General features: G+C 38.6%; 49 protein-coding genes (2 of these 49 only partly in view). 25 read left to right on the top strand and 24 right to left on the bottom strand.

The window, feature by feature from the left end:
- The 18 genes from AC3M61_RS04130 to AC3M61_RS04215 form a co-directional block, all read right to left on the bottom strand.
- Window positions 1-499: the 5' portion of a carbohydrate ABC transporter permease gene (locus tag AC3M61_RS04130; RefSeq protein ID WP_500779630.1), read on the bottom strand. The gene continues 395 nt to the left of window position 1, outside the view; 499 of the gene's 894 nt are visible here — the first part of the coding sequence; its start codon is at window positions 497-499; its stop codon lies beyond the left edge, outside the window.
- A complete protein-coding gene (locus tag AC3M61_RS04135) occupies window positions 496-3,444 on the bottom strand; it encodes an extracellular solute-binding protein (protein ID WP_500779631.1) in 2,949 nt (982 codons plus the stop codon). The genes AC3M61_RS04130 and AC3M61_RS04135 overlap by 4 nt, the downstream gene beginning before the upstream one ends.
- Window positions 3,445-3,602: 158 nt before the next feature.
- On the bottom strand, window positions 3,603-4,991 hold the full coding sequence (locus AC3M61_RS04140) for an ABC transporter substrate-binding protein (protein WP_500779632.1): 1,389 nt from the start codon (window positions 4,989-4,991) through the stop codon (window positions 3,603-3,605).
- A gap of 34 nt (window positions 4,992-5,025) precedes the next feature.
- Window positions 5,026-5,943 carry a hypothetical protein gene (locus tag AC3M61_RS04145; protein ID WP_500779633.1) on the bottom strand — a complete coding sequence of 306 codons (918 nt, stop codon included), beginning with the start codon at window positions 5,941-5,943 and terminating at the stop codon, window positions 5,026-5,028.
- A gap of 111 nt (window positions 5,944-6,054) precedes the next feature.
- Window positions 6,055-7,209 (bottom strand): carbohydrate binding domain-containing protein, encoded by a 1,155-nt coding sequence (locus AC3M61_RS04150; RefSeq protein WP_500779634.1) that lies wholly within the window; start codon window positions 7,207-7,209, stop codon window positions 6,055-6,057.
- Between the two features lie 39 nt (window positions 7,210-7,248).
- The gene (locus AC3M61_RS04155) at window positions 7,249-7,818 is read right to left on the bottom strand and encodes a hypothetical protein (RefSeq protein ID WP_500779635.1); all 570 of its coding nucleotides are present in this window, start codon (window positions 7,816-7,818) and stop codon (window positions 7,249-7,251) included.
- A gap of 272 nt (window positions 7,819-8,090) precedes the next feature.
- Complete coding sequence (locus tag AC3M61_RS04160; protein WP_500779636.1) at window positions 8,091-9,479, bottom strand: ABC transporter substrate-binding protein; 1,389 nt, start codon at window positions 9,477-9,479, stop codon at window positions 8,091-8,093.
- A 47-nt stretch (window positions 9,480-9,526) separates the two neighbouring features.
- Window positions 9,527-10,876 carry a glycoside hydrolase family 30 protein gene (locus AC3M61_RS04165; RefSeq protein ID WP_500779637.1) on the bottom strand — a complete coding sequence of 450 codons (1,350 nt, stop codon included), beginning with the start codon at window positions 10,874-10,876 and terminating at the stop codon, window positions 9,527-9,529.
- Window positions 10,877-11,932: 1,056 nt separating this feature from the next.
- Window positions 11,933-14,044, bottom strand: coding sequence for a cell division FtsA domain-containing protein (locus AC3M61_RS04170; RefSeq protein WP_500779638.1), 2,112 nt, complete (start codon window positions 14,042-14,044; stop codon window positions 11,933-11,935).
- Window positions 14,045-14,074: 30 nt separating this feature from the next.
- Window positions 14,075-16,510 (bottom strand): endonuclease MutS2, encoded by a 2,436-nt coding sequence (locus AC3M61_RS04175; protein WP_500779639.1) that lies wholly within the window; start codon window positions 16,508-16,510, stop codon window positions 14,075-14,077.
- 45 nt (window positions 16,511-16,555) lie between these two features.
- Window positions 16,556-17,728 carry a vWA domain-containing protein gene (locus AC3M61_RS04180; RefSeq protein ID WP_500779640.1) on the bottom strand — a complete coding sequence of 391 codons (1,173 nt, stop codon included), beginning with the start codon at window positions 17,726-17,728 and terminating at the stop codon, window positions 16,556-16,558.
- Window positions 17,729-17,791: 63 nt separating this feature from the next.
- A complete protein-coding gene (locus AC3M61_RS04185; RefSeq protein ID WP_500779641.1) occupies window positions 17,792-18,439 on the bottom strand; it encodes a hypothetical protein in 648 nt (215 codons plus the stop codon).
- 196 nt (window positions 18,440-18,635) lie between these two features.
- Window positions 18,636-19,382 (bottom strand): undecaprenyl-diphosphate phosphatase, encoded by a 747-nt coding sequence (locus AC3M61_RS04190; protein WP_500779642.1) that lies wholly within the window; start codon window positions 19,380-19,382, stop codon window positions 18,636-18,638.
- Window positions 19,383-19,403: 21 nt separating this feature from the next.
- Window positions 19,404-19,865 carry a YaaR family protein gene (locus tag AC3M61_RS04195; RefSeq protein WP_500779643.1) on the bottom strand — a complete coding sequence of 154 codons (462 nt, stop codon included), beginning with the start codon at window positions 19,863-19,865 and terminating at the stop codon, window positions 19,404-19,406.
- A 26-nt stretch (window positions 19,866-19,891) separates the two neighbouring features.
- Window positions 19,892-20,698, bottom strand: a complete 807-nt coding sequence (locus tag AC3M61_RS04200; RefSeq protein WP_500779644.1) for an Mrp/NBP35 family ATP-binding protein — start codon at window positions 20,696-20,698, stop codon at window positions 19,892-19,894.
- A 26-nt stretch (window positions 20,699-20,724) separates the two neighbouring features.
- Window positions 20,725-21,750 (bottom strand): galactose-1-phosphate uridylyltransferase, encoded by a 1,026-nt coding sequence (gene galT / locus AC3M61_RS04205; RefSeq protein ID WP_500779645.1) that lies wholly within the window; start codon window positions 21,748-21,750, stop codon window positions 20,725-20,727.
- A 36-nt stretch (window positions 21,751-21,786) separates the two neighbouring features.
- The gene (locus tag AC3M61_RS04210; protein WP_500779646.1) at window positions 21,787-23,241 is read right to left on the bottom strand and encodes a glycogen synthase; all 1,455 of its coding nucleotides are present in this window, start codon (window positions 23,239-23,241) and stop codon (window positions 21,787-21,789) included.
- A gap of 5 nt (window positions 23,242-23,246) precedes the next feature.
- Window positions 23,247-23,885 (bottom strand): MBL fold metallo-hydrolase, encoded by a 639-nt coding sequence (locus tag AC3M61_RS04215; protein ID WP_500779647.1) that lies wholly within the window; start codon window positions 23,883-23,885, stop codon window positions 23,247-23,249.
- A 154-nt stretch (window positions 23,886-24,039) separates the two neighbouring features.
- Here AC3M61_RS04215 and rd point away from each other — a divergent pair, with 154 nt between their 5' ends.
- The 6 genes from rd (at window position 24,040) to AC3M61_RS04245 (ending at window position 31,871) form a co-directional block, all read left to right on the top strand.
- The gene (gene rd, locus AC3M61_RS04220) at window positions 24,040-24,201 is read left to right on the top strand and encodes a rubredoxin (protein WP_014451070.1); all 162 of its coding nucleotides are present in this window, start codon (window positions 24,040-24,042) and stop codon (window positions 24,199-24,201) included.
- A gap of 155 nt (window positions 24,202-24,356) precedes the next feature.
- Window positions 24,357-25,775: a glutamate--tRNA ligase gene (gltX, locus tag AC3M61_RS04225; protein ID WP_500779648.1), complete on the top strand. Its 1,419-nt coding sequence runs from the start codon at window positions 24,357-24,359 to the stop codon at window positions 25,773-25,775.
- A 30-nt stretch (window positions 25,776-25,805) separates the two neighbouring features.
- Complete coding sequence (cysS, locus tag AC3M61_RS04230) at window positions 25,806-27,236, top strand: cysteine--tRNA ligase (protein WP_500779649.1); 1,431 nt, start codon at window positions 25,806-25,808, stop codon at window positions 27,234-27,236.
- A gap of 20 nt (window positions 27,237-27,256) precedes the next feature.
- Entirely contained in the window at window positions 27,257-28,975 is a 1,719-nt protein-coding gene (locus AC3M61_RS04235) for a proline--tRNA ligase (protein WP_500779650.1), read from the top strand.
- 119 nt (window positions 28,976-29,094) lie between these two features.
- Window positions 29,095-30,510, top strand: a complete 1,416-nt coding sequence (locus AC3M61_RS04240; protein WP_500779651.1) for an RtcB family protein — start codon at window positions 29,095-29,097, stop codon at window positions 30,508-30,510.
- The gene (locus AC3M61_RS04245; RefSeq protein ID WP_500779652.1) at window positions 30,507-31,871 is read left to right on the top strand and encodes an MFS transporter; all 1,365 of its coding nucleotides are present in this window, start codon (window positions 30,507-30,509) and stop codon (window positions 31,869-31,871) included. Before AC3M61_RS04240 ends, AC3M61_RS04245 begins: the two co-directional genes overlap by 4 nt.
- A 53-nt stretch (window positions 31,872-31,924) precedes the next feature.
- Here the strand turns inward: AC3M61_RS04245 and AC3M61_RS04250 are convergent, their stop codons facing one another.
- A complete protein-coding gene (locus AC3M61_RS04250) occupies window positions 31,925-33,109 on the bottom strand; it encodes a type III PLP-dependent enzyme (RefSeq protein ID WP_500779653.1) in 1,185 nt (394 codons plus the stop codon).
- Between the two features lie 133 nt (window positions 33,110-33,242).
- On the opposite strand from AC3M61_RS04250, the gene AC3M61_RS04255 reads away from it, so the two are divergent.
- The 11 genes from AC3M61_RS04255 (at window position 33,243) to AC3M61_RS04305 (ending at window position 44,208) form a co-directional block, all read left to right on the top strand.
- Complete coding sequence (locus AC3M61_RS04255; RefSeq protein WP_500779654.1) at window positions 33,243-34,892, top strand: sensor domain-containing diguanylate cyclase; 1,650 nt, start codon at window positions 33,243-33,245, stop codon at window positions 34,890-34,892.
- The gene (gene truA, locus AC3M61_RS04260) at window positions 34,889-35,629 is read left to right on the top strand and encodes a tRNA pseudouridine(38-40) synthase TruA (protein WP_500779655.1); all 741 of its coding nucleotides are present in this window, start codon (window positions 34,889-34,891) and stop codon (window positions 35,627-35,629) included. The genes AC3M61_RS04255 and truA overlap by 4 nt, the downstream gene beginning before the upstream one ends.
- A gap of 74 nt (window positions 35,630-35,703) precedes the next feature.
- The gene (locus AC3M61_RS04265; protein WP_500779656.1) at window positions 35,704-36,855 is read left to right on the top strand and encodes a hypothetical protein; all 1,152 of its coding nucleotides are present in this window, start codon (window positions 35,704-35,706) and stop codon (window positions 36,853-36,855) included.
- Window positions 36,825-37,664, top strand: coding sequence for a TlyA family RNA methyltransferase (locus AC3M61_RS04270; RefSeq protein WP_500779657.1), 840 nt, complete (start codon window positions 36,825-36,827; stop codon window positions 37,662-37,664). The genes AC3M61_RS04265 and AC3M61_RS04270 overlap by 31 nt, the downstream gene beginning before the upstream one ends.
- Entirely contained in the window at window positions 37,664-39,067 is a 1,404-nt protein-coding gene (locus AC3M61_RS04275) for a hypothetical protein (protein ID WP_500779658.1), read from the top strand. Before AC3M61_RS04270 ends, AC3M61_RS04275 begins: the two co-directional genes overlap by 1 nt.
- Before the next feature lie 14 nt (window positions 39,068-39,081).
- A complete protein-coding gene (locus AC3M61_RS04280; RefSeq protein ID WP_500779659.1) occupies window positions 39,082-41,121 on the top strand; it encodes a chemotaxis protein CheW in 2,040 nt (679 codons plus the stop codon).
- Window positions 41,122-41,168: 47 nt separating this feature from the next.
- Window positions 41,169-41,612: a chemotaxis protein CheW gene (locus tag AC3M61_RS04285; RefSeq protein WP_500779660.1), complete on the top strand. Its 444-nt coding sequence runs from the start codon at window positions 41,169-41,171 to the stop codon at window positions 41,610-41,612.
- 1 nt (window position 41,613) lies between these two features.
- Complete coding sequence (gene cheY / locus AC3M61_RS04290; protein ID WP_064011609.1) at window positions 41,614-41,973, top strand: chemotaxis protein CheY; 360 nt, start codon at window positions 41,614-41,616, stop codon at window positions 41,971-41,973.
- A 92-nt stretch (window positions 41,974-42,065) separates the two neighbouring features.
- Window positions 42,066-42,338 (top strand): flagellar biosynthetic protein FliO, encoded by a 273-nt coding sequence (locus AC3M61_RS04295; RefSeq protein WP_500779661.1) that lies wholly within the window; start codon window positions 42,066-42,068, stop codon window positions 42,336-42,338.
- A complete protein-coding gene (gene fliP / locus AC3M61_RS04300) occupies window positions 42,335-43,087 on the top strand; it encodes a flagellar type III secretion system pore protein FliP (protein WP_500779662.1) in 753 nt (250 codons plus the stop codon). Before AC3M61_RS04295 ends, fliP begins: the two co-directional genes overlap by 4 nt.
- A gap of 110 nt (window positions 43,088-43,197) precedes the next feature.
- A complete protein-coding gene (locus AC3M61_RS04305) occupies window positions 43,198-44,208 on the top strand; it encodes a cation diffusion facilitator family transporter (RefSeq protein ID WP_500779663.1) in 1,011 nt (336 codons plus the stop codon).
- Window positions 44,209-44,287: 79 nt separating this feature from the next.
- Here AC3M61_RS04305 and AC3M61_RS04310 read toward each other — a convergent pair whose 3' ends face one another.
- From AC3M61_RS04310 to AC3M61_RS04320, 3 genes are all read right to left on the bottom strand, one after another.
- Complete coding sequence (locus AC3M61_RS04310) at window positions 44,288-46,039, bottom strand: NAD+ synthase (protein WP_500779664.1); 1,752 nt, start codon at window positions 46,037-46,039, stop codon at window positions 44,288-44,290.
- A gap of 20 nt (window positions 46,040-46,059) precedes the next feature.
- Window positions 46,060-48,144, bottom strand: coding sequence for an efflux RND transporter permease subunit (locus AC3M61_RS04315; protein ID WP_500779665.1), 2,085 nt, complete (start codon window positions 48,142-48,144; stop codon window positions 46,060-46,062).
- A 72-nt stretch (window positions 48,145-48,216) separates the two neighbouring features.
- Window positions 48,217-48,954: an SDR family oxidoreductase gene (locus tag AC3M61_RS04320; protein WP_500779666.1), complete on the bottom strand. Its 738-nt coding sequence runs from the start codon at window positions 48,952-48,954 to the stop codon at window positions 48,217-48,219.
- A gap of 256 nt (window positions 48,955-49,210) precedes the next feature.
- Here AC3M61_RS04320 and AC3M61_RS04325 point away from each other — a divergent pair, with 256 nt between their 5' ends.
- The gene (locus AC3M61_RS04325) at window positions 49,211-49,675 is read left to right on the top strand and encodes a YbhB/YbcL family Raf kinase inhibitor-like protein (RefSeq protein ID WP_500779667.1); all 465 of its coding nucleotides are present in this window, start codon (window positions 49,211-49,213) and stop codon (window positions 49,673-49,675) included.
- Here AC3M61_RS04325 and AC3M61_RS04330 read toward each other — a convergent pair.
- A complete protein-coding gene (locus AC3M61_RS04330) occupies window positions 49,607-50,056 on the bottom strand; it encodes a hypothetical protein (protein WP_500779668.1) in 450 nt (149 codons plus the stop codon). The two genes, AC3M61_RS04325 and AC3M61_RS04330, sit on opposite strands and share 69 nt — an antisense overlap.
- Before the next feature lie 206 nt (window positions 50,057-50,262).
- Here AC3M61_RS04330 and thiI point away from each other — a divergent pair, with 206 nt between their 5' ends.
- From thiI to AC3M61_RS04365, 7 genes are all read left to right on the top strand, one after another.
- Entirely contained in the window at window positions 50,263-51,435 is a 1,173-nt protein-coding gene (gene thiI, locus AC3M61_RS04335) for a tRNA uracil 4-sulfurtransferase ThiI (RefSeq protein ID WP_500779669.1), read from the top strand.
- A gap of 38 nt (window positions 51,436-51,473) precedes the next feature.
- On the top strand, window positions 51,474-51,803 hold the full coding sequence (encB, locus tag AC3M61_RS04340) for an encapsulin nanocompartment ferritin-likeEncB family encapsulin nanocompartment ferritin-like cargo protein cargo protein (RefSeq protein WP_500779670.1): 330 nt from the start codon (window positions 51,474-51,476) through the stop codon (window positions 51,801-51,803).
- 132 nt (window positions 51,804-51,935) lie between these two features.
- Window positions 51,936-52,871, top strand: coding sequence for a class II fructose-1,6-bisphosphate aldolase (gene fba, locus AC3M61_RS04345; protein ID WP_014451093.1), 936 nt, complete (start codon window positions 51,936-51,938; stop codon window positions 52,869-52,871).
- A gap of 60 nt (window positions 52,872-52,931) precedes the next feature.
- Window positions 52,932-54,152, top strand: coding sequence for an acetate kinase (gene ackA / locus AC3M61_RS04350; protein WP_500779671.1), 1,221 nt, complete (start codon window positions 52,932-52,934; stop codon window positions 54,150-54,152).
- Window positions 54,153-54,274: 122 nt separating this feature from the next.
- Window positions 54,275-54,991 carry a FliH/SctL family protein gene (locus AC3M61_RS04355; RefSeq protein WP_500779672.1) on the top strand — a complete coding sequence of 239 codons (717 nt, stop codon included), beginning with the start codon at window positions 54,275-54,277 and terminating at the stop codon, window positions 54,989-54,991.
- Between the two features lie 76 nt (window positions 54,992-55,067).
- On the top strand, window positions 55,068-56,363 hold the full coding sequence (gene fliI, locus AC3M61_RS04360; RefSeq protein WP_500779736.1) for a flagellar protein export ATPase FliI: 1,296 nt from the start codon (window positions 55,068-55,070) through the stop codon (window positions 56,361-56,363).
- A gap of 19 nt (window positions 56,364-56,382) precedes the next feature.
- Window positions 56,383-57,141, top strand: coding sequence for an SIR2 family NAD-dependent protein deacylase (locus AC3M61_RS04365; RefSeq protein WP_500779673.1), 759 nt, complete (start codon window positions 56,383-56,385; stop codon window positions 57,139-57,141).
- A gap of 2 nt (window positions 57,142-57,143) precedes the next feature.
- On the opposite strand, the gene AC3M61_RS04370 is transcribed toward AC3M61_RS04365, so the two are convergent.
- Window positions 57,144-57,671: the 3' portion of a bifunctional methionine sulfoxide reductase B/A protein gene (locus AC3M61_RS04370; protein WP_500779674.1), read on the bottom strand. The gene runs 333 nt beyond the window's last position; the window shows 528 of its 861 coding nt (coding positions 334-861); its start codon lies beyond the right edge, outside the window — the gene reads right to left on this strand; its stop codon occupies window positions 57,144-57,146.

Below are 57,671 nucleotides of genomic sequence, written 5' to 3' on the forward strand. Positions count from 1 at the left end.
CAAGAATCATAATATCCATCAAATGTTGTGGTGATTGCAACCATTGCACAGGTTTGTCTATAAGTCCAAGCTTGAGTAAGAGTGCGTTTAAGTATCCTTGTTGGTCGCCATTGAAAAGTACCCGCCAAATAACCGACATCGTGACACCTGCTGTTAGAGAAGGAGAATAAATTATCAAAGCGAATATCGTTCTAGGTATCCTTGTAAGTTGAGCCACAAGCCAGGCTAATATAAATGAAAGAATGTAGCCACCAACACCAACAATCAAAGCGTATTTTATAGTGTTTGGTAAAACCTTTTGCATAAAGAGCGTGTCCCGTGTGATAAGAGTGATGTAGTTTTGTATACCTATCCACTTAGGTTTTTCAATTGCGTTGAAATAGGTAAACGAAAGGTATATGGCGACAGCAACTGGTAGTGCTATGAACACAATGAATAAAATCAAATATGGTGACAACAAAAGCCAATGTCCACGATCTTTTTTCGAACTTATTCTCATTCTGTTTCACCTCGATTTAGCACAGTCTTTAAGAACTCTTCCATACTTTCGTACATCTTGTAATCCTTGACCTTCTTTCCATCGACTATGTAACCAAACTCCGTAAGTTTCCTTTCAAGTTCTCTGTTTATTAGTATCACGGACCTATCAATTGATGTTCGAAGGGGTTTACCCTCGATAACAACGCTGTTCCATATATTGCTTACTTCCCTTTCAACCATGTAACCACCCGGATGCCTTTGGACTTCTCTAATCCATCTCCATTGTTCGAGTATGACTCTCTTGTGTTTTTCATCGATGAAATCGAGTTCCTTGAACGCTTCTATATTGGCCGTGTTCCAAAGGTAAGTTGGACCGTACCTGTTGACCATCATCCTTGCAAATTTGACTTGCGTGTCTTTAGACATCCACCACTTGATAAATTCCCAAGCCTTTTCCTTTTTATCCGAATTTGCGAAGATAACAATAGCTCTATCACCTGCAACTTGGTACCTCAAAACTTGTCCGTTCTCGTCCTTAACTCCTGGTGAAGGAGCTATATCCCACAGTCCATAAATTTCATCTGCAGCGTTTAATAGAGTTACATACAATCCAAAGTCACCAACACCAATGGGGATACGACCGTATCTAAACGAATTGTAAAAGCTTGCAACTTGTTCTGGAATTCCGTATATTGCGAAAAGCTCAGTCATTAGTTCAAACGCTTTTACCGAATTCTCTTCGTTTATAGCTGTTTTCATACCGTCTCTTGTATAAAGCCTTGCTTTGTTTTGGAAGAAGAAAGGACCCGTTGTGTTGAAATACTTTGTTGTTTGTTCACACATCGGGATAGAGAAATTCATTCCTCGTCTTTGGAGCTCGGGGAGTATCTTTTTTACATCGTCCCAAGTATCTGGTATTGGTATACCCAGTTTCTCGATAATGTCTTTTCGGTAGAAAAGCACATAGAAATTCTGCGTTTCTGTTATTCCATAAACCTTATCATTAATAACCATCGGTAATAGTGTTTCAACGTTTATGTTCTTTTCTACAAAGTTGAAGAAGTCAGGGAAATATGAAAGTGGGAAAAGAGCGTTCCTAATTGCAAGTTCAAACGGTATCCAGTTGCTGATACTCATAGCAACGTCTGGAACAGCGTTTGCAGCACTTGCTAAAACGAGTTTCTGTTCATTGGGCATGATGGAGAAAATTACTTTGATACCTGTTTTTCTTGTAAAGTCACTATCTGTTAAATACTGCAACGTCTCAACGTACTGCACAGGCCTGTTTACCCATACTCTTAAACTTGTTTCGTCAACCTTCTCATATATAGAATAAGCTTCATTTTTGTTGAACAAGGATAACCATAACTTTTGAAGTTCCTCATAAGCAGTTATTAAGAACGTGGATTTCGGATAAGCGAACTTTTCAAGACTTCCTTGAAAAACGTAGACTTTGTCGATACCCATTGGCTGTTCTTTTAATCTCATCGAGAGTTCGGAAAGTCTTTGAGCTATGGAAGAAGCCCCTTCACTAAGAACGTCTATATAGAATGGCAATTTTTCAGGTTTCCTAAGAATGTTGTCTATTATTCCGGCACATACGAGCATGTCTGCAATTGATGGTAGCCCTTGTTTACCCACGATTTTGACTAACTTGTCATGTTCGGTTCTCAGGTTCTGTGAGATACTTTTCAAATCTGGTATAGCGTTCGGCATGTATTTTTCGATGTTCCATGTTCGGTTTGGGTCTAAATTGTTTCCAACGAGCTTTCTCATCTCCAAACCTATCTCTTGCAGTTTTTTCACGCTTTCTTGCAGAAATCGGATAGTTTCTTCATATATTCCTGTGGTAACTTCCAACGAGAGGATATGTATTCCTTTATCAAGATAAACTTCGAAAGGTTCATCTTCTTCGCTCATTAACACGTGGTCTTTCCAGTTGTAACCAGTATATGGGAATGGGTAATCAGCAAATTCTTTGAACGGAACCTTGCCATCTATAGAAATTCTCCTAAAAACAGGAATACCTCTGTTCATTGATTGTTTGTATCTGAAGGCTATTTTGTAATAACCTGGGGTGTCTATATAGAAAGTCCAAAAAATCTCCTGTCCTGATTGCTTATAAGTATTCTCGTCGACGATGTTAATCCTCTTTTTCAGAATTTCGTAAGGTGTTACCAAAGCGGTTTGCTCGTTGCTTACAGATATTAAAGGATCAGACTTGAATGACAGATTTTCAGCCTCTATAACTAAAACATTATCGTTACTTGGAACATTAGACTCTGAATTTTTGTATTCCGCGTAAGGCGTGCTACTGGACAGGTAAGATTTTGGAACCAAATAAAGTTCCTCTATAATTATTGGTGAACGGGTATTTTTAAGTGATATAGGGTTATCACCTGTGTTTAGTTTCAATAAGAGAGGACTTTTGGAAATTCTACTTGCATCTTTGATGAATGCCATGTAGGTTCTTTCGAAAGGCTTTTGCTCTGGTGTTATTTCATTACCATATCTATCGTAAACCTTTTCATTGAAATCATAGTATGTGAAGTTATCCAAAATCCCCAGGTAAGCTTTTCCGTTTACCTCAAACTCTAACGTCCCGTTACTTGTTGTATTGGTATTGTATCTGTATTTCAGCACGATAGCGTATTCGTCATCTTTACGAACAGAAAGAATCAACGTTGTTGCTTCATCATTTCCAAGAATAACAGGGTTTTCGAAATCCAAATTAAAAACTGCGTAATTACTTAAATCTGAAAATCTCATTTCAGAAAGCTTTTCATAAGCTTCCAAACTAGATATATCAACAAAGTCTTTCGACACTGTTGTAGATTTCATTACAAGGTCGGCTATCGAAGTAACGAACTTAGTATAAACACTTCTACCTGAAAAATAAAGAACTATCATAATAGCAATAGTAACTAAAGCTATTATCCCAGACCAGATGAGAATTTTTTTCACGTATAATCAACCCCTTGCTTTGTTTTTGTTTACCCATCTGTGCCTCTTGCCTTTTTCCTTCGAGATAACTTGGTATAATCCCGTTGGCTGAGTGAGTGAGATTTTGTAAATCTCAGCCAACGGGGTAGGTTATATATCAAACTTGGGATTATTCAGTTTCATTTACCTTCAATTTGCTTTCTCAGTTGTGGGAATTTCTTTTCTGCATCGATTAATTTCTTTTCGAAAATTGCCCAGTTTTCTTTTATAACTTTGTTTGATTTTTCTTGCGTTTCAGCAGCAACTGCTTCTGGTGTTACTTCTCCACGTCTGATTTTTTCGTTAACTGGGAATATAACGTCCCATATTGCTTCGAACCATCCTGGAACGATTTTCCACATATCTACCCTAACACTTTTATCAAGGTTTTTGAGCATCCATTTGATACCGTTAGGTATCTTCATTGTTTCAAAGTATTTTACAACATCTGGGTGCATCGTTGCAGGGATAAACCAGTCAACCAATCTTTCTCTTTCCACACCTTCAGACTCATATAGCTTCAATCTTGCAACAACACCTCGCGGGTCGTATGAAAGGAATTTCGCAAAGAGGAACGCTTCTTTTGGATACTTTGTTGTTGCACTCACAAACGTATAATTGATATGAACAGGCAGTCTGATGCCTATCTTTGGATCGAATGGGAGAGGGTAGTAATCAAAATTCCAAGGTACTGTATGGAGCCAGCTCCAATCGTAAGTTGCCTCAAATCCCATAAGCACTTTTGATTCTCTGAAGGCGTCAGCGTCTTTTCCGAACTTCTTTTGATAATCATCGAGTTGACCTTGGTTTCTCAATTCCTGATTTATAAGGTCATCGGAGACCAATCCAGGTATCGATTTGAGCTCTTTTTGCAACTTAATAGCTGGTATCCAACCTCCGTTCACAAGGTCAAATTCCCACTTCACTGGATCAAAGCTCCAGAATGTTGTGTGTTTGCTTAGAACCGCTGCCATAAATGTATCGAATTCCCATAGCTGATTGATACCAGAGTATTCCCTCGTCGTAGCTTTTCTTGCGTATTGTTTGAAAAGATCAACTGTCCATTCTTCGTATTTTGGAATTTTTAAATTCAGTTTCTTAAGTAGATCAAGATTCAAGACTATACATTCAAAATGCAATCTTTCAGGAAGGGCATAAGTTTTCCCGCGATACTTGAATGCGTTTTTTGCACTTTCTGGGACATATTTATAGTCTGGGTCATCTTTAAGAAATTCATCTAATGGGTAAACCCAACCCTGAGAAACGGGATAAGATAGTGGTTCCCATGATTCTGCAACAACATCAGGGAGTGCTTGCTTTGCAGACACACGGGCGGTCAAAAAGCTATTGACTTCTGGTTGGTTTACGACAAGTTTTACCTCGATATTTGGATAGTATTTGTTAAATTCCGCGATAAGCTTTTTATATCTATCCACGTTCCAACTCCAAACAGCTACCGTTATGGTGGCTTTAGCAAACGCAGAAACCATAAACAACATCAAAATCAAAGCAAAAATAAACTTACGCATTAAAAACACCTCCATTCGAAGTATTTGAGCTAAATCAGAAATTGAAGCCTACAGTGAATTTTGTATATTTGTATCCATCTTCTTCAAAGTGTATAAGCAATTTACCATCAGCATTTTCCAACTTTGTTGCAATGTATGGTTCCAAAGATAAATCACCCGTTTTGAAGTTATAATTTCCGCTAACTCCTACCTTGTAACCCACGAGTTTGTAATTAACATCGCCAGCCAACTTGATTTTCATAGGATCCGTAATAGTATTTGTCAAATCCAATTCTGTAGAAATGTTAATCCCTGCAACCTCACCAACCAAACCGACTAATAGACCTTTGATTGTTGCATTAACATAATCATATCCGCCAGCTAAGTAAAGTGTAAATGGTCTTATTGGATAAGCAAGTCTTGCGCCAATCATACCTTCGGACAAATCAGCTTTTCCTACAACGTTTAATGTCAAACCAAGCGGGTAAAAATTGTTGGTTTTCATAAGAAGTGCAAACGTTAAAGGATTGCCGAAATTAGTTCCAATATCGAACATAAAGCCACTGAACGTGTAGATGAAGGACACTGTACTTTTGTACCACAAAATTCCTGTTCCGTTATAACCCCATTTAAACGATCCGCCACTTCCCATAAAGCTATCATAATCCGCCACGTTTCTGTAGCCAAAGAACACCGTAAGGTTGTTGTTTACCTTCCATGGTATGAAAAGTTCATTGACATACATACTTGTGATATTCGGGTCTGTATATTTTACATCAACAACGAGCACTGCTCCGCCAGATGTAACAACGAGATACGCTGCATTATCTCCTGGGAACCAATTGGAAACACCAAGTGTGAAATTTGGATTTATTGTGTAATTAAATTCTACTCTTCCGTTGAGTTGGACAGAACCAGCAAAAATGTTTACGAATACTAAAACAGCAAAAATCACCACAACGAATTTTTTCATACCTTTCCCTCCACAATTTTTTGTGAATTTTACTCTAAAACTCTGGGTAACCTACGTTCGGTTACCCAGAGTGCTTAATGTTTTCAGTGAATTTTCATATACTTCGAACTTTCATTTTTTTGGGCTTATTGAAATATCGTCGAAGTAGACTGTAGTTGGTTTGTCTTTTCCAAGCTCAAAGCTCAACGTTACGACAGGGTCCGCATCGTTTGGGTGGGTGTGTTCGAAAATGAATGTTTGCCATTCGGTTGTCAGGTCAACTTCTTGGCTGAAATAAACACCGTATGGTGCTCCTGTTTGGACAAGTTTGACCCATATCTTTCTGGGTTCTGTTGCTTTTGCTTTGAAAGAAATTACATAGCTGTTGCCTTTTCTCAATTTCACCCACTGGTTGAATTGAACATGCCAAGTTTCGAAACCAGTGTTTTCAAGTTTGACGAATCCTACACCATCTTCTACGCCAAAACTTTCAACCTTTGCAGGGCTAATTCCGTATTTTCCTGCTTCCCAAATCCACCATTCGGTTGGCATACTGCCCTGGTCGTTTACTATTTTGTAAGCAAAATCGCCGTTGTTAACAAGGTTATCTGGTTCTTCTTCGTCAAATTCGTATTCGACCGTTTCGGGCTCTTCTTCTCTGAATTCTTCGGGTACCTCAGATTCGTCTACTGGCTTCAAAACAACATCTGCAATGTAGATTGTAGTTGCCTTGTCCTTACCTAATTCAAAACAGAAGTTAACGGTTTCGTCAGCCTTGTCTGGATGCTTAAAGTAGAACGTATATGTGTTCCATTCCTTTCCAAGTTCGACAGTTTCAGCAAAATAGCTTACCCATGGGTCATGGTTCATAAGTACCTTGACATTGATTTTTCTTGGTTCATCCGCCTTTGCCTTGAATGAGATTAAATAGTATTGTTTTTGCTTAAGTTTGACCCACTGGTTGAACTGGATGTGCCATGTGTCAGTGCCTGGGTTTGCAACTTTTATATACGCATAACCATCTTTTACACCGTATGTTTCAACACTACCCTCGCTGACACCATACTTTGCTGCTTCCCAAATCCACCATTCGAATGGTGCATTGGCTTGGTCATTTTTGATGTTTGAGCGGAAATTCCAGTTGTTGAGTAAGCTTGTTCCAGAGGTATCACTTGACTGTTGTTGCTGAGCAACACTTGCAACTGCTTCTACCTTCTCTTGGAATTGGCAGGAAAAGAGTAGGAAAACGGTGAATAGTAACAATAACACCCTCGTGCGTTTAAGCATTTTTCACACCTTCTTTTAGAAGTATCAAATTTCACGTGTTCAATTTGCTGTTTCGCTAAGCACTTTAATCTCAAGAACTATATTTGGGATATTCCCAATCTCAAAAGCAAGCTTTAAGAAGTTATCTGTTGGTACTTCAAAAGTCTTAGAAAGTTCAAGGGTAATTTCTGTTGCTTCTGTAGACACATCAAACGATCCTCTGACTGCATAAGGCTCATCAATATACGGCTCACAACCAAAGTAGTATGGGATTGTTGCATCCTTGTTTGCTTTTACACTCAGTGTGATGGTATAATTCGTTTTTGAAGGGTCATAAAATCTCAAAAGTTGGGCTTTCCAGTCATTATATTGTCCACCTGTTAAATCAGTCCTAGTAGCTACAACTGTGCCATCTGCTTTTATAATAGGAGTCTTTGTGAACATCTCACCATCTTGGAACCAATACCATTTTCCTGTCTCTGGGTTTGGAACATCTTTCGAAGTAAACCAGCTTACCTCTGTTTCTTGCTGCTGGTCTCCTTGGTTCTGATCTTCTGGTTTAACGCACGATGTAAACACTAAAAGCGCTGCAAGAACTACCAAAAATACCACTAAACCTGTTCTCCTCATACCTTCCACCTCCTGAAAGTTTTTTAGGGTTTTCAAAAAGTTAACACACCAAGTGCCGTCCGCTCTTTTGAAGAAGAACGTACTTGTTGTAACAAGGTGAAACTTTTTCAGTAACACTTGTATTATACTTATGAAACATGTTTCATACAAAATTGGCGAAAATGTGGGCTTTTGACTGGAAAAACGTAAACTATTGTAAAAATTCTTACTTGTGCTAAATAGAAAAAGCTCCCGCCTGTTTTTGCGGGAGCTTGCGATGGTTAATAACATTCTTACTTACCTTCGATTTGTTTTCTCAGCTCAGGGAATTTCTTTTCTATTTCCGCAAGTTTCTTGGAGAATTCTGCCCATGCTTCTTTAATTATCTTGTTCGCTTTTTCTTGCGTTTCGGCTGCGACAACTTCTGGTTGCACTTCTCCTCTTCTCACTTTCTCACTAACAGGGAATATCACATCCCATGTTGCTTGGTCCCACTCAGGAACTGTTTTCCACATATCTACTCGAACAGCCTTGTCAAGTTTCTTCAACAGCCACTTTACCCCGTCTGGGATTTTGAGTGAATCGAAGTAAGAGACAACGTCTGGATGCATTGTTGCGGGTATAAACCAATCAATATTCCAGCCATTTTCAATACCATTTGCGTTGTCAATTTTTAACCTTGCAACAACTCCTCTGGGGTCATATGTAACGAATTTTAGGAACAAGAAAGCTTCCTTTGGGTGCTTGGTTGTGGAAGTCATAAACGCATAATTAACGTGAACTGGGAACCGTAGTCCTATTTTTGGGTCAAGTGGGAGTGGGTAAAAGTCAAATTTCCACGGTAACGTCCTTATCCAACTCCAGTCCCATGTTCCATGTAATCCCATCAAAACTTTGGATTCTCTAAACGCATCTGCGTCTTTCCCGAATTTCTTTTGGTAATCATCCATTTCACCTTTGTTTCTCAACTCATCGTTTTTTAAATCATCAGAAACCAGCCCTGGTATAGATTTTAACTCTTTCTGTAGTTTTATCGCTGGTAACCATCCGCTGTTGACAAGGTCAAACTCCCATTTCGTTGGATTGAAACTCCAGTATGTTGTATCTTTGTTAAGGACGGCAGCCATTACGTTATCAAAATCCCACAGGTGGTTTATACCGGAATATTCCCTCGTGGTTGATTTCCTTAAATATAGTTTGAATTGTTCAACTGACCACTCATAAGGAGGCTTAGTTAGGTTCAATTTCTTAAGCAAATCCAAATTGATGTAGATACCTTGGAAATGCAATCTTTCGGGTAGTGCATAAGTTTTGTTGTTATACATGAACGCTTCCTTCAGTGCCTTTGGAACGTATTTAATGTCTGGGTCATTTTTCAGAAATTCGTCGATAGGATAAACCCATCCTTGTGAAACTGGATATGGGAGTGCCTCCCACGACTGAACGACAACATCAGGTAGAGGCTTTTTGGCAGCTACTTGTGCGGTTAAGAAGCCATTCACGTCTGGTTCATTGATAACAAACTGGACTTCGATATCAGGGTAAATCTTTGTGAATTCAGTAGCGAGCTTTTTGTATTTTTCCAAATCCCAACTCCAAACTGCTGCTGTAATCGTTACCTTTGCAAAAATCGAAACGCTTAATACTAACAACACCATGATAAGCCAAAAACGTTTCCTCATCGCTCATCCCTCCCTTGGAAGTATGGTAATCTTACAAGTTATCAATTTCATTCCTGCCAAACAAAAGTAGCAGATGCGTATCCTGGTAAAATATACGAAAAGGCTTCCAAACCGTCTTCAATAACCTGCATTTTCTTAGCTGTATTTGTTCTGTTGGATACAATGAGGACTTTTGAACCATCTGGATTCAAAAACGCAACAGATTCGAGCCTGTCTTGGTATGTGTAAGAATCTATTCTATATGCCCCTGGTAACACAAATTTACTTATGTGCCCAAGTGTGTAATAATCTACGTTGTATTTGACCTCACCTGTTTTTTGATTAATTTCGATTAATCCCCTGCATGTGCTCTTTGAAAGAATTGTTGGTCCTCTTTTTTCATCGAGAGCTATGTTCCACCATACAACTGTTTTTGCCCAGTTCCTTGGAATTCTAATTACATGCATCATCTGGTCCATATATGCATTAAAAAATGCTGGCACCCAATCTCCACCTGAACCTTCCGTGAACCAAATCTCTTTATCAGGGAACATCTCTTTTATCTTGCTCATTGCTTCATGCTTCCCACCGTAAAAATGCCATGCAGAACCCGATACATATTTTGACGCCTTTTCATGAGATAAAACATAGGCAGCATAAGTTGTGTTATCCCAGTTGTGGTCGTAGCACAAGATTTTGGTCTTGATACCTGCACTCTCAAAAGCCGGTCCAAGGTATTCACCAATGAAATCTGCCTGTTCGACCCAATCCATCTTCATACCAGGATACTCTTTTGGAACGTATAAGGGCTCGTTTTGAACAGTGATAGCGTAAATTGGTATTCCTTCAACTTCGTAGGATCTTATGAACTTCACAAAATACTGAGCGTAAACACTGTAATATGACCTTCTTAACGAACCCCCTATCATACTACCTGTTGTTTTCATCCAACCAGGAGGACTCCATGGGGATGCCATAATCTTTAATTCAGGGTTTATTTCCATCGCTTCTTTGAGAAGCGGGATAATATATTTTTTGTCATGGTCAATTGAAAAATACTTTAAATCTGGGTCCTCATCGACACCAGTAGGTAAGTCATCGTAACTGTACAATTTGGTTGTGTAGTCGGTAGCCCCCATTGGTTGCCTCAGAAAAGAGATACCAATGCCTTTTTCTCTATCGAATAACTTTTCCATGACTTCTCTTCTTTTTTCTGGGGATAGTTTGTTATATACAAGATAAGCAGAAGCGTCAGTAAAGGAGGCACCAAAACCATCCATCTGTTGGTATTTTTTCTTTTCATCAACGACAATCTTATACTCTTCCTTGTACTTAGAAACAAGCGGTCTTGTAACTTCGACTTCCTCCAAAAGATATTTCTGATCAGATGTTGTAATCCATATCCTTAACTTACTCATTTTTATCCCACCTTCCTTCTTTTGGGATTGCATTATCAAAGTTGAACTGGTAGCAAAGAAAAAGATTGCCAATATCAAGATAATTAACATAAAGCGAATTATTGTTGAACAACGCAACGCTTTCCACCTCGATTCATTTCAATATCTTTTTTAGTAGTCAAGAAATTGCTTGACTTACTCCAATTCTATGTATGTAACATGTTACATACAAAGGTAGGAAAATTGCTGTTTGTTTTAAGCAAATAAGGTAATCTAAATTAGCAGGTAAATTATCTTAATAAGATTTAACATAGCGACATATTTTGGTCTTTCAACCCTGTTCCTAGGAGTGATTTTACAAAGGTGTCTTGGAGTAAGGGGAATATTATGAGGGTAAGTAAAAACGCAATCATCGAGGCAATTGTAATAGTCTCGCAATTATTTGATGATTCTGCTTTCATTTTCATATTTGTTGCAAGTTGAACAATCTCCATACCATCGCTAATCGCAATTAACATGGAACAAAGGAACATATTCCAAGCGTATGTAAAGTTAATAATCGCTGCTCCGCCTATGAAAGAACGTTAAAGTAATAAGACGAATTTTACAAGGTACTAAACAGGAGTAGCATCATCAATCTTGACTGCCTTTTCGAAATCACTTGGAATAGTTCTGAGATGTTGCTGAAAAAAACGTTTCTTGCACTGGCTGATAAGGGTATGATTTTCGCTTGGTAAGTGTTAACCCAAAGAAGCTTGAATAATTTCAATCCTGCAGTCATCATCGCATGCCAAAAATGAATGTTTACTTCCGAAAAACCAACTGACCAAGAAATCAAATGTAAAATATGCAATATAATGGTCATATAATATAGTGGTCAGAAAAACAAAGTCTTTTTACCAACTGTAGCTGAAGGTCGAGTCCACACGTGCGTGGGCTCACTCATTGCAAAACATTGTACTCTTGTTAAACTTAATATCGATAATAAAATAGCGCGAGCTTTCCAAAGATGAAGCACGTAATAGAAAGCTCGCGCAAAGAGATTATAACTACTTAACTCATTTTAAAGGCTGTGTTTCAAAAAGTTGGGTTCTTACTTTCCGAAGATTCTATAGTTTCATATTCAAAAATTATTTCATCACCACTATTCAAGATATCTGTAAACCCAGCTTTTTCTCCGTTTTTGAGCAAGGTGTATCTTTTGACTTTTCTTGGATCAAAGTCAAATAGTCTTAGGACATCTGCGACGATGAAGTTTTGTTCTTCAGGTATTTGTGTTTTTATCTTGTCCCCGTCTTTAATTTCGTAGTCTGGAGTAACTAGTTGGTCGTTAACCCACACTAAAACACCGTCTTTCGTTAGGATGGTTGCTTGACCATTGACTTTTATGACGATACTCATCTTTTCCATTTCTGGAAGGTCACGAACTTTTGGATAGTTTAAAACAAGGGCGTATTTTAATTCTTCTCCTAGTCCGACTGTATTCTCATCTCTCAACTCTAATTCGTCTTTGAAAATTTTTACTTCTCCAGCATAGGCTTCTTTGTAAACCCCATTTACCGAGTACTCTATCCTTATCAAATCCTGACTTAAAAATTCCCTTATCTCTCCAACGGTGACTCTTTCATACGTTATTGTATCACCATCGCGTAGTTCGGTATTTTGAAAGACCTCTTTTCCGTTCAGTTTTACTTTTGGGTAGTATTCTATAACTTTATCCGTTTCAATTGAACGCAGGTATATGGGTTTTATTAAGTCATACAACATTGGTTTAGCGTCTTCTCCATCAATAGCTTCACCAACTTCTATGATATCTCCGTGTTTAACAGTATCACGCAGTGTAGCTTCAACACCGTTGATTTTAACGCTTGCTGGAACTGGCATTTTACCTTTTATAACTACCGGGTTACCATTCATCTCTATAACAACTGACCTTCCAGGTTTTCCAAGCAACGAGTGGATGTCCTTACCCATTTGCGCTAAGACTTCCCAGACGGTGTATGTTCCTCTAAATCCGATAAGCTGAACCCTTTCGCCATTTACAGTCACATGTTCAAATACACTGCCCGTTTTTGTCAGCGCTGTGTATCCAATACCAAGTGGTGTTATGAACTCACTTCCAACGATTTGACCGGTCTTATCAATGAAATCCAAGTTCTTTGCCATCTTTAGGGAAACAAACTCTTCATCCATGTCAAGGTGTTTAGCTAAATAACTTGCAAAGACTGGTACTTTAGCACCTCCACCGACGATCATAACTACCTGTGGTTTTCCACCGTTGAGCTCAATTATCTCGTCTGCAATCTGCTTTGTCATATAATCTACGATGGGTTCTATAGCTTTTATCACGTCTTCTCTTCTTATTTCTTTTTCTTTGTCCAGAATATTTTTGACTCTTAGTATTTCACTTGTTTCGAGGTTGCGTTTTACAAATTCTGCTGTTGAGAAGTCGAGTAGGAAATTCTTAGTTATGGCCTCTGTAATTTCGTCACCTGCCAACGGAACCATGCCATACGCGATAATTGTCCCTTCTTTCGATATAGCAATATCGCTGGTTCCTGCACCTACATCAACCAATGCAATGTTAAGTATTCTCAGATCTTCAGGCACGGTTATGTTCACAGCAGCAATAGGCTCGAGCGTCAGATGGGTTATTGTGAGATTAACCTTTCTTAATACCGATAGCATAGCTTCAACTACGTGACTTGGCAAAAATGTGGCAACTACTTTAACACTTGCTCTTCCACCTTTTAATCCTTCTATTTTTTTGAACCACATTCCATCTAATTCATACCTAACAACAGAGTAACCCACACAGTACATGTTTGGTTCCACGTTATCCATGGTATTTGCGACTGCTTCGAGTTCTAATTTTGTTACAACATCTGAAGTTATTTCTCCTGTTTCGCTCACGTCTACGGACGCTTCGCCAAAGTATGTTTTAAGAAATCTACCCGCAAGCGCAACCGCCACTTTTTCGAGTTTAACGTTATTTCTGCTTTCTAATTCACTTTTCACAATACTTACAGCCCTTGCAACCTTTTCAACGTCGTGAATTTGACCATCAAGCATAGCTCTATGCTCATGCTCTCTGACTATAACATCATGAACAATCATTTTACCACTTTCATCCATATCAACAAGTAAACCTGCGATTTTCCTGGTCCCAATATCTAGCGCAAATATCAAGGATTTCACCCCCGGTTATTGTCTAACAAATTATATTTCTATGACGGTCACACCAACTCCACCTTCATCTGGTCTACCAAATCGGTAATTCTTGATACGTTTGTCATGACGCAGATGGTTCCATATACCTGTTGCAAGTTTACCTGTGCCTTTTCCGTGTATTATATACCCAGTTGTAAAATCGGACATTAGAAGCTGGTCTATGAATTCATCGATTTTCTCAACAGCTTCCTCTACTGTCATACCACGAACGTCTATTTCGTTTTTCGTCAGAGGCGACGAGTAAACTTTTGTTGGTATTCTTTTTTCGTGTGTTATTTCCGGTTTTGTTTGAAAACTTCCTGAAGTTAAAGTATTCGGTGTTGCAACTCTCTTTAGTTTTTCTGGCTTTACTTCCAACTTTATTCCATTGAAATCTACGATAACCTTAGAACCTTTTACGTCGACAACCTTACCAACTGCAGTGCCATCGATGAGCTTAACGTAATCACCGACCCCGATGGTTTTTTCTTCTTCTGAGAGTGCAGTTTCATAAAACACTTTTTCCAATTTTTCTTGAACTTCCTCGATGTGCTTGACTTCACCTTCGATTTCTTTGAGTCTCTTCTTAATAAGTTGTTCACTTTCTGTATTCTTACTTTGCAAGGTAATTTGCAGGTCTCTCTTTGCCTTTTGGATGTCTCTATAAACCTCTCTCAGTTCTTTATCAAATTCTTCCATTTTTTTAATTTTCAAAAGTTTGTATTTCTCTTCAAATTCGCGTTTTTGTCTTTGATATTCACGCAAAGTATTTTCTAATTCGCGTTTTCTTTCTTCAAGTTCACTAATATGTTTATTCAAACTTTTTATCAGCTCATCTATTCTAACGTGTTCCTCATCTAAATGTTCCTTTGCCCTTTGCAAAATGGATTCATCCAAACCATATTTTTGTGCAATTTCAAATGCATGTGAAGCACCTGGGATATTCATTAGGATTCTGTATTTAGGCGATAACGTCTCTGGGTCAAATTCCATAGAGGCTGTGATTAATTTATCGTGGCTCATTGAGTAGAGTTTAACAGGTGTCAGGTGCGTCGTAACGATGAATTTTATACGTCTTGCGATAAGTTCTTCAATTATGCCAAGTGCAATGGCACTTCCCTCGTATGGGTCTGTGCCAGAACCAAGTTCGTCGATGAGAACGATTGAGTTTTCATTAGCCAATTTCAGAGCTTTTACGATATTGACAATGTGACCAGAAAAAGTGCTCAGGTTTTCTAAAATGTTTTGACTATCTCCGATATCAACGTACACATCGTAGTCCGGAATCCTAGAGCTTTCACCTGCCAACACAGGAAAACCGCTTCGTGCTAAGATTATTGATAAGGCTATTGTCTTAAGGGAGACAGTTTTTCCGCCCGTGTTTGGTCCAGTTATCACTATCCCAAGCTTATCTGTCGGGAGTTCAATGTCGATAGGTACAACTTTATCCTCAGGTATCAATGGATGCTTTGCTTTTGAAAGTTTCAAGTAGTTCCCACCAGGAATAATTATTTGGGCACCTTTTTCAATGACGTATCGGGCTTTTGCGAATAAGCCATCCAGTCTTTTTAGAACCTCGATGTCGCCCAAAAGTGATTGTAATCTGTCGAAGACTTTTGATGTCAGTTCTCTTAGAATTCTTGCCACTTCTTTAGCTTCTTCCTCAGTTAATATCCTCAACTTGTCGTTCAGTGGTATAAGTTCCTCTGGTTCAAAATACAAAGTCGAACCGGAAGAAGAGCTCCCATGAACAATACCTTTAAATTTTCCACGTTCGTTGGCTTTTATCGGAAGGACGTACCTGTCGTTCTTTATTGTATAAGTAGCCTCTTGGAGTAAGTTTTGATGCTGGGAGATGAAGCGTTCAACACGTTTACGTATTTCTCGCAATGTTTCAGCATATTCATTTCTGATATTCTTTAAAAGTAAAGAGGCACTATCCTTAATCTTTCCGTTTTCGTCAATAACCTGCTTGATTCTCTCTACAATTTCATCGTAGTTGCCAATTTTTAGCACAAGATTTGCAACAGAATTTTGCAAAACCAGTAATCTTTGGTTTTTAAACATTTCCCTTAACGATTTAACACCTAAAAGGAATCTGAGCAGTAGAAGGAATTCCTCGCCATCTACCAATAACCCATCTGCGACCTTTTGTAAAATATGTCTCACATCAATAAAAGCATCGGCTGGTGGATAACCACTTGCACGTACGAAGTCGCAAAGTTCCGCAACATATGACAATTCTTGCTGAGCATCAACGTTGTATGGGTGCAGAGAATCCAGGTACTCTTTGCCTAACGAAGAATAACACAGGTTTTTGTACTTTTCCAATACCAAATAGTACTCTATTTTTTTCTTTAGAAATTCTAAGTACTCAAGCTTCTCTTCTTCATTTGTACTTTTACTGTCTGTATCATTATGTAAATTTTTCCGAAGTTCTTCCATTTATTTTCCTCCTATTGCTCTTTTTTCCATTTCTAGAGTCAATTCCTAATCAATAATGTAAACACTTCCGTAAATTCGCTTTGCATCGATGTAAAAATCTGGGTTGTGCTTTTTGCTTAATACAAATAAAACCCTTCTACTAACCTTTGGAAGGTCAACGTATCCATCTGTGAAAATTATTATACCTTCGCTCCGGAACTGATTCTCGGCCATATCTACAGCAGGTTGGAGGTCTGTTTCTCCCCCACCGTAAATTTCGAAATCTTTCCATCCTCCGGGCTTGTAATCACCAACAAATGTGACAGATTTGTCAACTTGGATTACCTTTAACAAAACCTCTTGTCTTGCAATTGCATCTAATTCACTCATAAAGGAATTTATCTCTTCTTCAAGAATGCTCCCACTGGTGTCTATGATAACGCATAACTTTGGAACGTAAATATACCTCCAGCCAGGCTGATCATCATATCGTCTGTTAGGTCTCAATGGTGTTGAGTATTTGTCTCCTCTTTGAGAAAGTCCCACAAATCTTCTTATAGCTACCTCCCAATTAATCAAGGGTTTCCGGATGGAAAGTTCAATATTTTGTTTCATTCCCGATGGTAACTCACCGCCAAATAGATTGAATGCTTTTCCTACCTTTTGCTCCATCAGTTCGACAACCATTTCTATGGGTACATCACTTGTAAATTCATGGTTGTTTGGTAATTTCTCTGCAATTGCTTCGATATCGAAATTCCCACGTTTCATAAATTCTTCTATTATGTAATTGTGATATTCTTCCGCTGTTTTGTTTATCATATTCATGGGAGGACCTGCGAAAATTATGTCGTTATCTGTCCCGTGACCTTCTTCAATAAGAACGTTCAGAGGTACACTAAGTACATCGAGTTGAGGTATGAATTGGTTTATCGCAACATCTTTCGCAAGGTCCCAAACAGCCTTATCACGTTTATCTTTTGGTTTTATAAGATAATGTCTGTTGATAAAGTGCATAAGCTCGTGCAAAATTAATCCTTCAATCATCACTTCGCTCTTTGATGCGATACTTACGGGATTGTAAATGAACAACAAATCTCCATTTCTGGTAACGGTCATTGTTAAGTTCTTTACGTTACCTTCCTTGTATTTTGAACCCATCAGAATATAACCATAGAACGCATTTTGCTTTATCAAATTTGCGATAACCTTATTGAGTTTTTCCTCTACATTTGTCAAAGTTCAGAACCTCCAAGTTGAAAAATTCTTAAAGTGTTTCTATGCTTTTTTGTTTGTTTGGTTTCAGAATCGGACCTTAACTTTTGCATCTATGTACGGTGAATTCTCACCTGTAATAAACGATGACCTATAGGACAACCAGCGCAGGGAAGCAAAATAACCTAGTGAAATAGAAAAAGTAGGCTGAATATACGAAATTTTAACATTGAGTGATGAACGAAAGATGTCGTCACTATAAACAGTTGGAATGTTCACATTGAATGCCGGGTCGTAGAAAAGATAAAGAGCCGAATAGTAAGCTGATACACTGAGATTCATATTTCCAAAATTTACAGACGCCGAGAGACCTAGGTTGAACCTTCCTGTTTCAGTTGGTTCATTTGTGTCAACAATTTTCGTAGTTAGTTCGAAAGGTATCGAAACAGTTATGTTCTCTACCTGAAAGTCAGAGCTCAGCCTCAAGAAGTATGTAGATTTTCCAAAGTCGTAACCACCGAACGTGGAAAGAAAAATCGTTCGGTTCTCATCCAAGGGCAATCTGAATCCAACTTCACTATATGGAAAACCTAACAAATAACTGATGGCATCTGAAGACCCCATTATGCCCATTCCATCTTTTGTGCTGAAATAAAACTCCGCACCAAAGAATAACGCATTTAATATGAGTAAACACACAATCCAAATCCTTAATTTTAAGGCAACCTTAGACAACACGGTAGCCTCCCCCTTTGTCTGTTATTGTTGTCCGAAACAGAGACTGTTCAAAGATGATTATACCACAGACTCTGGTTGTAAAACACACGCATAAACTGAACTGAATATTTGATGTTTTGCTCCTTCAAAGAAAAATCCCCAGGATTTTCTTTATATATATCCTGGGGATTTAATACTTACGTTGTTCGCGTTTTTATTTTAAAACAAAGCTCAGCAACGCAGGTATGATAAGATACAACGAAAAAAATTTCAAATGTGCCGAAATGGTTAGTTGTCTCACTACAATCAAGGCAATCATTCCTGAGATAAATGCTCCACCAAATCCAGAAAATACACCCGTCGAGAAAACAACATCTTTAAGTTCAAAGATTCCAGCCGCGAGTGTTACTGGTAAGCTCAGAAGAAAAGAAAATCTAAAAGCGTCAGTTCGATTCATGCCTATCAAAAGCGCTCCAATGAGGGTAAAACCACTGCGTGATATACCAGGTAATATCGAGAACGCTTGGAAGATACCAATAATCAAGGCATCCGTATAAGAAATATCGTTCAGTGACTTTTTTCCGGAAAAGAAGTCAGATAACCAGAGTGCTACTGCTGTAACCAAAAAAAACACACCAATTAACACTTGAGAGGAGAATATTTCTTCGATCTTCTTTTCAAAAAACACCCCTACAATTCCTGCAGGTATAGATGCAACTATTATTTTAAGTGCCAGAATCCACGTTGAGTTATCAAGCTTTACTAAACCTATGATGATACTCCATACATCTTTCCAAAGGAATATTAAAACTACTAAAAACGTTGCTAAGTGGAGAAAGGCGAACAGCGAAAGATTTGGCGATAATCCAAAAAGTTTGGAAAACAGACTTAGATGTCCAGAACTTGACACAGGGAAGAATTCTGTTAGTCCTTGCACAACTCCAAGTAAGAATTCTTTCATTAATTCCTCTCCTTTCTGTTTCTACTTGTAGAGGTCAAAAAGTATTCCGTTGATTTCTCCAACCTTTTCGGCAAGCTTTAATGTGCTTTTCTCAGCCTCCATGAGTAAGTTGGTAAGTTGCTCCAATCTTTCATCGATTTGTTCGGCAATTATATGTAACCTTGGCTGTGAGAGTGCGTAATCGTATTTTCCAGCTAATTTATAGAGGTTTTTTTCGACATACTTTAAGACGTTTCTAATCTTTTCTTTGTATCTTTTGAGGTTTTCATCGGTTGGTGACCTTACAAAGTCATTTCCCGCTTCAACAACATCACTTATCATTTCTTCTATGGTCTTTCTAATAGCTTCACTCTCTGCTTCTTCAAAAACACCAAGAAAAGAGCTCTTTTGACTCGAGCTTACGTGTTCTTTTTTACCTGCTTTTTTCCCCTTTATAGCTGAGCTCTTTAACTTTGGGTCATTTGACGGTGGTTCTATTCTCATTTTTCTACCACCTTGCGATTAATAAATTATTTTTCAACAGCTTTTGCAACATTTTCAGCAAGTTCCCTAAACGCCTTTTCAACTTCGCTTCCCCTGTAATAAAGTGTTATCGGTTTGCCTTCGTCAAGTAATTCAAGCGCCTTTGGGTCCATAGGGATTCTTCCGAGTACAGGAACGCCGTATTCTTGCGCCAATAAATCTGCTCCACCTCTTCCGAATGGGTAGACTACTTCGTCCTTGCACCTCATATAGGACATATTCTCAACAATGCCCAAAACTTTTTGGTTCATGGCTTTGACAAATTCTATCGCTCTCCGAACATCGTCAAGTGCTACCTTTTGTGGGGTTGTCACCATCAGTACACCGTCAGTTTGACCTACTGTTTGGAAAAGGCTAAGTGCCTCGTCTCCAGTTCCCGGTGGTAAATCAAATATCATGAAATCCAGTTCTCCCCATTTTGTATCACCAAGAAATTGTTTAATCGCAGTATGTTTGAGAGGTCCCCTCCAAATAATGGGTTTACCTTCCTCAACCATCATGGAAATTGAAAGTGCTTTCAGGTTTGGCAGAACTTCTGCTGGAATTATTTTTTCGTCTTCGTCAACAGCTGGTAGTGCATTACCACCAAGCATACGGACGATATCAGGTCCATGGATATCAACATCGAGAAGTCCGACTTTGTAACCACTTTCGGCAAGAGCAGTTGCCAAGTTCACAGCAACCGTTGTCTTCCCGACTCCACCTTTTCCACTCAACACCGCAATAAAGTGTTTTACATGTTCCTTTAAATCAGCAATTTTCTGATCCGTGTTTAAACTGAAATTTGTGCTCATCACTTTTCCTCCTTTTATGTATTCTTCTATTCTGATTTTGTTTTCTCAATTAACTCTTGGTAATTTTCTACCAAATACTTTGCCGCATCTTCAGGTGGCACAGGGTTGATATAAAATCCTGAACCCCACTCAAAGCCTGCGACACGTGTCAAACGAGGAATGATTTCAACATGCCAATGATAGTAAAGTTTACCTTCGTCCATGACCGGCGCAGTATGGATTAGGAAATTGTACGGTGGATTGTTCAATACAATATAAATCCTGTGCAAAACATCTTTCATAATCCTTGCAAACGACTTAACTTCCTCCTCAGTTATCGAACCAAAATCATGCGAGTGCCTTTTGGGGAGTACCCAAGTTTCAAATGGAAACCTTGCCGCGTAAGGTTCAAAAGCAATGAAATGTTCGTTTTCCTCTACTATACGCCTTCCTTCTATTTTCTCCTGATTTATCATATCACAGAACACGCAACGCTCTTTGTAAGAATAGTAATCCTTTGCCCCATCTAATTCCTCTTGAACAGTCTTTGGCACAACTGGAGTAGCTATAATTTGGCTGTGAGGATGTGCAAGTGAAGCTCCCCCTTCTTTACCGTGGTTTCTAAAAATGAGTATATACTTGACTCGTTCATCTTTTGCAATCATTCTAAACCTTGTAACGTATGCCCAAACGACTTCCTCGGCTTGTTTATAATCGAACAGCGCGAACGTTGAGTTGTGGTCAGGAGTTTCGATGATAACCTCGTGGTAACCAAATCCGGTCATTGCATCGTACATCCCGTGTCCATATCTATCAACTGGTAATTCAGGGTCTACGGCCGGGAATTTGTTTGAAACAACCCTAACCCACCATCCAGGAGTGTTGGGTTGTGTATCAGCTGGGCGGAACGCAAGGATTTCAGGTGGTGTGGTATGTTCGTTTCCATAGTCAAAAGGACAAAAACCTGTTTTTACCTCTTCTGGTGTTACCTGAAAGTCGTGAGGTCTTTTTGCACGCTCGGTTGAAATGATAACCCATCTCTTTACAACCGGGTCTTTTCTGTATTCAGGCATAGAGATTCCTCCCTAAGTTTGTTTTGATTTTTTTATTTACTGGATTTTCGATTTCGCACGCTGATAAAGTTTTACATATTCTTTCGCTGAATTGTCCCAGCTTAAATCCGTTGTCATCGCATTTTTAACCAAGGCATCCCAGTGTTCTTTTTCGTTGTAATAATACAGCGCCTTGGCTATCGCTTTAAGCAGATGTGCAGAGTCATACTGTTCGAATCCAAAACCGTTTCCTTCTTTTGTTTCAGGAATGTACTCTTTTAATGTATCTGCCAAGCCTCCGGTGTATCTTACTATCGGTATCGTTCCGTATCTGAGACTATACATCTGTCCAAGTCCACAAGGTTCGTATCTTGATGGCATAAGGAACATATCTGCACCAGCGTAAATTTTTTGAGCAAGTACCACGTCGAATTTAAGATTTATAGAGTATTTCTCTGGGTATTTTTCTCCCAGTTTTTTGAACATGTTCTCGTATTTTTCCTCACCGGTACCAAGAAGGACGAACTGTATGTCAAATAGCGAAACATAATCCATTATCTCTGCCATGATGTCGAGTCCTTTTTGGTCTACAAGTCTGTTTATCATTCCAATCATAGGAACGTCTTTTTCTGGTAAACCGAGCTCGCGTTGGAGTAGTCTCTTGTTCTCTTTTTTCTTTTCGATAGTTTCAAGGTTGTAGTTAACGTATATCCTCTTATCTGTCTCTGGGTTATACTCTTCGTAGTCGATACCATTTAAAATCCCATAAAGGTCCGCAGACCTTACACGCAATACGCCATCGAGTTTCTCACCGTATTCTTTCGTTTGAATTTCGCGAGCGTATGTTGGACTTACTGTGTTTATAACATCTGCAAAAAGAATACCGCCTTTCAGAAAGTTGATATTACCATAGAACTCTATACCATCAATATTAAAGAGATAATCAGGCAATCCTGCGAATTTCATGTAAGATGGTTCGAAAATTCCCTGGTAACCTAAATTGTGGATTGTTAACACAGAGGCTATTTTTGATAGCTTTTCATCGTTCTTATATATGGATTTCAGGTATACAGGAATCAGTGCGGTCTGCCAGTCGTTAACATGGATTATATCGTAGTGAAAGTCTAATTTTTTAATCGCTTCGAGCACAGCAGCTGAGAAAAATATCGCTTGCTCTGCCAAATCAGGTCCTTGATAAACTTCATCTGCACTAAAGTAATATCCGTTTGCAATTAAAAATACGTTCACGTTTTTACTGCCAGGTAAACTTGTTCTGTAAATATCGAACTTTTCTTCAGTGAGTAAGTGTGGAATGGAAATGCCTTCTGAGACTTTTTCAATAGTGTAACCAAACCTTGAAGAATTCTCATCAACCTTTTTATGGTATGGCATGAAGATGTCCACAACCATTCCCTGTTTTTCCAAATATTTCGGCAGTGCTCCGACAACGTCTGCTAATCCACCAACTTTGGCAAATGGATAAACTTCGTAAGAAACCATGGCAATTCTCATATTTTTCACCTCCTGAAATAGTCAATACTTCTTACGTACTCATCGTGGGTAAAAACTATATAATCACACTTCCTGCCGATGGTATTAATGAATCGTGCACAATCATCTTTTCTCAGCCATCTTATTATATCATAAAACTCTACGCGATTCATAACTATGTCCCCCGTGTACAGAATTTTACCCATATTTTCTGTATCAATGACAAACGAACAGTGTTCTTTTGCATGCCAAGGAGTGTGAAATACTAAGACTTTTCCATCGAATAATTTCATCCCAGCATCAATTTCCACTACATTTTTCCAAGAATTTATGATTTCAAGGTAGAGTTTACTCTTGAATAACCCAAATTTATTGTATGGTTTTGACTTGTAGGCACCATGGATATAGATAGTAGCGTTTGGGAAAAATCTTGTCGCATAGGCATGGTCTAAGTGTAAATGAGTTAATAGAATATCTGTCACGTCTTCCAAATTGATGTTATGATTTTCAAAATATTCTTCCAGAAATCCGAAAGAAGTGTAATCACCAGGGTCGATAAGTATTTTACGGTCGTTCTGTGTCAAAAGAACCGGAGTAGAGTAAGCAACTTCCACGTTTTTTGGGATTCTTATGCTCCCACCGTTGTTTATGATAGTTGCTATCATATTGAACCCACCTCCATACCGATTTACCCATTTTACACTCAACTATTTTAGCATCTAAACGATTCCTTAACAACAATCTGCAAAATGTTGGTTGAAAACTCTACGTTTCATGTGGTATAATACTTACACCCAGTAATTAGATGGAGGTGGAAATATGAAGTACAGATGTACCGTTTGTGGTTACATTTATGATCCAGAAGTTGGAGACCCAGATTCTGGAATTGAACCAGGCACACCTTTTGAAAATCTTCCTGATGACTGGACATGCCCGGTTTGTGGAGTAAGTAAAGACATGTTCGAACCTCTTGAAGACTAAGAACCTTGAGAGAATAAGGACGCACTAACATGTAACATTGACTTTCAAGATTTTACTCGTATTTTTCAAAAGTTCAAAAATTCGGGGGGCATGCCCCCCGATTTATGTATAGATAGTGTGTATCGAAAAACTACATAAGCTTCGGAGGGATATGGATGTCTAATAACGGTCAAGTTAGAGTAAGATTTGCCCCGAGTCCAACAGGTTATCTACATGTTGGTGGTGCAAGAACAGCTTTGTTTAACTATCTCTTTGCAAGGAAAACAAATGGAAAATTCATTTTAAGGATTGAGGACACAGACCTTGAAAGGTCCGAAAAAGTTTTCGAAGAACAACTCATCAATGCTTTAAGGTGGCTTGGGTTAGATTGGGACGAAGGACCAGACATTGGTGGTCCGTACGGTCCGTACAGGCAGAGTGAACGGACAGAGCTATACCATTACTATGCACAAGAATTGATAAAGCAAGGAAAAGCTTACGAGGTTTACGCCTACCCGGAAGAAATCGAACAACTTCGTGAAAAACTGCTTGCAGAAGGCAAGGCACCACATTACACACGCGAGATGCTTGAACCTTACAATACTCCAGAAAGGAAAAGAGAGTACGAAGAAAAAGGGTTAAGACCTGCGATTTACTTCTCTATGCCTCGGAAGGATTATGTAATTAATGATGTTGTAAAAGGCGAGGTTGTATTCAAAGCTGGCAGTGTTGGTGACTTTGCACTTTTGAGAAGTAATGGCATGCCTACGTATAATTACGCTTGTGTTATCGATGATGGTCTTATGAAAATAACGCATGTGTTAAGAGGAGACGACCACCTTTCCAACACTGTAAAGCAAGTTGCGCTATATGAAGCACTTGGCTGGCCTGTTCCTGTATTCGGTCATGTGTCGATGATTCTTGGACCTGACGGAAGTAAACTTAGCAAGCGCCATGGTGCTACTTCAGTTGAAGAATTCAAAGCAAGAGGATACTTACCAGAAGCTTTGGTCAATTTCTTAGCACTTCTTGGTTGGTCGCATCCAGAGGGGAAGGAAATCCTTACAAAAGAGGAGCTCATAAGCAGTTTCTCCTTGGAACGATTGGTTAAAAATCCAGCTATTTTTAATCCCGATAAGTTAAGATGGATGAACTCCGAGCATATCAGGATGAAGGACGCCAAAGAATTAGTAAAACTCGCGAAAACATTCATCAACAGAGCCGTTGACGAGGCTTATTTAGAAAGAGTTATTATAGCTGTAAAGGACAGAATCGAAGAGCTCTCTCAACTACCAGAGTTAACAGATTTCTTCTTCGAAAGACCAAATGTTTCCATAGAAAAAACCCTTGAAGCTGTTGAAACATATAAAGCCCTACTTGAAGAGTTACAAAAGGTAGAAGTTTGGAATAAGGAAAACATATACGCTTCGTTTAAAACAGCGATGAAAAATGCAAAACTAAAAGGTAAAGACTTTTACATGACACTTAGACTTATTTTAACAGGTAAGAACGAGGGACCAGAGTTGATAGATATTCTTGAAATACTTGGGAAGGAAGAAGTTATAGCACGTATTCAAAATTACCTGAACGCGTAAATTAAATTGACCAAAGAGTGGTGAATAACAATGAACAAAGTGTATATCACCGATACTTTGACAAAAGAAAAAGTTCCGCTCGAACCTATTGAATCCGGTATCGTAAAGATGTACGTATGCGGTCCAACTGTTTATAACTATATTCACATTGGCAACGCGCGTCCAATGGTTGTTTTCGATGCATTTAGAAGGTTTCTTGAATTCATCGGATACAAGGTTGTAATGGTTCAAAACTTCACAGATATAGATGACAAGATTATCAATGAAGCAAGAGAATGGGGAGTAGATTGGAAAACCGTTGCGGATACCTTTATCGCTGAATACTTCCATGACGCGCATTCTCTCGGAGTACGTGCAGCAAACTTTCATCCGAGAACCACGGATTTTGTGGACGACATAGTAAACGCTGTTCAAAGAATAATAGAAAATGGTTATGGGTATGTTGCAGCAAATGGTGATGTATATTTCAGTGTAAGAAAATTGACAAACTACGGTAAGCTCTCAGGCAAGAACCTAGACGATTTAAGAGCAGGTGCGAGGGTTGATGTCAACGAATTAAAACGTGACCCGCTTGATTTCGTCTTGTGGAAATCTGCCAAGCCAGGTGAACCAACCTGGCATAGCCCCTGGTGTTTGGGCAGACCTGGTTGGCATATCGAATGTTCAGTAATGTCCCAAAAATTGTTGGGTGATATGTTTGATATCCATGGTGGTGGTGAGGACCTCATATTCCCGCACCATGAAGACGAAATAGCCCAAAGTGAAGCATTAACCGGGAAACCTCCCGCGAAGTACTGGATGCACAATGGAATGATAATAGTTCGCGGTGATAAGATGAGTAAATCATTGGGAAACACTTTCTTGGTCAGAGAGGCTGTAAGGAAATACGGCAAAGACGGTGTGAAACTCTTCTTATTGTCGAAACACTACAGGTCACCAATCGAGTTCTCGGATGAAGTGCTTCAAGATAATTCAAAAGCAGCCCAAAGGGTTCACGCAGCATTGAATAGATTTAGGGAAAAATATCCGTATCCACTTGTTCCAAAAGAAGATGGAGAAATGAAAGAATTGGTTCAAAGGTTTGTTGAGGCGCTGTCTGATGATTTCAACACCCCTGTAGCGCTTGCTATCGTCTTCGATGTGGTTCGTGAGTTAAACAAGGCGATGGATAATGGAAACGATGAAAGAGCATTGAAAATGTATCACCTTATCAAACGTGTATTTGGGCCTGTTCTCGGCATTTTCGATACAGAAAGTGATAGAAAGTCACCGGTTTCAGCTACGTCGACTAATTTTGAGACTTTGATTAAGTCACTTATAGATATGAGAAATGAGTTTAGAAAATCAAAACAGTTCGATTTTGCTGATAGGATTAGAAATCTTTTATCCGAGTCTGGTATTAAGTTGTATGATACGCCTGAGGGAACAAAATACGAAATCGTAGAGAAGGAAGAAAAATAAGAAGTGGTGGAGGGAGCAAAATGAGGTATTCTCAATTTTACGCACCAACGCTCAAAGAAGCACCGGCTGATTCCGAAGTTCCAAGTCAAGAATTGCTTATCAGAGGAGGTTTTATACGTAAGATAGCAGCAGGTATCTATTCTTACTTGCCACTTGGCAGGCGCGTGCTACTTAAAATTGAAAGAATAGTCAGAGAAGAGATGGACAAGATAGGTGCTAATGAAATACTGATGCCAATAATTCAGCCCGCTGAATTGTGGAAACAGTCCGGTAGATGGGATGATTACGGACCAGAGATGATGAAACTTAAAGATAGGCATGACAGAGAATTTACACTTGGTCCTACACATGAGGAATTGGTAACATTTTTAGTGCAAAACGAACTAAACAGCTATAGACAATTACCAATAACTCTCTATCAAATTGCCAACAAATACCGTGATGAAATTCGACCAAGATTTGGAGTGCTGAGGGCTCGTGAATTTATAATGAAAGATGGTTACAGTTTCCATGATAGCTGGGAATCTCTGGATGAAACGTATAAAGCTCACAGGAAAGCATATTCAAATATAATGGAACGCATAGGGTTAAAGTATGCAATTGTTGAGGCGTCTTCAGGGGCTATAGGTGGTAGCGAAAGTCATGAATTTGTAGCTTTTGCCAACACCGGTGAAAGCAACATTCTGTATTGTGATTGTGGATATGCAGGAAATGACGAGCGTGTTCCGTATGTCGGAGAAGTTGTTTACGAAAATGAAGAAGAGAAACCTATAGAAAAGGTTTATACCCCAAACGTAAGGACAGTAGAAGATGTTGCTAACTTCCTCAACGTTCCGATAAGAAAAATAGTGAAAACTCTCATTTACAAGGGTAGAAATGGTTACTACATGGCTCTTGTTCCCGGTGACCGGGAACTGAACGAGGAGAAGTTAAAGGCATTTGTTAACGACCAGTCTCTTACTTTCGCAACACCAGATGAGATATTCAGAGACTTCGGTGTGCCAATTGGATTCTTGGGGCCTGTGGGAGTCAAGGGTATAAAGATTATAGCCGATAACCAGGTTAAGGGTATGAAAAATTTTGTAGTTGGTGGTATGGAGAAAGATTACCACTACGTCAATGTGAACGTTGGGCGAGATTTTGTCACTGATGAATGGACTGATCTTGTTGTTGCTATCGCCGGAGACCCTTGTCCGGTTTGTGGAAAACCCTTAAACATGAAGAAAGGAATTGAATTAGGGCACATCTTTAAACTTGGAACAAAGTACTCAGAAGCGATGGGAACAAAATATATGGACAGAGATGGGCAGCTAAAACCATTCATAATGGGATGCTACGGATGGGGTATCTCAAGAACGATGGGTGCGATTGTAGAACAGCTTCATGACGACAAAGGAATCATATGGCCAATCTCTGTTGCCCCATTTACAACAATCATTACCCCTGTTAGCAACAACGAAAATCTGATGAAATTTGCGACAGAGCTTTACAATTACCTAATCGAGCGTAACGAAGAAGTGCTTTTCGACGATAGAAATGTATCCCCAGGTGTCAAATTCAGCGACGCGGATCTGATAGGAATACCATTTAGAATAACGGTTGGTAAGGCTTTGAATGAAGGCTTTGTTGAAATTAAGTGGAGAACAGGGCATCAGTTCAGAATAGAAGCAGATTTTGAAAAGATTTACCAGTTCTTACAAGAATCGAAAGAGAAATACAATCCACACGAAAGAGTATAAACTGGTTAGAGCCAAACCACCCGAGACAAAATGTCGAAGGGTGGTTTGTTTTAAGTTCTTTCTCCAAGTTGTTATGCATAACTTCTGGAATTTACATCATCGAAGGGAGGTGTTTGGATATGTCCATCCCGGGTGTTGAGAAGGAAGGGAAATATATTTACAGGATTAAAAAAACGGGCAATATGAAGGTTGATGCAATAGTTCTTGCTGATTACGAAACTATAGATGAGGAACCTATTGAACAACTTAAAAATGTGGCGACATTACCGGGAATTGTAAAAGCGGCATACGCTATGCCTGATATACATTGGGGATATGGTTTTCCTATTGGTGGCGTTGCAGCATTCGATTTAGAAGATGGAATAATAAGCCCTGGTGGGGTTGGTTTTGACATAAATTGCGGTGTCAGAATGCTCGTAGTAGATGGTAATCCCGACATTGTAAAGAAGAACTTGGAAAATCTCATCAAACGCATCTACGAAAACGTACCCGTTGGAGTAGGTGAAACAAGCGATTTGAGGTTTTCAAAAAATGATTTCAAAAAGATTGTAGAGCAAGGAGCCAAGAAAGTTGTAGAAATGGGGTATGGAACAGAAGAAGATTTATTGCGAATAGAAGACAGTGGAGTATTGGAAGAAAGTGACTTTTCCGATGTTAGTGAAGAGGCTTACGAACGGGGTAAAGATGAACTAGGAACGCTTGGTGCGGGAAACCATTTCATTGAGATACAGCTAGTGGAAGAAGTCTATGATGAGGAAATCGCGTCTGTGTTTGGTATTAAAAAGGGAGATATAACGATACTTATACATACCGGTAGCAGAGGATTTGGTCATCAGATAGCAACCGACTACATAAAATACATGAGAGACAACCTCAAAGAACACAACAAGAATCTACCAGATAAACAACTCATAAATGCCCCCTTTAAGAGCGAGTGGGGGCAAGCTTACTACAGTGCAATGAACTGCGCTGCAAATTACGCGTTTGCAAACAGGCAAATCATAACTCACATGATTAGAAAAGCGTTCAAAAGTGTAGTTGGAATGAATGTCAGGCTTGTTTATGACGTTGCACACAACATTGCAAAAGTGGAGGAATACGAAATCGATGGAAGAAAAAGAAAAGTGATTGTTCACAGAAAAGGTGCAACACGAGCATTTGGACCTGGGAAACCAGCCTTACCAGAAGTTTTCAAAAAGACTGGGCAACCAGTCATTATCCCCGGGAGTATGGGAACAGCGTCTTACATACTTGTTGGAACCAAAAAGGCTGAAGAAATGACCTTTGGTTCGACAGCTCATGGGGCAGGTAGAGCACTTGGAAGAAGAGAGGCAACCAGAGAGTTAACGGTAAACCATGTTTTGAAAGAACTTGAATCAAAGGGCATCAAAATCATGGCGAAGTCTAAGAAAGGTATAGTAGAAGAAGCACCGGAAGCTTACAAAAATGTTGATAAAGTGGTTCAAATTGTCAATGAACTTGGAATTTCTTTGAAGATAGCGAAGTGTATTCCACTTGGAGTGGTTAAAGGATGAGTCAAGAAAGTGGTAAATTCAGGTTTCACAAAAACAAAAATGAATTCTTTTTAACGCTTGAGGGAGTTTTTTCTTCGTTTTACTTTGTTCTAACTCAAACAGCAATCTTTACAGCAGTAGCTATCTACTTCGGACTTGATGAAGTATGGTTAGGACTTGCTGCATCGTTCCCTATGGCGTTCCAGATATTTCAGCTTTTTGCACCTGCTGTTATCGAAAAGTTCTCTACCAAGAAAATACTTTTAGCATTTTTCAACTCAGGACGATTCTTGTGGGTAGTGCTACTTCCATTTTTGTTTGTTGAGCAAAGAAACCCAAAGCTTTTTATTGTTATCTTCGCTTTAAGTCAAGTTTTTGCTGCTTTTGCAGGTAATATCTGGGTAAGTATGATTTCAGACATGATACCAGAAGAGCGAAGGGGTAAATACCTGGGTTTAAGAAACTTTTTTGTTTCGCTTTCAACATTGTCGGTATTCTATCTATTTTCAGTTATAAGTGACAATGTCAAAATCCCATTTAACTTTCTGTTGATAATTCTCATTACAATGTTCGGAAGTTTCATTTCGCTACTTACATTGATGCCTCTTGAAGAAAGAAGGGCAACCAAAACAGGAACTGTTAATGATTTAAAACTTGTCCTTGCAGATAAGAACTTTATGAAACTGTCAAAAGCCTATTTTGCTTGGAACTTTGTGGTACTTCTGGCTGCACCCTTTTTTCCTTACCATCAACTCCACAATCTTAGATTACCCATGACCTATATCAGCTACGCTTCCATAACAGCTTCAGTTTTGTCTATGGTATTTTACACGATTTGGGGAAAGCTCTCCGATGAATTTGGTCACAAAAGTGTTTTAATTGCTGGTTTATCCATAGTGTCAATAACGCCAGCTATTTGGATTTTGATGAACGAAAGGGATTGGATTTTAGCCTTGGTTTTGGATGCAGTTCTATCAGGTGTAGGTTGGGCAGCAGTGAACCTTGCATTTATAACCCTTCCGATGGAAACAGCGTCTTCGAATTCACCAATGTATTTTGCAGTTTTCTCTGCTCTTGGTGGTTTGGGTGGAATGGTTGGTTCTCTTGTTGGAGGTCCCCTAGCAAGGTTTTTCAATTCTTTTGATTTCTATATAGGAGATTTCCATATTTACGGTTTGCAGATATTTTTCATAATAGAAAGTGTGTTGAGATATTCGATAGTTCCACTCTTTGCAAAGATATCGAGCAGAAAATACGTTTCTTTGCCGACGCTGTTTACAAATGTGCTTTCAGTTTTGTCTGGAAGGCATGTTGTGAGAATTCAGGAAGGAAACCGCTCAGATGTTATCATAGGCAGAAAAAGAATAAGCCGTTGGTGGTAATAAATAAGGGCTGGAAAATTCCAGCCCTTATTTATTAACGTTTACAAATTTGCTTAATCTTCTGAATTTTCACTTTCAACTTCTACAATTTCAGGAATTTTTACCTCGTATTCTTCGTCTGACAAAATTCCGTTTACAAACACTATCTTTGGTGAATCTATACCATTGAAATTTGTTCCATACTCGGTAGTGTAAGCACCTGCTGTGTGGAAGTATACAATGTCCCCAAGTGTTGTACTTTTTGGTAATTGAGCATCATAGTACATTACATCAACGCTATCGCATGTAGGTCCGGCGAGGACAAAAGTATCGAGTTCTTCATCTTCTTTACCGTCAACAGTTATTCGGTAGCGTATGTTCTGAATAGTTTCTGTCAGGCCATGGAACACACCTGCATCAAGGTATAACCAGTTCTCCTCACCTTTTTTACTTCTCAAGATGACTTTTGTAATCATAATTCCCGCATTTCCAACCATCGACCTACCGGGTTCTACTATGACGGTTATATTATCACCCAGGTATTCTTCCACAGCCTCGTTTATCACTTTTGCTATTTGCTTGACAGTTGGTATGTCCTTAATGTACTTAACTGGCATCCCACCGCCTGTGTTAATCATGGACAAGTTGACGCCAAATTCCTTCACTTCTTCAAAAACAATGGAAGCCTCCCTTATGGCTGTTCTCCAGTTTTCAGGGTTGTAGTTTTGAGATCCAACATGGAAACTCAATCCTATGGGGTTCAACCCTAATGTTTTTGCATACTTTACAAGTTCAATTGCATGACTTACGCTTGTTCCAAACTTTCTTGTAAGCGGCCAATCAGCATCGTCTTCCATACCGTTTGTACTTATTCTTACATAAATATCTGAGCCAGGAGCAACCATAGCTATCTTTTCTAGTTCCATTTCGGAATCTACAGCGAACATCCTAATACCATGTTCATATGCAAATTTTATATCTTCTAACTTTTTAATTGTGTTTCCGAAACTCATTCTGTGTGGTTCCACACCAAGTGAGAGTAGTTTTTCAATTTCCCCCCGTGACGCAACATCAAAATGGCTTCCCAAATCTCTTAGAAGTTTTACAATTTCGACATGTGAATTTGCTTTAACTGCGTAGTACACTTTACAGTTCCTAATATTCTCAACCAGGTTCATGTAATTTTGCTTTATCACGTTCAAATCCATCACTAAAACAGGCGTTCCATAAATCTCTGCAATTTGTCTGAGTTTTTCCATCTCTTTATATACCTCCTTGTGTAAAATGTCGGTCTTATGATAGAATATATTTGCCAGAATATACATAAACAGAAGTTTAAAATACAGTGTTAGAATGTTACAATCTGTATAACATAACATTGGGGGGAAAGAAGTGACCAAAAAAACTTTGATATTTGTATTTTCATTGTTCTTGATAGGTTCTGTCTTCTTGTTCTTCTCAAAACCGTTTGTTTTTAGTTACGACATACGGATGATTGCTGCTTCATTGATAGCTATGCTTTTAGCCCAGTATATTGAGATTCCCATTGGTGGGATTCGATTTACTGCCAAGCCTTTTTTGTATCTGTTTTTAATTCCTTTTATCACTCCGGAAACGGTGATGTTTCTCTCGTTGTTCACAATACCTCTGGTAAAGAAAATTCCTTGGCAAACAAAGTTTCTTAGATTAGCTTTTGAATTCTTGCAATTTTCAGTAGGTATCTTCTTGTTTAAACGTGCTGTATATGACTATCTGTCGCTGGTTTATTTTGCTGTCGGTTATTTTGCTACAAACATTATACTCAGTTTTGTTTACATACCCTTTTTTACAAAGACGAAGTTGAAAAACTATCTTAGTGTTGGATTTCTTGTGTTTTTACTAGGTCTCTACGCCTCTTTGATTGTAACGACGCTTTACATTTTGCCAGAAGTGAAGTTAGCCTATTTGATTTTTACATTTCTACTATATGCGGGTTTTTTGGTCCAATTGTATTATACAGTAACAGCACAAGTGTGGTACCAAGAATTGAAGTATGAGCAAGATGAGATTAAAAGGGAAATTGAAAACCTTTCAAAAATACCAGCTGTTTTGGAAGAACTGGGCACGGAGGATGTGGACAAAGTATTAAATGACCTGCTTGAAGTATCGTGTAAAATGATAGGTTTTTCAGCGGCATTACTAAATTTATTTGATTACAAGTCAGGTAGGGTCGTAAGAATTGCGAAGTATGGAATTAAAGATGAAGATTTTGAAATGCTTAAAACTAGGCAACCACAGATAAAGGATACACTGGTATTGATGCAAAGTCGTTTTGATGCAGGGGGTGTTTACTTTATTCCTAAAGGTAGTATTGATTTGGACCAAACATATATTTTTAGACCCTTAGAATATGCTGCAATTGATGTTAATAATGCTTGGGACCCAGATGATTTGTTCCTTGTACCATTAACATACGGTAACAAGACAATTGGTTACATTAGCTTCGACAAACCTGTCAATGGTTTAAGACCGGCAAAAAGAGAAATCGAACTTTCAAAGTTTTTTGCTTGGCAGTTTGTCCAAATTGTAAAAGAAAGTAAGTATCGAGGATTTTTCTTGAGTTATTACCCAGAAGAAGCTACAGTCTCAGAATTAATGGAAGAAATGTCGAAGGCTATAGAGATGAAACGGACCTTTTCGTTCGTGTATTTGGACATAGATAATTTTGATAAGCTTAATCTTGAAAAGGGTTACGTTTTCGGAGATGAAATATTAAGAGAAATCAAGAATTCTTTAGAAAATGAAGTAAGAAACTATGGGCTTTACACCCATGTAGGTGATGAGTTTATGATTTTACTGTGGACAAAAAGCAAGTCGGATGCACTGATGTTAGTCCAAAAAGTAATTGAAAATGTTAAAGAGAAGTACCCTTATGTGAGCATCAGTGGAGCTGTTGTCAAGTATCCAGTTGATGCAGACAATTTGGAAGGGATATTGAACAAAGCGAAAACCGCTTTGAGTGCAAGTAAGAAGTCAGGGGGAGGACGTTTAATCAACATATGAGAAGAGTAGCCATAGAATTCGCATACGATGGCACGGATTTTTTTGGATATCAACGTCAAAACGATGTGAGAACTGTGCAAGGAGAGTTGGAAAAAGCACTTGAACGAGTATTTAAAATGCCCATCCAAACATACGCAGCGGGGCGTACGGACACAGGTGTTCATGCTAATGGACAAGTTGCAGTGTTTGATTGTCCAAACGACAAACTTACGGAAAACGATATCAGAAATGCTTTAAATGCAAACCTACCGAAAGATATATACGTTAAAAAAGTCTGGTTTGCAAATGAAAATTTCAACCCAAGATATGAGGCAAAGCGTAGAATCTACCACTATTACATTTTAAATTCGAAAATGAACGATATATTCCTTAGAAGGTATGCTTGGTGGTTCCCGTATGAATTGGATATTATGAAGATGAGAGCAGGTGCTAAATATCTTATAGGGACACATGATTTTACATCTTTTAGCAAAAAGGGGGAAGAAGATATAAAGACAGAGAGAACCATTACCGCTATTAGAATTGTAAGATTGAAGAAAAACCTCATACTTGTGAGGGTTGAAGGTATATCGTATTTAAGAGGGATGGTTAGGAGTATTGTTGCAAACCTCGTAAAGGTTGGAGTTGGAAGCTGGGAACCAGAGAAGATACTGGAGGTGTTAGAATCAAAAGATCGCTCAAAATCAGCTGGATTGGCACCTGCGCATGGATTGTTTTTGTACAAGGTGTTGTTTTAGGCATTGTCTTTGCTGGTATTCAAATACCAGATGAAAGTTTAGATGCGGAAGTTTTATCTGTAATAAAAACTTGGATGGAGAGACCTCAAATTGTTGTTTTTGAAAGAAATATCCCTCCACAACTTTCTGTCTTTATCACTAAAGAACTGTCAAGCGCTGGTTTTTTTGTAACCAACGTAATCTTGAACAATGAGCTTGATAGTGAGATAGAACTTGATTTAGCCTCTGCATCCACATCCACATCGATTGATGTTTCTAATTTTGCTACTCGAGAGCTTTTGAAGATAAGTGTTGAATCTACAGGACATACTATTTCCTTGACAACGGAATCAGGTAAGGTAGTATTTGAATCTGAAGAAGATTTTTTGAGTGGTTTTCTCGAATACATTACCACCAATCTTAGTTTTGTTCGTATTGAAACTGGCTCAAGCAAGAATAAAACCGATTTATATCCAGAGACTGTCGTTTACGACCCAAAGTTTGGCAAGTTATACGTAACCGTTCCAACAGGCGTACCTTTGATAGTTGTTCCAAACTATATGAACTTCATACCAGCTACTGTAACTATGGATGGAAGCCTTTATAAGGATAAAGTTCTCTACGTATCTGAAAAAATCCAATATCAAGTTGATTCATTACCGCTTTTATACACAGGTTATTCTATTTTGACGGATAACTATATTCTTAACCTTAGAACTGGCAGGAAAGAAGTAATTTCTTCAGTACCAATATTTGGCTGGGACAAGTATATCATTTATGCAGATGGTTCGATTAGTGATGTGTCTCTTACTTGGAAATTGAAGGTTTCGAATGCTCCTCTGGATTTTTTGCTGGTAGAGAATATGCTATATCTATTGGACGTTACTAAAAACGTTTATGTGGTAAACCTTAAAACCCGCAAAGTTATTTTTGCAGGCACTTTTGAAGAGGCTATTTGTTTCGATTATGACGAACATAGGGCAACTGTGATATTAAAATCTTTGAAAGAAAACTACGTTTTGTCTGTAAATGGTTCAATAAAAGTGGATAGAACAGGAAATTTCTTCAAAAATGATTTTAAAAGGCTATATCCAATATTCACCAACATCAAGGATTTTGGTTTTGGCTTTTTTTATGATGATGTTTACCTCGGCAATTCAATTTTCTACATGTTTGTCTCAAAAGGCGTGTTGAATGTAGTAACGGATGTGGGAACATGGCAAGTGGAAATCAAAAAGAAAGATTAGATGTAGTTATGGTCAAAAACGGTCTTGCCGAAAGTAGGACAAAAGCCAAACAAATTATCCAGTCCGGAAAAGTGTCAGTTAATGGGCAGATATGCAAGGAACCGTCCAAATTAGTTAGCCTTTCTGATAATATAGAGGTTTTAGAGACTCTTAGATATGTCAGTCGTGCGGGTTACAAAATCGAAGGCCTGTTTAATAATATTTCTCGGACAGGAGATACAGAAATAGAAATTCGTGGAAAAGTGATATGTGACATAGGAAGTTCAACAGGTGGTTTTGTTGATTTCTTTATCCAAAACGGTGCTCTAAAAGTTTACGCTGTTGATGTGAATACAGAGCAATTACATCCCAGGCTACGAAGCGATGAAAGAGTGAAACTTATTCAGAAAAATGCGAAAGAATTGAGTTTTGAAGACTTGGGAGAATTTGTTGATATTGTTAGCGTAGACGTTTCTTTTATATCCGTCAGAAAAATTAAGAAAAACATTTTGAATATACTGAAACCTGGAGGATATGGTATAATTTTGATAAAGCCACAATTTGAAGTTGGCTATCCTCATCATGGAGTGATTAAAGATAAATCAGAGCATGTGAGGGTTTTAAAAGAGGTCGTGACGGATTTTATGAAAGAGGGTTTTAGGTTTGTGCTTTTAGATTTTTCCAGGGTGCCTGGTGGAGATGGAAATGTTGAGTTCTTCGCGGTATTTCAAAAATGTTTAGATGATTCTTACGATAAAAACATTTCTGATGTTTTTTTGGGTAACGCGATAGTTGAGGTTGTTAACAGTGCTTGGGAGGAGCTCAGGTGATGGCGAAAATCACAGACTTAAAATTAGTCCTCACAATTTTTCTTGCACTCATTACCTTAACAACCGTTCTTGCAGATTCTGATATAATAGATTTGGTTCATAAAGATTATGATTTCTTTATCAGAGTTTCGAACGGTGGTAATTGGTACGAGGAGCTTAAGAAGGTACCTTTTTTCTCTTTTGTTTTAAATAGAAAGGGATTAGGATTTGAAGAATCATTCTTAAGGATACTTGAAGACATGCGCTATCGAACAGGTGTGTTACCTTCAATTATCCAAGAGGCGATTTCAACAGATGTTTTATTTGCTTCTAAAGGAATCCAAATTGACTTGAGTAGCGTCGTGTCGTTCGATATTAACTACTACTTCGACTTTGTAAAAACTATAGCCACGAACAGTTTCTTTGCTTTTCAAACAAAGTCTCCGTCGCAGTTTATAAAGGGAATGGCGTATCTGCTCTCGGTTAGTTACAAACCGTTGCCAAATAATCAGTATTTACTTGGCGATAGCCTTTACTGTGGATATTCTGGAAAGTATTTTGTAATAGCTGGAAGTAAGACAGCGTTAGAGTTGGCATTAAAGACTTATGCAACTCCAGACATGCAATTATCAAGAACATCAAAAGTTTTTGAAAGGTTGAAGACAGGAACATTTTTTATAAGCGGGTATTCGAAACCAGAAACTTTGAGATTTAACTTACCTGGAGCATTGATTGACTCTTCTGAGTCAGAATATGTTCTATTTTACTCAACTGTTTCTGCAGGAAACCTTAGCATAACATTTGAACAGAAAAATAAGAATCAGTTGACAACTAAACGTATAAGTGAGAATATCGGAAACATTCCCATGGCTTGGAATTACTACTTATCGGTGCCTTCAAGTGACACGGAAAGCGTTGTTGAGATTCTCAAGCAGTGGTTACAGGGTTCCAATGCAGATTTAGTAAGAGTCCTTGAGTTTGTTTCGGTACTTTCGAAATCCTCTTCAAATGTTTACGTTGTTGGCAGACTCGAAACTGGAGAGTTTCTATTTATATTCGATAATTCTAACGCTAAGGTTTTAGAAACAAGTGTTGCTAAACTTGGTGCAAAGTACGATGCGCAAAAACAAGAATGGGAAATTACTTTTCAAAATTCTAAATTGTATGCTTTTTACATTACAAATAGGGTTTTTTTTGGCTCAATTGATAGGGCAAAATACGAACGGTATGAAAAGACTAGAAGACGGTTGAAAGAATTACCAATGTATTTTGATTTCTCCAAACTTACAACATATGACTTTAAACTTTTACTTGACATTGGTGATATAATTAAATCGACCACAGGTTTTAATGTGTCTTCTAAAATGTTATTTTGGAAATACACTGCGGGTTATTTCAGCTATTACAAAATTATAATCTCCTAAAAGGAGGGAAGAACATGGGAGAGCACAATGAATATCTCAGCGTATTTATCGACGAATCAAAAGAGTATATTCAACTTCTGAACGAAGCGTTACTAGAACTAGAAAAGAATACATCTGACGTTGAACAAATTAACAGAGCTTTTCGGGCGTTACATACTCTAAAGGGCATGGCTGGAACCATGGGGTTTGAGAAGCTTGCAAAGTTGTGCCACAGAATGGAAAACTACTTGGATGCGGTAAGAAGCGGGAAGGTAGAAATTACAAGTGATGAACTTGACTATTTGTTTGCAGGTCTTGATATGATAGAAAAGATGCTAAAAGCTATTGTTGAACATGGTTCAGATGAATTAGATGAAAGTAGTGAAGGACTTGTAGAAGTGTTTGAGAGAATTGCAAAAGGTGAAAAGGTGGAAAAAAGCAGTAGAAAAATTGATAAAGCTGAGGCTGGCGAGTTGAAAGAAACGAAGGGAAGCGAAGAAACGAGCACAAAAGTAGTTACAGAAAGTTTCACTCAAGAGGTTTTAAAAGATGTGTTGGAAGAAGCTGATAAAAAGGGCATCCCTGCTTATCACATCGTTGTAAATCTCCAAGAGGGCACACAGCTTAAATCAGCAAGAATGTACATGGTATTCCACACGCTTGAAGAAATAGGCGTTGAGATAGTTCACTCTGTACCACCTGTCGAGGATATAGAGAACGAAAAGTTCGATTTAACTGTAGAATTGATAGGCATTGGTAATGTACCTCAGGAAAAAATATATGAAAGGATAATGGGGATTTCAGAAATTAAAAGCGTAATTGTTAAACCACTGAAGGTTGAAGAAAAGAAAAAAGAAACGGCTGTTGGTAGTGAAGCTAAAGAATCTGAAGAGCAAAGCGTAAAAGAACAAAAAAGAACAAAAATTACACAGACCGTGAGAGTTGATACGGAAAAGCTCGATACATTGATGAACTTGATGGGAGAACTTGTTATTGCAAGAAGCAGGATAGCAGATATTTTGAAAAAGTACAATATCAAAGAAGTGGACGAATCATTGGCACAACTTAGCAGAATAACCTTGGATTTACAAAACATTGTCATGAAGGTCAGGATGGTACCTATCGAATTTGTCTTCAACAGATTTCCAAGGGTTGTTAGGGATTTGGCACGAAACTTAGGTAAGGAAATCAACTTTATCATGGAGGGTGAAGAAACAGAACTTGATAGAACGTTTGTTGAAGTAATAGGTGATCCGCTGGTTCACCTCATCAGAAATGCTATTGACCATGGAATAGAGACGAAAGAGGAAAGAATTGCGTTAGGAAAACCTCCGATAGGAACTGTTAAACTGTCAGCACGGCACGAGGGTAACAATGTTGTTATTGAAGTGGAAGATGATGGAAGAGGTATGAGCCGAGAGAAGATATTGAGAAAGGCAATAGAAAAAGGTTTAATAACCGAAGAAAAAGCGGCAGCGCTCCCGGATGAAAAGGTCTTTGACTTTATCTTCCTACCAGGTTTTTCAACAAAAGACCGGGTTAGCGAACTCTCTGGTCGAGGCGTTGGAATGGATGTGGTTAAAAACACCATAGAATCTTTGAATGGTTCAGTTTCCATAGAGAGCAAACCTGGAAAGGGAACAAAAGTGACTATACGCTTACCACTCACGTTGGCGATAATCCAAGCATTGCTCGTTAAGGTTAACAACTACGTCTATGCCATTCCTATCTCCATTATTGATAGCACCTTAATCATTAGTCCTGAAGAAATAAAAGTTGTCCAAAACGAGGAAGTCATCGTTATCAGAGGAGAAGTTATACCGTTGATAAAGTTGTGGCATGTGTTTAACTTCCCGCACGAAGAAACCCCGAGTGAAATGAACGTTGTTGTTGTAAAGCATGGGAATAGAAAATATGGGCTAACCGTTGATACGCTTATTGGTCAGGAAGACATAGTTATCAAATCTCTTGGAAAGATTTTCAGCGATGTCAAAATCTTCAGTGGTGGAGCCACGCTTGGTGACGGAAGCATTGCGTTGATATTAGATGTAGCAAATATTGTTGAGATGGCATGATAAAGACTGAAGTTGAGTTTTTAACCAATTTTAAGGGGGTGAATATTATGGCAGATAATATGGAATTTGAAGTTCTTGTTTTTAAAGCACTTAATCAAGAGATGGCGATTGGTGTTGAAATGGTTGAAATAGTCATAGAGAAGACCGAAATAACACCGGTTCCAAGAGCTAAGAAAATAATTGAGGGCGTGATTAACCTAAGAGGAAAAATTGTTCCGGTTATAAGTCTCCCAATGTTGCTTGCCAATGAGAGTAACACTGAATATAGGAAAATAATAATTGCCAAGCTAGAAGATGTTGAGTTTGGGCTTATGGTCGACGAAGTTGTCGGAGTTATGCGAGTAAGAAGCGAAGAACTTGAAACAAACCTTGGCAAGATGAATACTTACGGTAAAAAAGCAAAAGGTCTTATAAAGAAAGACGCACGTTTGATAGTATACCTCAATTTAGAAGAAATAGTCAAAGAAATTATAGGGTCGGAGGTGGCATAAGATGGCACGTATTTTGGTTGTTGATGATGCAGCTTTCATGCGTATGATGTTGAAGGATATTCTTACAAAGGCGGGGCATGAAGTTGTTGGAGAAGCTGCCAACGGAGTTGAAGCAGTGGAGAAATATAAAGAACTTAGACCAGATGTTGTTACCATGGATATCACTATGCCTGAAATGAACGGTATAGATGCCATCAAGGAGATTAAAAAGATTGATCCAAACGCTACGGTTATTGTCTGTAGCGCAATGGGGCAACAGGCAATGGTTATAGAAGCTATTCAGGCTGGAGCGAAGGATTTCATAGTTAAGCCATTCCAACCTGCAAGGGTAATCGAGGCGGTTCAAAAAGTACTTAAGTAGTTTTAAATACAATTTTCCAAATCGCATTTATATAAGGAGAGAGGAAAATCGGAGGACTTGTTAGTTTTTTAATAGGTCTGGTTTCCATAATAGTGATACTCTTAGGTACTTATTGGATATTAAGAAAAAGGCTCCCCAACGCAGTTGGGGGGCGTTTTGCTAAAGTAATTAGTAGAATTTACTTGGATAGAAATACATCGTTAGTGCTTGTTAGAATATTGAAAGAGTACTATGTTATTTTAATAAGTCAGAACCAAGCGACTGTTGTAAAAAAGTTGGACACAATTGAAGAAGGCGAAATAGATTCTGAGATTGGCTCAAATTTTGAGACCATCCTTCAAAGATTTGTTGGTGGTAAGAAATGAAAAAGATAGCTACGTTGCTTTTCATTTTGATGCTGACCACTTCTTTCTTTCCTCAAGACGAGGTACCTATTCCGGGTATACGTATTCAAGTTACTCCTAATCAATCTCCTCGTGACCTTGTAGCAACATTGGAAATACTTTTGGTGTTGACGGTGCTTACCTTAGCACCGAGCATTCTGATGCTTTTTACCTCTTTTACGAGGATAATAATTGTTTTCTCTTTTGTGAGAAATGCTTTGGGTACAAGGCAGGTACCACCGAACCAGGTGCTGATAGGCCTCGCACTCGTTTTGACATTTTTCATAATGCAACCCACATGGAATGAGATAAATACAAATGCTCTGCAACCATATATGGATGGCAAGATAACTTATGAAGAGTTCTTTTCGCGAACAATGGCAGCTGTTAGAAAATTCATGATTACAGAGCTTGTAAACCACCACAACGAAGACAATGTGTTCGTTCTTGCCAACGCCCTCAAGCAAGATGTTCAGAAGATTGAAGACGCTCCAGATCCGTTGCTAACATCGGCGTTTGTGTTAGGTGAGATAGAAATAGGCTTCAAAATGGGTATTCTAATATACGTACCTTTCATAATAATAGACATGGTAGTGGCAAGTATTCTTCTTTCGCTTGGTATGATTATGATTCCCCCGGTTTTAGTTTCTCTTCCTTTTAAAGTACTCATATTCGTTTTAGCAAATGGATGGGAGTCGGTTATTGTGAGCCTTGTTAAAAGCTTTGGTTAATTTCTGGTAATTCAACATGAATTCAACCAATGCTTTGGCCAAAAAATATGACTTTGTCAAAAACTTGTTTTTGAATATTGTAATATTGTAACTATGAGGGAGCAGGTTGTATGGTAGAAAAAAACAATCCAAAGAAAGCTAATACCACAGAACATACTGGTGCGGAACACGACACACATCATAAAGATACTCACTTGCACAGACATCATCATCACAATATTCATAAGCATGCCACAAAAGGGACGGAAATAAATGTAGCCCGGTTTACATTCGTTGTGATACTAAACCTTGGAATAACATTCGTAGAACTTGTTGGTGGTATTATCGCAGGCAGTTTAGCACTAATTTCAGATTCTGCCCACAATTTTGGTGATGCACTTTCTTTAATGCTTTCTTACGTGGCTGAAAGAATTTCGAGAAAGCCAAAAAACTCCAAGAAAACTTTTGGATATAAACGTGCAAATATAATAGCTGCATTTTTCAACTCAGCTACACTTTTGATCATAGGCGGATTGCTTACAGTGGAAGCTATCCGCAGATTTTTCGAACCACTATCATCGATAAATACTAACGTCGTTTTAGTTGTCGGAACCATTGGGCTTATCGCGAATCTTTTGAGCATGATGATATTGAAAAAGTGGTCCAAAGAAAGCTTAAATATAAGGTCCGCATATTTGCACATGTTGATGGATTCTTTGTCATCTATAGCAGTTCTAATAGGTGCCATATTCATAAAGTTTTATGGATTGAAATTCTTAGATTCGATTGTAACTATTTTAATAGCACTGTATGTAATCAAAGAAGCGATTGAAATCTTTAGTGGTTCTCTATCGATTCTTATGGAAAGCACTCCTGTGGGTTTCAATATTGAAAGTATTAGTTCACAACTGTTGCGAAACCCCGTAATAAAAGATATCCATCATGTTCATATCTGGGCACTTGACGAAAGGAATATCCTTTTTGAAGGACATGTCAACCTTAGGGAAGATGTAAAAGTAAGTGAGACAATGGACATATACAACGAAATCAAATCAGAACTTGAAAAGTTTGGTATTAATCATGTTACTATTCAGTTTGAGTACAATGGTTGTAAAGACAATGGATTAATCTCGTGTTCCTGAACATCAAAATTGCGCTAAATACAATCAGGAGGGTTTAATACCCTCCTGATTTTTTAATTTTAAATTATACGTTTGTTTTTCACTTTCTTTTGTATTCCCTGTATCCATTCGTTATAGGTAGCCTTCTATCCTTTCCGAAAGCCCTTCTTGTAACTTTTGGCCCTGGAGGCGTTTGTCTACGCTTGTACTCGCTTATGTTGACCATTTTCGCGACCTCTCTTACAGTTTCTTCCTCAAATCCAAGACTCGCAATCTCCTCGACGCTCATGTCCTCTTCTACGTACAGTTCCAATATTTGATCCAGTATTTCATAAGGTGGGAGTTTGTCTTGGTCAGTTTGGTTCTCCCTCAATTCGGCGCTTGGGGGTTTTATGAATACCCTTTGAGGTATAATTTCTCTTCCTGCCTTTTGATTCACATACTCACTTAGCTTGTAAACCATCGTCTTGTATACATCTTTAATTACAGCATACCCACCAGCCGTATCACCGTACAAAGTAGAGTAACCTGTTGCACTCTCGCTTTTATTGCCAGTTGTTAAGACAAGCCAACCAAATTTGTTTGAAAGTGCCATAAGGATAACTCCGCGGATTCTTGCTTGCAAGTTTTCTTCAGTAGTATCGAACGGTAGGTCTCTAAAGATTGGTTTCAAAGTTTCGAGATATGTATTGTATATCTCTACAATAGGAATCGTTAAGAATCTTATTCCTAGATTCTCTGCCAGCAATCTTGCATCTTCTTTACTGTGTTCTGATGAAAATGGACCAGGCATAGAAACACCAATCACATTTTCTTTGCCTATCGCATCAACTGCGATGCAAGCAACCAAAGAACTGTCTATACCACCGCTAAGTCCAACAACTGCCTCTTTCATCCCGTTCTTTCTCATATAGTCTCGGAGGCTAACAACCAATGCGTTATAAACCTCTTCAACTTCTGGAAGTGCAGGTTCTATTCGGTTAGTTATTTCCTTTCTTTGAGTTTTCGTTTCGAAAGGTATTGTGACAATTTCCAAGGTTTCTAAATCTTCTTTTGTAACTAAGAGTTTATCCTGTCTTCTTCTTGGGTCTTTTAGACGTGCCTTGTTTACCCTTTCAACATCGACATCAACCACAAGCAAATCTTCTTCAAACTGTTTTCCCCTAGCTAAAACTTTGCCTGATTCATCTAATACAAGGCTTGCACCGTCAAAGACGAGTTCGTCCTGACCACCGACAAGGTTTACGTATGCCACTATCGCCAGGTTGTCGTTTGCTCTTGTTGAGAGCATTTTTTCTCTCCATTCGAGTTTCTTTTGGTAATGGGGTGAAGCCGAGATGTTTACCAAAATTTGCGCATCACCGTAAAGAGCCTCAGCACGTGCTGGTCCACCTGGATACCAGATATCTTCGCATATGGTTATTCCCATTCGCACATCGCCGAACTGAATTACTAAAGCCTTGTTACCCTTTTGAAAGTACCGCATTTCATCAAAAACACCGTAATTAGGTAAGTAGTTCTTATAGTACTTTGCAATGACTTTACCGTTGTTCATTACAGCAGCTGCATTGTAAATATCGCCGTCCATATCAACAAAGCCTACAACTGCAATGAGTGACTTTGGCACATGTTGTGCAATTTCTTCAAGAGCTTTTATATTATCTTGAATGAAGTGGGTCTTGAACAATAAATCTTCAGGTGGGTAACCCGTTATCGACATTTCAGGGAAAAGCAAAACGTCCGCATTGTACGATATAGCCTGCTTTATAAACTCTATAATCTTTCCTTTGTTTCCATATATATCACCAACTGTTGTGTTTATTTGTGCCAAAGCAATTCTTACATTTCTCACAAAGCTCCCTCCTTCTATACTCATTTTTCAACATTAAGATTTTCTTTCACTTCCTTGATTCTTCCTAATGACAAAAGGAATGGTAAAACAGTTAGAGTCAGCACAGCAGCGGTTGATATACCCAAAGACACAAGAATCGCTATTCTTTTAAACATAGCTAACTCTCCTCCAATCAGTAATGTCAGAAAACCACCGACGATACCGAATGCGTTCCCTAATATTGCGGGACCTACGTTTTTTATTGAGCTGAAAATATTATTAGTCTCACCGTAATTGTGACCAACGTGAATAGAATAGTCAATGGCAAGTCCTATTATGATGCTTGAAGTCAACGCGGTTGATATTTCCAGCTTCATCTTGAAGATAGCCATATAAAAGAAATTTAGGATGGTAGCGAAAACAACAGGAGAAATAAGTTTTATGGACTCTGCGAAGTCTTTAAATACGACGAGAATTGTTACAAACACAATGATTAAAGCTGCAACTAAACTTTGAATCTGGCTGGCAAGTATATTATCGTTAACCGCCTTCCATATAAAGGGAGTCCCTGCAAGGTAGTAATTGTAATTGTATTTTTTCATGACTTCATTGGTAATTTTCGTGACCTTTTCCAAATTATCTGACCCTTTTGGTGAAAGGTTTATCGAAATACGTATCGTTTTAGCATCTGCGATATAGTATCTTAACAAAGGTTGAGTTCGTGAAGCCAAAATGAGAGCCGTAATGGGAACGTTTCTGGGAAAATCGACACTACTGACTTCAGAATGTTGTGAAAGCTCAGCAATTATTTCATCAATATTTCTGTTGTCCAACGGTAGGAATATACCTTCTTCTTTTTCCAATACCAGGTAGATAGCATCTTTCATACCAAAGTTATCTTCTAAAAGCTTATAAGCCTTCGTTATCTCTGATTTCTTTGAAAAATAATCTGTACTCGTCAAACCTACCTTAATAGAAGGTATTAAAAAGAATGATAAACCAACTAAAAAGATAACGACAAATAATATGCTCATAGCTAGTTTATTACCTATGTACTTTATTCCGAAGGATTTAGGTTTCCTTGATGCCTTTCTATGAGCACGCAATAACAGTTCATCACCAACTGTTACAGTAAGTAAAAAATCTATGAAAAGACCTAAGGAAACGAGAAAACCAAATTCTCTAAACGCTGGTATCTTCACAAACAAAAATGATAAGAAGCCGACAGCCGTTGTGAACATCGAGAAGAATATAGGAGTTGAAATATGCTTACGAACATTGACTTCGGTTCGGAAAATTGCATTGTAATAATGCAGGGGATAAGCTGAACCGATAATTATCAAGAACGACGCTGTCATCGATGTGAGGATGTTTAGAACTCCTCCAAACGCAAAGTGAATAGCATATGTGTAAATCGAAGCTATTATTGGTACGAAGAGTGAAACTATAGTTGCTCTTAGAGATTGCGTTTGGTAGAAGAAAATAGCTAATATAACTCCGAACATCAAAATTGGATAGAAAAACATTGCTCTCTTTAACTCATCGAAAAGTTTATTGTTCACGGAAGCCTCGGATAAAACAATTACGGGCTCATTTTTGAGAGCATTTGTAATTTTCCTAACGATAGGTTCAACTTGCCCGTCTATAGAGATCATCACCAAAAATAGAGCATACCTTCCATCCTTGGATATAAAACTTCGATATTCTTTTGGCAGATTTTCTAAGTCCAAAGCGTCATTTTCGATATATACCTCGGCTCCTGGGTAGTTCAATATAGATATTACGGTCTGAACATTTTCAAAATTCTCAAGTTTTTTGTGTAACCTTCTTAAGTCCTTCAAGCTTCCTGGTTTATCAAGTCTCGCAGGGGCTTCGTAAATCACTGATATCCTTGCCCTATCACCAAATTTGAGACTCATACGCACGAGATTTTGAACCGAAGGGTCATCTATCTCCGTTATAGGCTTACCTGGTTTGTAGCCAGGTAAAAATGTTTCAATTCTAGTTTCAATCTTTGCATTATTTAGGATAATGATAACGGAAAGTACTAAAATTAGAATGCTGATAATGGTAAACTTGTATTTGGCTATATAATCCAAAAAAGTAAACATCAAGTTTTTTCTCACCTTGTTTATCACCTCTCCTGGGGAGAGTATCACATATTCACTTGAAACTCTTTAAACAGGTTTTAACTGTGCTTAGATATAAATCATCTTCTTCGTCATTCCGCCGTCAACTACAAAATATTGCCCAGTAATGAAACCACTTCTTTCTTCATCTATAAGGAACCATACCATTTCTGCGATATCAGAAATGGTTCCAGCACGCCCTGTTAAATGTTGTGCATGTTCTTTCTCAGAAATTACCTCGCCCTCATGCAAAATCCAACCAGGGCATATTGCGTTAACCCTTATTTTTGGTCCTAAAGAATTAGCCAGCGCGTGAGTAAGACCTAATATTCCTGCCTTCGATGCGCTGTAAGCTTCGTTACCTGGTTCGGACATCAATGCCCGGGTTGAGGAAATGTTTACTATAGCTCCTCTACCTGCTGTTTCGAGTATGAGCGGTACCCCAAACCGTGCCATTAGGAAGTACCCTGTCAAGTTCACATCTATAACTCTCTTCCACTCGGAAACAGAGAGGTCGAGAAAATTTTTGAATCCCCCTATCGCTGCGTTATTGACGATCGCATCCAGTCTTCCAAACCTTTCCTTGAGCTGTATGTAAAACTCACTCACTGAATATTCATCAGATGTATCTCCGTGGTATAAAAATACTTTGCTCTCGTCGTTAATCGGAAAATTCTCAAGAGCTTGCTTATCGTAATCTATTATACAGACCCTCCAACCAATTTCGAGAAATTTCAAAGCAATTCCCTTTCCTATGTTTTTAGCACCGCCGGTTACAACTACCACTTTTTGGTTATTGTTCCTCATGCTCTCACCTCAAACTTTTTTGATTTGGATTTTGCTGATTTACAGAATTATTATATCATTCATCGCCGAAAGTGGTATAATTTTAGAATGAACAATGCTTTGGTATGTGGGGAAGGTGCTTCCCATGAGGCTCAAGATTACAGTTAATAAGCTGCCAATATTGTTACGTGTAGTTATGATATTTCTTGTGATCGCTCTTGCTCTTATTTTGTCTGCTGTTTTATTTTCGCATCTACAAAAGAAGGAGGTGAAACATATGGTAGTTTCCTCCGTTTTTAAAGACAAAGAATTCATACCTAAGAAGTATACGTGTGAAGGACAAGATGTGAATCCTGAACTGGTAATTTCTAATATCCCTGATGGTGCAAAAACGATAGCTATAATTTGCGACGACCCTGACGCACCAATTGGTACGTTTGTTCACTGGGTACTTTGGAATTATCCGGTGGATGGTCCAAGCGTGAAAATTCCAGAGGCTCTTCCAAAAGTTGAGAAACTTCAAAACGGAGCTATGCAAGGATACAATGACTTTGGAAAAGTTGGGTATAACGGACCATGTCCACCAAAAGGTCATGGTGTACACCACTATCATTTCAAAATTTACGCTGTCAACTCCCTTATAGAGTTAAAGGGAAAAGTTACAAAAGAGGAACTAGAAAGAGCGTTGAGCGGTAGAATCATTGCTCAGGCAGAGATAGTAGGATTGTATGAAAAGAAGTAGAATTAAAATCTCAGATAAATTCCTCACAATAAATGCTTTATTAACGTAATTAACGCTCAACTTTAGATTGTGGAACTCCAAAGTCCCACCAATTTTTGGAACGAAATGTAACTGAAAAGCTTTCTCTACAAGCTCTGCAGATACTTGCCCAATGTTGAATTTTAAAGAAAATGGTCCACTTTCTAAGAATTGATAAGCTCCTAATATTCTTAACTCAAGGTAAGTCTCTGAAAAATCCTCGGGAAATGGAATCAATCTTGTGGCACCTTCAACGATGAGCGAAAAGTCGTTTATTTGCAATTCATACCCTACGGTTACTAATAGGACGATTATTGGTATAAAGAACACAATGGCCACTACTATTTCGGTGCCTATATACATAAAAACACCTCCTTTCTTAAAGATTATTCGATTGTACTTACAAATAATTAGACACTTTAGATACTTGGAGTGTTCAACGTATATTCCAAATTGGGTTGTCTTTAGGTAGTTTTCAGAAAGGTCGTCAAAAATCTTTTCAAAGGTTAGAATACATGTTAGAATTAAAATTGTTCATTTCCGAATAAAAAGCAAACTGGAGGGGTTCTGTGGAAACAGTCGTAGTTGTGAGGTATTCCGAGATAGGACTAAAAGGAAAGAACAGGGAATGGTTTGAAAAAAAGCTTATTGACAATATTTTGAAAATAGTCAAACCAGCCGCAGTGAACAAAAGGTATGGAAGAATCATTGTTAGAATTGGTAGGAATAACGCAGATTCGATTTTGGAACGGTTGCATTATGTATTTGGTATTCAAAACTACAGCTTAGGTGTTTCCGTTGAACATGACTTAGAGGAACTAAAGCAAGTTGTTCTCGATTTAGCTAAAAAGCATGTGGATGAGGGATTGAAAACGTTCAAAATTAACGCACAAAGAGGATACAAAGATTTCCCTATGACCAGTCTTGAGATAAACCGAGAGTTTGGAGCTTACGTACTCCAGGCTTTCCCTCATTTGAAAGTTGATGTTCACAATCCCGAATTTGAGATTGGAATTGATGTTAGGGAAAAAGAAATATTCGTTTTTTCGGGAAAAATACAATCGACTGGAGGGCTTCCAGTTGGTGTATCTGGAAGGGCTTTATTGTTACTGAGCGCGGGAATCGATAGCCCTGTTGCAGGATGGTATGCAATGCGTAGAGGACTTGAACTTCAAACGGTTACCTTCCTGAGTCCACCACTTACAACTGAAAAATCGGAAGAAAAAGTTCTTAGTGTTGGAAGAGTGCTCAGCAAATACCTACCAAACGGTCTGCGGATGTGGATAGTCCCACTAACAGAGGTTCAAACCTACATAAAGGAAAACGCGCCTGATGAATATTCATTGATACTACAAAGAAGGTCTATGATGAGAATTTCAAGTATGATTGCACGAAGAGTGAAGGCAAAGGCACTTATCACAGGTGAAAACCTTGGTCAGGTTGCTAGTCAAACGATAGAAAATATGGCAGCGATAGAAGAGGCAAGCTCGCTAATTGTGTTAAGACCTCTTGTGGGATTTGATAAAGTGGAAATAACTAACAAAGCAAAGGAGATAGGAACCTTTGAGATATCAATTAAGCCATACATTGATAGTTGCGTTGCGTTTGCTCCAAAACATCCAGCGACAAGGTCCAACATAAATGAACTGAAGGAAATTGAAGCAAAATTAGAGAAACTACGTGAATTGGAGTTCGAGGCATTTAAATCTCGAAAAAGTTACAGAATAGTAAGTGAGGATTGATAGAATTAGTATTACCTTATCTGGAAGGGGGAAAGAAAATGCCAGAATTTTCAAACGCATTCAGCGGATTGAAAAACGAGAGAAAATTAACAAAGGAAGAGTTGATAAGAGCTATAAGGTTTATGATAGCAGCAGAGTATGAAGCTATTCAACTTTATACCCAGCTTGCCGAGTCGACGGACAACGAATTGGTTCGCGAAGTTCTTTTAGACATAGCGGATGAAGAAAAGGTGCATGCTGGAGAGTTTTTGAGATTACTTATGGAGCTTGATGATAAGGAATTTGAGTTCTACAAAGAAGGATACGCAGAAGTTGAGGAAGAAATAGAAAAGCTTAATAAGAAGAAGCAAACGAAAAAGAAATCTTAAGTTCAAATAGGGGACGTTTACCATTGCGTCCCCCTTTTTTAACTTCTTATTTTCTAAACATGTGGTATAATTTTTTTAGATTAGAATTCAAGGTTCTTAGAGAAAATTCTGAAGACGAAAGGAGTGGAACGTATGTACGTAAACACAAAAGACATTTTGGAAAAGGCTAGCAAGGAGTATTACGCAGTTCCTGCTTTTAACATTAACAACATGGAGTTTTTCCATGCAATACTTGAAGGTGCATTGGAAAAAAGAGCGCCACTTATCATTGAAACAAGCGAGGGTGCGATAAAATATGCAGGAAACGGTGACATATTTAAGGGTGCACGATATTTCGTTGAGTTAGTAAGATTATTTGCCGATAGTGTTGATATACCGATAGCGCTCCACCTTGACCACGGTAAGCACTTCGAGTATATAATAGCAGCGATAAAGGCAGGATATTCTTCGGTTATGATTGATGCCTCTGAAAAGCCTTTTGAAGAAAATCTTAAGGAAACTAAAGAGATAGTCAAAATAGCGCACGCAGCAGGTGTTTCTGTCGAAGCCGAGCTTGGTCAACTCGCAGGTGTTGAAGATAACGTAGTTGCCGCTGAGTCCGTGTTGGTAGATCCTGAGCAAGCAAAGATATTTGTCGAAGAGACGGGCGTCGATTTCTTGGCGCCAGCAATTGGAACGAGCCACGGCGCATTCAAGTTTAAAGGTGAAGCAAAGCTCGATTTTGAAAGACTCAAAAAGGTTAAAGAACTGACAAAAATTCCACTTGTTCTCCATGGTGCCTCGAGTGTTTTGCCAGAATACGTGAAGATGGCAGAGGAATACGGAGCAGATTTAGGCGGAGCAAAGGGTGTGCCTGAGGACCAACTTAAGAAGTGCGTTGAGCTTGGTATAAACAAGGTCAATACGGATACGGATTTAAGAATTGCCTTTATCGCAGGACTTAGAAAGTTCCTAAAAGAAAATCCAAAAGAATTCGATCCAAGGCATTATTTAGGAGCAGGTAAGAAATTAGTCAAAGAAGTCGTTATGAACAGACTTGAATTCCTTGGAGCTGCCGGAAAAGCGTAATCCCAATTTTCAGAGGCAAGATGTCGTTAACTTTTAAACATATACAGAGGAGGGATCCAAGTGCGAGTCTTGGTTGTTAACTGTGGAAGCTCGTCGATAAAGTATCAGTTCCTTGATATGGATACAGAACAGGTGCTGTGCAAGGGACTTGCGGAAAGAATAGGAATCCCAGGAAGTAGAATTGTTCACAAGAAAGATGAACAAAAAGTTGTCGTTGAAAAACCAATGAAAGACCACGAAGACGCTCTCAAATATGTACTTGAATTGATAGTTGATGAAAAGGTCGGAGGAGTAAAAGATTTGAGAGAAATCGATGCAGTTGGCCACAGAGTTGTCCATGGTGGAGAAAAGTTCTCTGGTTCGGTTTTGATTGATGATGAAGTGATGAGAGCACTCGAAGAATATTCCTACCTCGCTCCACTCCACAATCCACCGAACATAATGGGTATAAGGGCTATGATGAAACTTCTGCCGGGAGTTCCAAATGTTGCAGTCTTTGATACAGCATTCCATTCAAAGATGCCAGCAAAAGCGTATCTTTACGCAATACCCTATGAATACTACAAGAAATACAAAATCAGAAGGTATGGTTTCCATGGAACAAGCCATAGGTATGTGTCAAAAAGAACTGCAGAAATCCTGGGACTTGATTACCACAAATCCAAAATCATAACAGTTCACCTCGGCAACGGAGCATCCGTAGCAGCTGTTATGAATGGTCACAGTATTGATACATCAATGGGGTTCACTCCACTTGAAGGATTGGTAATGGGAACGAGAAGCGGAGACATTGACCCATCCATTGTCACATTCCTTATGGAAAAAGAGGGCTTGACTGCAGAAGAAGTGTACACAATTCTTAACAAAAAGAGTGGAGTACTTGGCTTAACAGATGGTTTCAGCTCTGATATGAGAGATATAGAAGACAAAGCACTTGAGGGCGACCCAGTTTGCAGACTCGCCCTGGATATTTACGAATACAGGATCGCAAAATACATAGGTGCATACGTAGCAGCGATGAATGGTGTTGATGCAATAGCATTTACAGCTGGCGTTGGTGAAAATTCTCCAGTAACAAGAAAGGAGATTTGTGAAAACTACCTTGGTTACCTTGGTATAAAGATAGATGATGAGAAAAACAATGTGAAAGGTGAGGAAAGGATTATAACAACACCAGACTCAAAAGTAAAAGTTCTCATAGTTCCAACAAATGAAGAACTCATGATAGCAAGAGACACTAAAGAGATTATAGAAAAAGGCCTAAGACAGTTGGAATACTAAAAAAACGAACTTCTCCAAAATAAAATTTGCGGTATAATATATTGTGACTTGGAAATGTTGGGCACTTATTCAAGTGCCCAACATTCTTTTAAGAGAACCAAGGAAGTAAATTAGTAAAGAAGGTGAATACATTGATAATAAAGAAACGCTACGTTTATCTCGACGCGCCATTGAAAATAGAAAACAAGCAGATAGCCTCCACTACCAACGAAGAACAAATAGAACAAACTGAGGAAAAAGAAAAACAACTTCTTGAAATTGTGGCTAAGGCAAATCGTGAAGCCGAACGGATTGTTTTGGAAGCTCAAAATCAAGCCCAACAAATACTTTTGCAAGCCCAGGAAGAGTCCAACAAAATTATCGAAGAAGCAAATCAGAAAGCATCTCTCATTTCCAAAGAGGCAGAGCAGAACGCTCAGAGCATGCTCACAAATCTGCAAAGTCAGATACAACATTTGCTTGAAAGTTTTGAACAACAGCTCGAAACTTTCTACAACGAATATTGTGAGAAATTAACATCGATTTCGCTCGTTCTTATTGAAAAGTTTTTAGAAAAGAACATAGACCCTGAGGTTACAAAGAGGAAAATAGAAAGGATTCTTACACACCTTGCAGGTTCAACAAAGGTTAAAATCCATATCAATCCAAAAGATGCAAAGCTTATAAGTGAAGAAACGTTAGAATATGCAAAATCGAAAGGTTACGAGATAGTGTTGAATGACAACGTAGAACACGGTGTTATTGCTGAAACTGAGCTGGGAACAATTGACGCAACGTTGAAATTCCAGTTTACATTGCTAGAAGAGATTTTTGACGAGGTATTTAAAAAAGAGGAATGAAAAATTGCCATGAGGGGATAAGAACACAATGGCTGATAAAAATGTTAGTTTCAAGAAGTGTAGTTTGTTCAAGTTGATGGAATTGTTTGAAGAAAAGGTTAACGAGATAAACCCATACGAATATATTGGAGAGGTCCAAAAAATCATAGGTCTTACAATAGAATCGAAAGGTCCAGATGCTGCCTACGGAGAGCTTTGCAAAATTATCGTAGGTAACAAAAAAGCACTCGCGGAAGTTGTTGGATTTAAAGAAGATATGACAGTATTAATGCCATTAGAAGACATAACAGGATTAAAAAAAGGTTGTGAGGTTATCAAAACTAACAAGACCGTGAGTGTACCCGTTGGTGAAGAATTGCGTGGAAGGGTTGTTGATGCACTTGGAAGACCTATAGATGGGAAAAGACTTGTGCTTAGAGAGTATCGTCCCATAATAAACGAAGCACCGAACCCGCTTATTCGAAAAAGGATATTAGAACCTCTTCCGGTTGGTGTTCGTGCTATCGATGGTTTTATCACACTTGGAAAAGGACAAAGGATAGGCATTTTTGCTGGCAGTGGTGTTGGTAAGAGCACACTTCTTGGAATGATTGCAAGAAATACGATAGCTGACATAAACGTGATAGCGTTGATAGGAGAACGTGGGAGGGAAGTTAGGGAATTCATCGAGAAAGACCTGGGAGAGGAAGGCTTAAAACGTTCAGTTGTTGTAGTATCAACATCAGACCAGCCTGCTTTGTTGAGAATCAAAGCCTTGCTCACTGCGACAACTATAGCAGAGTATTTTCGAGATAAAGGCTATGCGGTTATGTTAATGGTTGACTCGTTGACAAGGTGGGCGATGGCCCAACGCGAAGTTGGACTTGCTATTGGCGAACCACCTACAACACGAGGTTATCCCCCCAGCGTTTTTGCACAACTTCCCAAAATCCTCGAACGTGCTGGTAACTCTGACAAGGGTAGTATAACTGGTATCTACACGGTTCTTGTTGAAGCAGATGATTTCAACGAGCCTATCTCTGACACTGTTCGTGGTATCGTTGACGGGCATATAATACTCTCACGTCGCCTTGCTGAATCAAACCATTATCCGGCAATAGATGTACTCATGAGCGTTAGTCGTTTAATGACAGACATTGTAAAACCAGAACATCTCCATGCAGCACGTTTGTTAAAAGATATAATGGCTACATATAACGATGCGAAAGACCTCATAGACGTTGGAGCATACAAAAAGGGAACTAATCCCAAGATAGATAAAGCTATAGAACTTATTGACGAAGTCAACAAATTTCTTAGACAGGGTATTCGTGAGAAAATGACGTTTGATGATACAGTTGAGTATTTACTATCCATCGCTAGAAAAGTGTGATGCACAGGGTGGTAAGATTATGGATTTCGATAAACTTATTGAAAAATTTTGCGAAATACTTAAGAAATCAAAATTTGTTGTTGCACTCACTGGTGCAGGTGTCAGTGTTCCCAGTGGTATACCTGACTTTAGAAGTCCAAATGGGCTTTACGCGAAATACGGTCAGGATATCTTTGAAATCGATGAGTTTTACAAAAATCCAGATAGGTTTTACAATTTTGCAAGGGAAGGTCTTATACCTATGTTGTCAGCTCAACCAAATGTTGTTCACCACATGTTGGCAAAGCTGGAAGAAATGGGAATATTGAAAGGGGTCATAACTCAGAACATCGATGGGTTACACCAAAAAGCTGGCAGTAAGAATGTGGCAGAAATCCATGGGAGTGTTAGAGTTTGGAACTGTCTGAAATGTACTAAACGCTACGAAATCCTTGATGATGAACAAAGGGAGTTTTTATTATCTAACCATTTCAGATGCTCTTGTGGAGGTTTAGTAAAGCCAGATATAACTTTCTTTGGTGAGATGTTACCTATGGATGAGTTTGCAAAAGCCCAGAAGTGGGCAGAAAGTAGCGACTTGTTCTTAACTTTAGGCACTTCGCTCGTAGTTTATCCAGCAGCACAGTTGCCTATCTATGCTCTCAGAAGTGGGGCCAAACTTGTGATTGTGAATAAAGGTGAAACACCTCTTGATAGGTACGCAACATTTAAGTTTGATATTGACTTGATGGAATTCTCCAACAAGATTCTTCAATCCCTCGATACTTTTCTGAACTGAGCTCAAAATATCTTTCGCCTGTAATGGCAATAAGGAGTTTTTCCTGTCTTTTCGTAATAGTCTTGGTGATAATCTTCGGCAATCCAAAATGTCGAAGCTCTCCTAAGTTGAGTTGCGACTTTGTAGTTTTTCTTTAATTCTTCTATTATCTTTTCAGCAATTTCTTTTTGCCTCTCATTTGTATAGAATATGGCACTCTTGTATTGTTCACCAATATCAGGTCCTTGCCCGTTTTCTTGTGTAAAATCGTGGATTTCAAAGAAATACTTTATCAGTTGTTCCTCGTCTATCTTTTTTGGATCGAATATGACCTCTACGGTTTCCAAATGGCCAGTCAATCCAGTGCATACTTGTTCGTATGTTGGATTGGGCCAACGTCCACCCATGTAACCGACCCTTGTATCAACAACTCCATGGAGTTGTTTGAAAAGATGTTCAACGCCCCAGAAACAGCCACCCGCGAAAAACATTCTATCGATAGGTGGTTTCTGCCCTTCTGGTATAAACTTCAAAGAGACTGAATTCACACA

This window comes from Fervidobacterium sp. (genome assembly GCF_059913585.1).

Excerpts from the sequence above, each read along its gene's own strand:
- AC3M61_RS04140 (WP_500779632.1), bottom strand. The coding sequence starts at position 4,991 with ATGCGTAAGTTTATTTTTGCTTTGATTTTGATGTTGTTTATGGTTTCT.
- AC3M61_RS04145 (WP_500779633.1), bottom strand. The coding sequence starts at position 5,943 with ATGAAAAAATTCGTTGTGGTGATTTTTGCTGTTTTAGTATTCGTAAAC.
- AC3M61_RS04150 (WP_500779634.1), bottom strand. The coding sequence starts at position 7,209 with ATGCTTAAACGCACGAGGGTGTTATTGTTACTATTCACCGTTTTCCTA.
- AC3M61_RS04155 (WP_500779635.1), bottom strand. The coding sequence starts at position 7,818 with ATGAGGAGAACAGGTTTAGTGGTATTTTTGGTAGTTCTTGCAGCGCTT.
- AC3M61_RS04160 (WP_500779636.1), bottom strand. The coding sequence starts at position 9,479 with ATGAGGAAACGTTTTTGGCTTATCATGGTGTTGTTAGTATTAAGCGTT.
- AC3M61_RS04165 (WP_500779637.1), bottom strand. The coding sequence starts at position 10,876 with ATGAGTAAGTTAAGGATATGGATTACAACATCTGATCAGAAATATCTT.
- AC3M61_RS04175 (WP_500779639.1), bottom strand. The coding sequence starts at position 16,510 with ATGGAAGAACTTCGGAAAAATTTACATAATGATACAGACAGTAAAAGT.
- AC3M61_RS04190 (WP_500779642.1), bottom strand. The coding sequence starts at position 19,382 with ATGAAAGAATTCTTACTTGGAGTTGTGCAAGGACTAACAGAATTCTTC.
- AC3M61_RS04195 (WP_500779643.1), bottom strand. The coding sequence starts at position 19,865 with ATGAGAATAGAACCACCGTCAAATGACCCAAAGTTAAAGAGCTCAGCT.
- AC3M61_RS04200 (WP_500779644.1), bottom strand. The coding sequence starts at position 20,698 with ATGAGCACAAATTTCAGTTTAAACACGGATCAGAAAATTGCTGATTTA.
- galT (WP_500779645.1), bottom strand. The coding sequence starts at position 21,750 with ATGCCTGAATACAGAAAAGACCCGGTTGTAAAGAGATGGGTTATCATT.
- AC3M61_RS04210 (WP_500779646.1), bottom strand. The coding sequence starts at position 23,241 with ATGAGAATTGCCATGGTTTCTTACGAAGTTTATCCATTTGCCAAAGTT.
- AC3M61_RS04215 (WP_500779647.1), bottom strand. The coding sequence starts at position 23,885 with ATGATAGCAACTATCATAAACAACGGTGGGAGCATAAGAATCCCAAAA.
- rd (WP_014451070.1), top strand. The coding sequence starts at position 24,040 with ATGAAGTACAGATGTACCGTTTGTGGTTACATTTATGATCCAGAAGTT.
- gltX (WP_500779648.1), top strand. The coding sequence starts at position 24,357 with ATGTCTAATAACGGTCAAGTTAGAGTAAGATTTGCCCCGAGTCCAACA.
- cysS (WP_500779649.1), top strand. The coding sequence starts at position 25,806 with ATGAACAAAGTGTATATCACCGATACTTTGACAAAAGAAAAAGTTCCG.
- AC3M61_RS04235 (WP_500779650.1), top strand. The coding sequence starts at position 27,257 with ATGAGGTATTCTCAATTTTACGCACCAACGCTCAAAGAAGCACCGGCT.
- AC3M61_RS04240 (WP_500779651.1), top strand. The coding sequence starts at position 29,095 with ATGTCCATCCCGGGTGTTGAGAAGGAAGGGAAATATATTTACAGGATT.
- AC3M61_RS04245 (WP_500779652.1), top strand. The coding sequence starts at position 30,507 with ATGAGTCAAGAAAGTGGTAAATTCAGGTTTCACAAAAACAAAAATGAA.
- AC3M61_RS04250 (WP_500779653.1), bottom strand. The coding sequence starts at position 33,109 with ATGGAAAAACTCAGACAAATTGCAGAGATTTATGGAACGCCTGTTTTA.
- truA (WP_500779655.1), top strand. The coding sequence starts at position 34,889 with ATGAGAAGAGTAGCCATAGAATTCGCATACGATGGCACGGATTTTTTT.
- AC3M61_RS04265 (WP_500779656.1), top strand. The coding sequence starts at position 35,704 with ATGGAGAGACCTCAAATTGTTGTTTTTGAAAGAAATATCCCTCCACAA.
- AC3M61_RS04270 (WP_500779657.1), top strand. The coding sequence starts at position 36,825 with ATGGCAAGTGGAAATCAAAAAGAAAGATTAGATGTAGTTATGGTCAAA.
- AC3M61_RS04275 (WP_500779658.1), top strand. The coding sequence starts at position 37,664 with ATGGCGAAAATCACAGACTTAAAATTAGTCCTCACAATTTTTCTTGCA.
- AC3M61_RS04280 (WP_500779659.1), top strand. The coding sequence starts at position 39,082 with ATGGGAGAGCACAATGAATATCTCAGCGTATTTATCGACGAATCAAAA.
- AC3M61_RS04285 (WP_500779660.1), top strand. The coding sequence starts at position 41,169 with ATGGCAGATAATATGGAATTTGAAGTTCTTGTTTTTAAAGCACTTAAT.
- cheY (WP_064011609.1), top strand. The coding sequence starts at position 41,614 with ATGGCACGTATTTTGGTTGTTGATGATGCAGCTTTCATGCGTATGATG.
- fliP (WP_500779662.1), top strand. The coding sequence starts at position 42,335 with ATGAAAAAGATAGCTACGTTGCTTTTCATTTTGATGCTGACCACTTCT.
- AC3M61_RS04305 (WP_500779663.1), top strand. The coding sequence starts at position 43,198 with ATGGTAGAAAAAAACAATCCAAAGAAAGCTAATACCACAGAACATACT.
- AC3M61_RS04320 (WP_500779666.1), bottom strand. The coding sequence starts at position 48,954 with ATGAGGAACAATAACCAAAAAGTGGTAGTTGTAACCGGCGGTGCTAAA.
- AC3M61_RS04325 (WP_500779667.1), top strand. The coding sequence starts at position 49,211 with ATGGTAGTTTCCTCCGTTTTTAAAGACAAAGAATTCATACCTAAGAAG.
- AC3M61_RS04330 (WP_500779668.1), bottom strand. The coding sequence starts at position 50,056 with ATGTATATAGGCACCGAAATAGTAGTGGCCATTGTGTTCTTTATACCA.
- encB (WP_500779670.1), top strand. The coding sequence starts at position 51,474 with ATGCCAGAATTTTCAAACGCATTCAGCGGATTGAAAAACGAGAGAAAA.
- fba (WP_014451093.1), top strand. The coding sequence starts at position 51,936 with ATGTACGTAAACACAAAAGACATTTTGGAAAAGGCTAGCAAGGAGTAT.
- fliI (WP_500779736.1), top strand. The coding sequence starts at position 55,068 with ATGGAATTGTTTGAAGAAAAGGTTAACGAGATAAACCCATACGAATAT.
- AC3M61_RS04365 (WP_500779673.1), top strand. The coding sequence starts at position 56,383 with ATGGATTTCGATAAACTTATTGAAAAATTTTGCGAAATACTTAAGAAA.